The organism is Mesorhizobium sp. M0028 (assembly GCF_040323855.1).
Taxonomy (GTDB): domain Bacteria; phylum Pseudomonadota; class Alphaproteobacteria; order Rhizobiales; family Rhizobiaceae; genus Mesorhizobium.
Genome location: NZ_JAMYVG010000029.1, coordinates 1 through 55286, shown reverse-complemented (window position 1 = coordinate 55286; position 55286 = coordinate 1). Strand labels below are relative to the sequence as shown.

Sequence of the window (55286 nt, the reverse complement as noted above, 5' to 3'; positions counted from 1 at the left end):
GCGGCTTGTATTTTTCTTCGAGCGGAAGGCTCGTCACCATTGCGTTCACGTCGTCAATAGTCTGCTGGAAGGTAAAAACTACCGGCAAAGACTCCCGGAGCCGCAGTACCAAAAAATCGATAACCTCGGGTTCTTTGTCGATTAGATCGAGTGGAGCATTGTCGTTTTGGGCCAAAAACACCGACATGATCAATCTCCCAGATTCTGAGAGGTCGACGAGCGGGTTCTTGACCTGATAAAGAGAGCGAATTCGGGGGTAGGATATGCGACCCTCGATCCCAGTTTCACAAATTTTGGACCCGAACCTTGGACTCTCCAATTCGCTAGAGTCTTGGTGCTGATCGTCAGAATATCAGCAGCGGCTTTGGGAGTGAGAAGAGCGCAAACGTCGCGCCCGCACCTGATTTTCAGTTGTTCTTCTTCAAACGTAGACATCCGTGCTCCTTGCTCTCGGCAAGGTCAGGAAGCTGTTTGAACGGGCTTGAACTAAGACGCCGCGCGCAACTCCACCAACCTCACCGGATTAATCGGTGAAATTTTGCATGGCCGAAAAGGAGTCACTCGAGCTGTGGCTTAGATAGCCACGCCAATGATTTTTTCGGATATGTCGTGTGTTGCGCCCTCTGCCGATTGGCAGCGCGAACTCAACATTGCATCATAAACGGCAAGGGGGTCAAGTATGGAAATGGTGATTGCTAGGTGATTGCTATCGAACCAAAAGGTGTGCTGGGCGAACTACAACTTGTTGATTTCGTTGGCGCACCCGACAGGATTCGAACCTGTGACCTCTGCCTTCGGAGGGCAGCGCTCTATCCAGCTGAGCTACGGGTGCCTTCAGGATCGGTGATCCCAAAAACGAACCAGCCGGTAAACCGGCCAGCCACGGCTTCTTAGCGGAAGCAGGCGCCGGCTTCAACGGGCAATCGCGGGCAAGCTCAAGTTGCCGTAGCAGCCCCGGGGAGGCAGACACTGTCCCGTCCGGCGGTCGCCGCCTGCTCATTGCATCATGGTAAGCACGGCCTTGCCGCTGATGCTGCGCTGCCGCAGCGCGTCGAGGGCCTGGCCGACGTCCCGCCACGGCACGGTCAGGACCACGCGCGTTTCGAGCCGGCCGGCTGCGATCAGCGCGAGCAACGAGGCGATGTCGGCGCCGACCTCCGGACCGGAAGCGTAGTAGGCGAAGGTCTGCAGCCGCGCGCCTTCGTGACCCGGGACGAACTGGCGGAAGCCGATGGGCGTGAGTTCGCCGCTGCTCGAGCCGAACATGACGACGGTCCCGCCGGGCGCCACCCGTTCGATCGCGTGGGCGAGGCTGTCGCCGCCGACCGACTCGGCAATCAGCGAGAACAGTCCTTCGGCGAGCTCGATCGATTCGACGACGCGCTCGGCTCCGAGGCCGCGGAGATCGTCGGCATGCCGGGTGGCGGCGACCGCCACCACCGACGCGCCCTGCTGGCGGGCGATCTGGATCTGGAAACGGCCGACCGCGCCGCTTGCGCCGGTAATCAGGACCCGCTGGCCGGCCAGGTCGCCGCCGTGGCGCAGGGTCCGCAGCGCGGTCGTGCCCGCGACCGGAACGGTGGCGGCGGCGGCGAAGCTGACGCCGTCCGGCAGCACGGCGAGGTGGTCGGTTGGAACGGCGACACGCTCGGCCCACCCGGCCTCGTCGACCAGCGCCGCAACCCGGGCGCCGATGGGCGGCCCGGAGCCATCGGCCGCGGCGCGCTCGACAATTCCGGCGACGTCCTGGCCAGGCACCCAGCCGTTCGGACGGATCTTGAGCAGGCGCAGTTCGCCGCGGTTCAGCGAGACTGCCCGGACCGAGACCAGCGCCTCGTCCGGGGCGGGCTCGGGCTCGCCAAGCTCGGCGAGTTTCAGCCCGGTGGCTCTGTCGGAAGATGTGACCAAGGCGAGCATTGGTATCGTCCTTTCTTGCTGCATGGGGGACGCCAGTCTGTTTTCGTGCGCCGGGCTTGTTGGTCCGACGTTCAGAACGCAAGCAGGGTATGACTATCTGGAAGCCCGCCCTGTCGTCTTCTGAGTTACTCAAGGCCCTAAACTATCGACTTTCCTGTTTGAGTAATTTAGATATCTTGGCAGTTGATCGCTAAAATCAGTCAATATGAGACAGCCTCTCCGCTACCCCTGGCCTTTCGATCCGGATGATGTCCTCGCCTCGGCAATCGCCGTGCGCGTTGACGTTACCGAAACCAGGGCAGAGGTGCCGGACCACCACCACCGCAAAGGGCAACTCGTCTTCGCGCTCGGCGGTGGCGTCACATGTCGCGTCCCCAGCGGGCTGTGGATGGTGCCGCCCCATTGCGCGGTGTGGATTCCGGGCCGCATGGAGCACAGCAATATCGCGACCGCCAATGCCCGGATTTTCTTCGTCTATATCGAGCCGGGAGCTGCCGAACTGCCGGCCCGGTGCTGCACGCTGTCGATCTCGCCGTTGCTGCGCGAGCTGATCATCGAGCTGGCGGATCGCGGTGAGGATGGTGACGCCAGGAGCGAACTCTTGACCAGGGTACTGCTCGCCGAACTGCCGCGCATGCCTGTCCAGCAGCTGCATTTGCCGATCTCGTCCGAGCCGCGCTTGAGGCGCATTGCCGCGGCGCTGGCGGACGATCCTGCCGATCGCAGCACCCTGGCGGAATGGGCCAATCGCGTCGCGCTCAGCGAGAGCAGTCTCGCACGTCTCGTGGTCATGGAAACAGGGCTGACCTTCGGGCGTTGGCGCCAGCAATTGCACCTGATCGTCGCAATGCGGGAGCTGGCCTCCGGCGCCAGCGTGCAGCAGGTTTCGGCCGATCTCGGCTACGAATCGGTCACTGCCTTCATCACCATGTTCAAGAAAGCGCTTGGCAAGCCGCCTGCGAAGTATCTCAGCAGTGTCGCTCAAAACGGCGGTTCTGCGTTTGTCGCCCGATGAGCGCCCTGATCCGCCGCCCGCCGGACGTCAGCCGTCACTGCTCCTCGGCGTACAGCAGCCGCGTCTTTGCCGCCGATGCCGTCGACAGGCTGCGCTGGATCAGCGCCTCGACATGGTCGTTGCGCTGGCGCGCGCTGTCGGCGCCCATCACCACGATGATCAGCCTGTGCCCGTCTGCATTATAGGAGGTAACGATGTTGAAGCCGGAAGCCCGGATGTAGCCGGTCTTGATGCCGTCGACGCCGCGCACCCGGCCGAGCATGTCGTTGTGGCCGCGCACCAGCCTGCCGCGAAACATGAAGTCGCTTTCGGAGAAATAGTGGAAATGCTGCGGGAAGCGGGCGTGCAGCGCCATGCCGAGCACCGCCATGTCGCGCGCGCTCGTGTGCTGGTCGCCGTCCGGCAGGCCCGAGGCGTTGCGGAATACCGTGCTGCTCATGCCGATCTGGCGCGCCTTGGCGGTCATCATGCCGGCGAACGCCTCTTCGCTGCCGCCGAGATATTCGGCAACGGCGACCGCCACGTCATTGGCCGATTTGACGACGATGGCGCGGATCGCCGAATCGACGTCGATGGTCTCGCCGCGCCTGAACCGCAGCTTGGTCGGCGGCTGCCGGGCGGCGTTGTCCGACACCGGAATTTGCGTCTCCTTGCTGATACGGCCCTGGTCCAGCGCCTCGAACAGAAGGTACAGCGTCATCATCTTGGTCAGCGACGCCGGATAACGCGGCGCCGTCGAATTGACCTCGAACAGCGTCTTGCCGGTGCCGGCATCGATGACCATCGCGGCATATTTCTGCGGCGGCGCCGGCACCGCCAGCACGCTGTCGGGCGGCGTCACCGTCGTACAGCCGGCAGCAAGCAGCAGCAGCGCCAGCATGGCGACGTAGTTGTGGATGAGCGAAAAGAACCGGAAGGCGGACAAGTCAGTTCCGAAGGCAGGCTGTTTCTGAGACGAGGCGAAGCTATCTTAACGCAAAGGCACAGTCCATTTGGTTAATATCGTCGGAACCCTGGAATGGTGCCCTGTCCACAGGCCGACGTGGCGGCTGTGCCAAGCCGTCCGATGCGAATTGCCGGCCACCGCGCTTGCGCAACGGGCGGCGAGTGGGCTTTGCTGGCGCCGGCAGAATCGGGCCGCCAGAATCGGGCTGGCAGAATCGGTAGGTGCATATGGATACGGTCACGATTACGGCAAAGGGGATTTCGGTATCGGTTGATCTTGCCGTCGGCCATCTCGCCGACATGGCGATCGAGATCGACGGCCGTCGGCTGAAGCCGCTGCATCGCGCACCCTGGGTCGAAGAGCCGCGCGAGACGCTGCCGAAAGATCTGCCTGAAGGGACGGTCCACCTGTCCGGCGATTTCCTCTGCGCGCCGTTCTCGACCAGCGACGTCGAAGCGGCACCTTTGCATGGCTGGCCGGCCAATAGTCGCTGGGACGTCGTCGACAGCGCAGCAACGGCCGATGGCTGGCGCGCCGTCTTCCGTCTGCAGCGTCCGGTCATGGGCTCGACCGTCGACAAGATCCTGACCTTGCGCGACGATCATCCGTTTCTCTATCAGGAGCACGTCTTTTCCGGCGGCGCCGGCGCCATTCCCGTCGCCCACCACCCGATGACGGTAATGACGGCCGGCGGCAGGCTGGCTTTCTCGGCGAAGCGCTTTGCCGCAACGCCGAACGAGGCGCCGGAACCCGATCCGGCTCGCGGCCGCTCTTTGCTCGCCTACCCGGCACGGACCGCCGACCTGACGCGCTTTCCCGCCGCCGACGGCGGCATGATCGACCTGACCGCCTATCGCATGGACCAGCAGCGTGAGGACTTTGTGACGCTGGTCGAGGCCGATCATGGCGGGCCGGGCTGGACCGCGCTGGCGCGCCAGGCGGAAGCAGATCTCGTGCTGGTGCTGAAGAACCCGGCTGAACTGCCGGTGACCATGCTGTGGGTCAGCAATGGCGGGCGCGATTATGCGCCATGGAGCGGCCGCCATCGCGGCGTGCTCGGCATCGAGGATGGCCGCACCGCTGTCGGCCACGCCGCATCGCTCGGCGACAACTGGCTGAAGCGCGAAGGCGTGGCGACCGCCTTTGCGCTTTCTGAAGGGCGCAGCTTTTCGTTCCGCCATGTCATCGGCGCACTGCCGTGGCCGTCCGGCGAGCCGCCGCGCGACGTCGCGAGCTTACCGGGCCGCATGCGCATCCTGGCCGCCGACGGCGCCGTGCGCGACATTGGCTTCGACAGCGACTTCCTGCGGATCGGCAGGTCGGCCCCAGCTTGAGAGCTCGCCTCCCCACCTTCGTCATCCCAGGGCGGAGCAGGAGCGAAGCGACGTCGCGGAGACCCTGGGATCCATGCCGCGACCGTCGTCGAGGAATGCGGCGGAACAGAATTCTGCGCCGCTGAGGCGCCCTGATGTCACGGCATGGATCCCGGGGTCTGCGCTGCGTCGCTTCGCTCCTTGCTCCGCCCCAGGATGACGAAAGGGACGATCGTTTCGGGCAATCTCAAAGCTTTGCGATTTGCCGACGGACGGTCAAAATCCCTGAGCGAGGAAACTAATCTCGGGTTTGAAATTCCCGCGAATTGTCGCCAAGATCGAAAACACTCAGCCAGAAAGGCTCCAATGTCCGAGATCGCCCATATTGCTGCTGCCATCTTCAAGCGCGCCGGCAAGGCGCCGCGCTTCATCGTTGCCATTGCCGGTCCGCCCGGCGCCGGCAAATCGACATTGTCGGCAGGCTTGCACGACCTGCTGCCGGAAGGCACGGCGGAAGTCGTGCCGATGGATGGCTTCCATTACGATGATGTCGTGCTCGAGCGACGCGGCCTTCGCCAACGAAAAGGTGCCCCGGAAACCTTTGATTTTGCCGGCTTCGAAACGCTGCTCAAGCGCATCCGCGCCCGCGAGCCGGATATCGCGATCCCGGTCTTCGACCGCAGCATGGAGCTGTCGCGCGCCGCCGCTGCGATCATCGCCGCCGACACCAAGTTCATCCTGGTCGAAGGCAATTATCTGCTGCTCGACGAAGAGCCATGGACGCGGCTGGCGCCGCTGTTCGACCTCTCGATCTTTGTCGATGTGCCGCGCGCCGACCTCGAGCGCCGACTGCTGGAGCGATGGCACGAGCACGGCCGGTCCGACGAGGACGCGCGCGCCTGGATTGCTTCCAACGACATGCCGAACATCGATCGCGTGCTTGCCCGTCGGCGGCCCGCCGACCTGGTGGTTGGTGAACACGCCTGATCTGTAAGGACTGTTCGGCCGGAACCTTAACACTTTCAGGCCGTTATCCCGGACACGGCAATCGTGCCGCATGAGGGAACAGTTCGATGGAAACCATGGCAAGAAAGCCTGCGCCCGCCAAGGGCAGGGCAACACGATCAAAAGCAACGCGAGCGAAAACCAGCGCCGGCCCGGCAGTGGCGGCCCGCTCCAAGGACGCGGCAAAGCCCAGCTTTGGCAAGGCGGCGCCGAAGAAGGTGGTGCCTGCCGCGGCCAAAGCCGCTGCACCCAAGCCCAAAAAGCCGGCAAGCAGCAGAGGATCGATCGCAGGCAGCGCAATGCGCACCGTCAAAACGACGGCCAACGTCGCCGCCGGTGCCGTGCTTGCGACCGCCAAAGGTGCGGCCTCGCTTGCCGCTTCCGTAGTCGGCAAGGGCTCGAAACCCCGGACCAAGGCAAAATAGCCGGGCCAGTCTGGCTTTCGATCAGGCTCTGGCCGGAATGGTGAGGCCCCTCTGCACCGCCGGCCGGGCAAGGCCGCGCTCCAGCCATGCGCCGACGCTGGGGAAATCGTCGAAACCGACGAGTTCCCGTGCCTCATAAAAGCCGATCAGATTGCGCACCCATCCAAGCATCGAAATGTCGGCGATGGTGTAATCGTCGCCCATGATCCAGCTGCGGCCCTTGAGCCTCGTTTCGAGGACGCCGATCAGCCGTCGCGACTCGTCGCGATAACGTTCCAGCGGGCGCTTGTCGGCGATTTCGCGCCCGGCGAATTTGTGGAAGAACCCGACTTGGCCGAACATCGGCCCGATCGAAGCCATCTGGAAGAACACCCACTGGATCGTCTCGTAACGCAGCGTTGCGTCTGCCGGGACCAGCTTGCCGGTCTTGTCGCTGAGGTAGAGCAGGATGGCGCCGGATTCGAACAGGCCGATCGGCTTTCCGCCCGGGCCGTCCGGATCGATCATCGCCGGTATCTTGCCGTTCGGGTTCAAAGACAGGAATTCCGGGGTCCAGCTCTCGTTCTTGCCGATGTCGACGGCATGCGGCTCGTACGGCAGGCCAAGTTCCTCCAGCGCGATCGATATCTTCACCCCGTTCGGCGTCGGAAACGAATAAAGCTGGATGCGGTCGGGATGGCTTGCCGGCCAGCGCGTGGCAATCGGAAACGCGGACAGATCGGTCATCGAAACTCCTGGTCGGGGGGCGCCCCGAACGGCGCGGTCACGGCGGGTCGCAGAGAGTTAGGCGCGACGCCTGGCGCGATCAATATGCGCATGGAAAGTTTCACCGGCCCCGACGAAAGCCGGCAAGGGGTGCGGTTCAGACGGCTTTGACCGCCAGCACCGCATTGGTGCCGCCGAAGGCGAAGCTGTTGCTGATCGCGGTGCGCACCGCGCGCTCACGCGCCACGTTCGGCGTGATGTCGAGATCGCAGTCGGCGTCGGCTTCCCGGTAGTTGGCGGTCGGCGGCACGATGCCGTCGCGGATCGCCATCACGCAGGCGATCATTTCCAGCGCGCCGGACGCGCCGAGACAGTGGGCGTGCATCGATTTGGTCGAGGAGATGGAAAGCTTGTAGGCATGGCCGCCGAAGACACGCTTGATCGCCGCCGTCTCGATCTGGTCGTTGGCCTTGGTGCCGGTGCCATGCGCGTTGAGATAGTCGACGTCTTCCGGATTGAGCCCGGCATCGACGAGGCAGAAGCGCATCGCCGCCTCCGGCCCTTCGATGGTCGGCGCAACGATGTCGGAGGCGTCGGCGGAAAGGCCGACGCCGGCGATTTCGGCAAGGATGGCGGCGCCGCGCGCCATGGCATGCTCATAGGTTTCCAGCACCACCATGCCCGCACCCTCGCCGAGCACAAGGCCTTGGCGATCGGCCGAAAACGGCCGGCAGGTGTCCGGCGACAATACCCGCAGGGCCTCCCAGCCCTTGAGGATGCCCCAGACCAGCGGCGCATCGGTGCCGCCGGCGACCATGACGTCGGCACGGCCGAGCCTGATCTGGTCGACCGCCGAGGCAATGGCGTGGTTGGATGACGAGCAGGCAGAGGTGATGCCGAAGACCGGCCCGCGCAGACCAAGATTCATGCTGACGTGGCCGGCGGCAGCGCCCGGCATTACTTTCGGCACGGTGAAGATGCCGGCGCGGTTCTTGCCTTCGAGCAGGATGGCGCGATAGCTCTCTTCGATTGCCTCCCAGCCGCAGACGCCGACGCCGACGATGGTGCCCATCCGATAGGTGTTGGCCGCGTGCAGGTTCAATCCCGCCTGCTGTGCCGCCTCCCGCGCGGCGATCGTCGCCAGAAGGCTGAAGCGGTCCATCGACACGACCTGCTTGCGGTCGATGCCGTGATCGGGAAGCGTTTTGATTTCGCAGCCGACCCTGACCTTGAGGTCATACAGCTCGGAATTGACGATCGCACCGATTGCCGAACGGCCGGTGCGCATCTCGTTCCAGATTGCTGGTGCGTTGGTGCCGAGGCCGCATAATCCGCCGATGCCCGTGATGACGATGCGCTTGTGCATTCAGTCAGGCTTTTTTCGCGATCAGCGCGCGAACCGCCTCGACCATGTCGCCGACATTCTTCAGATTGCTCCAGGCATCGACCGTGTTCATCTCGATTTCGATGCCATACTCTTCCTCGAGATCGAAGATGATTTCCGTCAGTTCCAGCGAATGGATGCCAAGGGCGGTCAGTTCGGTACTGGTGGTGATTTCCTCGCCGCCCGGCTCGGCATGAGCCTTGATCTTGGCGATGATATCGTTTGCCAGCTGGTCAGCCATTCGGTTTCTTCCCCAACTCTGTCGTTTCCCGACGCCAACTGATCAGCGCCCCTTTTGTCCTCGATTACGTCGTCATCGTCGCCTTTTACCCCCGCCAGGCGCCGATGACCGTACCAAGGTGGCTCCCTCTATAGAAACCGAAACGCTGTCAAGCAACAAGCTATATATCGACAAAGCCGCCGCAGTGCTTAACGTTGGTGTCGTGGATACGATCGCATATAGCTTGAGCTCGGTGCCGCCGGCCCAGCGCGTTGCCGGCGTCGCGCGGCTTGGCTGCGACTGGAACGGAGGCCGCACGCGTCTTCGGCGCCTGTACCAGGACGGCTCGGCCAAGATCCGCATGCCGGCAGTCTCGGCCGATCCGCTCGAAGCTGTCCTGATCAACACTGCCGGTGGGCTGACCGGTGGCGACCGTCTCGCCTGGCAGGTCGATGTCGGTGCCGGCGCCTCAGCAACCATAACAACGCAGGCCTGCGAGAAAATCTACCGCGCCGCATCCGATCGCGCCGAAGTGCGGGTGCAACTGACCGTCGGCGAAGGCGGCCACATTGCCTGGCTGCCGCAGGAAACCATCGTCTTCGACCGCTCGGTCTTTGCCCGCACGCTTGACGTGGAGCTTGCCGCCGGAGCCGAGGCGCTGATCCTGGAGGCTACTGTCTTCGGCCGCCTGGCCATGGGCGAACGGGCAGCGCAAGGCTATTTCCACGACCGCTGGCGCGTTCGCCAGGACGGAGCGCTGGTCCATGCCGAGGAGTTCCGCATCGGGCCCGACATTGCGGCCACCTTGAACCGTACGGCTGTGGCCGGTGGCGGCATCGCCGTGGCGACGCTGCTGATGGTGTCGCCGCGGGCAGAGGCTTTGCTCGAGCCGGCCCGGGGCATGGTCGGCGGCCAGGGCGGCGTCAGTTTCTGGAGTGTGCGGAAATCTGGCAAGCTTCTTGCGAGGCTGTTCGCCGAGGACGGCTACCAGCTCCGCAAGCGGCTGGTGCCGCTTGTCGAATTGCTCAACGGGCGGGCGGGCCTGCCCAAATTATGGTCACTCTGATTTCGATTATGCCACTGCAGGAAAAAGCATGAATCTGACGCCGAGGGAGAAAGACAAGCTGCTGATCGCCATGGCGGCGATCGTGGCCCGCAAGCGGCTCGAACGCGGCGTCAAGCTCAACCACCCGGAAGCGATCGCGCTGATCACCGATTTCGTCGTCGAGGGTGCCCGCGACGGGCGCGCGGTCGCCGAGCTGATGGAGGCCGGCGCCCATGTCGTGACCCGGGCGCAGGTGATGGAAGGCATTGCCGAAATGATCCACGATGTGCAGGTCGAGGCGACGTTTCCCGACGGCACCAAGCTGGTGACCGTGCACGAACCGATCAGATAATCACCAAAGGCGAGGAGAGGAAAATGCTTGAGCTGCGTCCCAACTGCGAATGCTGCGACAAGGATCTGCCGCCCGATGCGACAGATGCGGTGATCTGCACCTTCGAATGCACCTTCTGCGCGGACTGCGCCCAAAACGTGCTCGGCGGCGCCTGTCCGAATTGTGGCGGCAACTTCTCGGCCCGCCCGATCCGTCCGGCAGCGATGCTGAAGAAATATCCGGCCTCGACCCAGCGCATTCTCAAGGCAGAGGGCTGCGGCCCGGCCCGCAAGGCCGCGTGAGAGGCATGATGATCTCGAAGATGGAAGGTACGCCGATGATCCCCGCTACGATGAAACGCACAACGCTGTCGGCGGTCCTGCTGCTGGCGGCAGCTGGGCCAGCCTATGCCCATGTCGGCGACGGCACGGTTTCGTCCTTCACCGCCGGCTTCACCCACCCGCTCTCCGGCCTCGATCACATGACGGTGATGATTGCCGTCGGCCTGTGGGCAGCACTCAAGGGCGACAAAGCGATCTGGGCATGGCCGCTGGCTTTCGTGGGCATCATGCTGGCCGGCGGCGCGCTCGGCATCCTGCATGTGCCGATGGCTTTCGTCGAGCCGGCCATATTGGCGTCCGTCGTGGTGCTCGGGCTGCTGGTTGCGCTCGCCGTCGACCTTCCGGTCTCGGCCGGCGTCGCCGTCATCGGCCTGTTCGCGTTGTTCCACGGCTATGCCCACGGCACCGAGGTGCCCGAAAATGCGGGTGGGCTCGGCTACATGGCGGGCTTTGCCGCCGCCACCGCGCTGCTCCACGCCGTCGGCATCACTGCCGGTTTCAACCTCGGCTGGCGCTTCCGCGGACTTGCCCGCGTCGCCGGGGCCGCCTGTGCCACGATTGGCGCCGGCCTTGCTTTCGGCGTCCTGTGAGGGCCGCAATGATCCCAGGTGAAATCATCACGGCAAGCGGCGAGATAGAGCTGAACAAGGGTCTGGCGACCGTCACCTTGAAGGTAGCCAACAGCGGCGATCGGCCGATCCAGGTCGGCAGCCATTATCATTTCTTCGAGACCAATGAAGGGCTGAGATTCGATCGCGACCAGGCCCGCGGCATGCGCCTCGACATCGCTGCCGGCACCGCCATGCGCTTCGAGCCGGGGCAGGAGCGTGACGTTACCCTGGTGCCGTTCGGCGGCAAGCGCGAGGTCTACGGATTTCAGCAGAAGATCATGGGCAAGCTGTGAGATCGAAGGCGTCGAGCAGTTTCGGCTCAGCCGGGCGGCTTGGCCGCCGCATAGATGACGACCTTTCCCGGATCGTCGAATTCCACCGCCAGAACGTCCTCGGTTTGCACTCTCCGCGAGTCGATGGCGTTGAACAGCAATGCGTTCGCCTCGATCTCCTTGCGCAGCTCGGCAATGTCGTCCCGATGTTGCCTGACCTTGTTTTCGATCGCCGGCGGCGGGCCGCCTTCGGTGCGCGCGGCGTCGGTAAGAAACACGATATCGACCTTGTCGAGCTTGGACGTCTTGCGCACGACAGCGATGTTTTCACGCGTGCGGTCGATCGCCGAGCTGACCTTGCCGGCTTCCGCATTTGTCTTGGTCTCTTCCTGGCCGACCTCCGAGCCGACGATCCGGTTGACGGTCTCGGCGCTATCGAGGCTCTGCGCGTTCAGCGCGGCGTGCGGAATGCTGGCTGCCAGAAACGCGGTCGCAGCAATCCCATGCAGCCATCTGGTGTCGGAGAAGGTGGTGATCGCCATCGCTCGTTCTCAGGCTCCTTTTCGAGGCTTGTGTCAGGGCGACAGGACCGAAACGTAACTTCCCCTGTGAAGGTTCCCTTTGCGATGCGGCGGGCTGACCGGGCGCCGGCCCGCCGCCTCGCCTCGTCAGCTGGCTTTCTTGGTGATCAGCGTCAGCGCGCCATTGGTGCTCATGCTGGCGGCGATCACCTGCGCCGAGGTGAGTCCTTTCGCTTCGAGCGCGGACTTGACCTCCGGTGTCGCGTCGATCGAGCCGCGCAGCTTCTGCAAATCGGCATCGCTGCGCTTAGCGATCACCTCGTTGACCTTGGCTTGAGTGTCCGCCGGCAGATCCTTGATATCGACGACATTGATCGCCTGAATGGTGGGCGCCTGCGGCTGCGCCCCGGGCGCGGCAGGAGCAGGAGCGGCCGGCGCCGGACTGGGCTGCTGCGCAGGCTGTTGCTGGGCGCTGGCGGCGGTTGCGAGCACCAGCGTGGCGGCGGCTGCCAGAAGGGTCGTTTTGCGCATGGATGTTCCTTTCCATCGATTGGCAAATGGTCGTTTTGGGGTGGCCCGCCCACCTCAACCGCCAAATGGGATCGGAAAGTGTCGCTCAGCGGGTCATTGCGTGACCATAGGATGGCGGCAATGTGGGTCCCGGCTTCGACAAGCGGTATTTTCGGGCTGTATTTCGGGAGCAATTGCTGATGGCTAAAATCACCCGCGCCGCCTATGCGCAGATGTACGGCCCGACCGTTGGCGACAAGGTCCGGCTCGCCGACACCGAACTGTTCATCGAGGTCGAAAAGGATCTCACCCTTTACGGTGAGGAGGTGAAATTCGGCGGCGGCAAGGTCATCCGCGATGGCATGGGCCAGAGCCAGGTTTCGCGCGCGCAAGGCGCGGTCGACACCGTCATCACCAATGCGCTGGTCGTCGATGCCACCGCCGGTATCGTCAAGGCAGATATCGGCCTCAGGGACGGCCGTATCGCCGCGATCGGCAAGGCCGGCAATCCGGATATTCAAGGCGGCGTTACCATCATCATCGGTCCCGGCACCGAGATCATCGCCGGGGAGGGCAAGATCCTGACCGCCGGCGGCTTTGACGCGCATATCCACTTCATCTGCCCGCAGCAGATAGAGGAAGCGCTGATGTCGGGCATCACCACCATGCTCGGCGGCGGCACCGGCCCGGCGCACGGTACGCTGGCCACCACCTGCACGCCTGGGCCGTGGCATCTGGCACGCATGATCCAGTCTTTCGATGCCTTCCCGATGAATATCGGCCTGTCGGGCAAGGGCAACGCGTCGCTGCCTGCCGCGCTCGAGGAGATGGTGCTCGCCGGCGCCTGCTCGCTGAAGCTGCATGAGGACTGGGGCACGACACCGGCTGCAATCGACTGCTGCCTGTCGGTCGCCGACGATTACGACGTGCAGGTGATGATCCACACCGACACGCTGAACGAGTCCGGCTTCGTCGAAAACACGGTGGCGGCGATCAAGGGCCGCACCATCCATGCCTTCCACACCGAAGGCGCCGGCGGCGGCCACGCACCTGATATCATCAAGGTCTGCGGCCTGCCCAACGTCATTCCGTCCTCGACCAATCCGACCCGCCCCTACACGGTCAACACGCTGGCCGAACACCTCGACATGCTGATGGTCTGTCACCATCTGTCGCCGTCGATCCCCGAAGATATCGCCTTTGCCGAAAGCCGCATCCGCAAGGAAACCATCGCCGCCGAAGACATTCTGCACGACATCGGCGCCTTCTCGATCATCTCGTCGGACAGCCAGGCCATGGGCCGCGTCGGCGAAGTCGCGATCCGCACCTGGCAGACCGCCGACAAGATGAAGCGCCAGCGCGGTTCGCTGCCGCAGGAGACCGGCGACAACGACAATTTCCGCGTCCGCCGCTACATCGCCAAATACACCATCAATCCGGCCATCGCGCATGGCCTGTCGAAGGACATTGGCTCGGTGGCGGTGGGAAAACGCGCCGATCTCGTGCTGTGGAATCCGGCGTTCTTCGGCGTCAAGCCGGACATGGTGCTGATCGGCGGCATGATCGCCGCCGCCCCGATGGGCGATCCCAACGCCTCGATCCCGACGCCGCAGCCGATGCACTATCGGCCGATGTTCGGCGCCTATGGCAAGGCGATGACCAATTCGTCGGTGACATTCGTTTCGAAAGCCGCGCTCGACGCCGGCCTGCGCGGCAGGCTCGGCGTCGACAAGCAGATGGTGGCGGTCGAGAATACCCGCGGCGGCATCGGCAAGCATTCGATGGTGCTCAACGACGCCACGCCGCATGTCGAGGTCGACCCCGAAACCTACGAGGTCCGCGCCGACGGCGAGTTGCTCACCTGCGAGCCGGCCACCGTGCTGCCGATGGCGCAACGCTACTTCCTGTTCTGAACCATAGGCGTTAGAACGACCGATGTAGAACATGCCGCGCCAGGCCTATGGACCAGCAACTCCCTTACGCCCACGACATTTTCCCGCATATCCGCATTGTCCTGGGCATGGTGATCGGCCTTGGCGTCACACGGCTGCTGTCGGGGCTCGCCCGCATCGTCCAGCATCCCGGCCAGTACCGGCTCTATCCCGTGCACCTCGCCTGGGTTGCGTCGGTGCTTCTGATGCTGGTGCATTTCTGGTGGTGGGAGTTCGGCCTGTTCCAGATCGAGAATTGGACCTTCGGCAAATACCTGTTCATCATCTTCTACGCCGTCACGCTGTTCCTGCTCTGCGCGCTGCTGTTCCCGGATTCGATGCTGGACTACACCAGCTATGAGGATTTCTTTTATTCGCGCCGGGCCTGGTTCTTCGGCCTGCTGGCGGCGACCTATCTGCTCGACGTGATCGACACGCTGCTGAAAGGGCCGGAGCATTTCGCCCATTTCGGCATCGAATATCTGATCCGCACGCCGGTTTTCGTCGCGCTTTGCGTCATTGCGATCCTGCTGCGCGACCGCCGCTTTCACATCGCCTTTGTCGCCGGCGCGCTCGTCTATCAGATATCGTTCATCCTGCGGCTCTTCGACACGATCGTCTGAGCCCCATTGGGGCGGCGGACCGGATAGTCTAGGCTTTTTGCGAAAGGCAGTCTTACATGAAGCTCGATATTCGCACCGACTTCACCAAATTCCCGCGCGCCGTCTCCGTCCTGGCCGCAGGCGAAGCCGGAACCACTACGCCATATGACAGCGCAGTGCTTGCTCATGACGAGCGGCATCTGCGCCGTCGCGCCATCGAAACGGCCCGTAGCGACAAGGTGCTGGTCGACCTGCCCGAACCGGTGACGTTGAACCATGGTGACCGGCTGGTGCTGGAGGATGGCCGCCAAATCGAGATCATCGCGGCCGCGGAGCCGCTCTACGACATCAGGGCCAGCGATCCTGTCCATCTGGCCGAGCTTGCCTGGCACATCGGCAACCGCCATCTCGCCGCCGCAATCGAAGCTGGGCGCATCCTCATCCTGCGCGACCATGTCATCAAGGCGATGCTGGAGGGATTGGGCGCCATTGTGAGCGACGTCTCCGAGCCGTTCAAGCCGGTGCGCGGCGCTTATTCCGGCCATGGCGGGCACGGCCATGCTCATGCCGAGGCGCATACGCACAGCCACGCCGAAGCGCATTCTCATAGCCATAGCGAATCGCATTCCCACAGCCATTCGCACGACCATGACCATGACTGACCAGCCTTCCAACATTGCATTGTTGCGGCTGATGGCGTGGCTGTCGCCTTCCTTCCCGGTCGGCGGCTTTTCCTACAGCCATGGCTTGGAACAAGCCGTGCATGCCGGGCTGGTTGCCGACAGCAAAGACCTTGCAGCGTGGCTGGAAACGCTGGTCGAGATGGGTTCCGGCTGGAACGATGCGGTGCTGTTTGCCGAAAGCTGGCGCCGGGCGCGCGAAGCCGGCGATCTGGTCGAGGTCGCTGCGCTCGCCGAGGCCCTAGCCGGCTCGCGCGAGCGTCATGCCGAAACCATGCTGCAGGGCGCCGCCTTCCTGAAGGCGGCCTCGGCCTGGCCGTGCCAGGTGCTGGACCGCCTGCCGGCCGAATGTGCCTATTGCGTCGCCGTCGGTGCCGTCGCCGGCGGCCACGGATTTATGCTGCGGGATGCGCTGGCCGGCTTCCTGCAGGCCTTCTTTTCCAACCTCGTCCAGGCCGCGATCCGGCTTGGTGTCGTTGGCCAGACCGGAGCGACCGCGCTGCTCGCCGGCTTCGAGCCGCTGGCCTTGGCGACTGCAGCCCGCGCTGCCGACTCGACCCTCGACGATCTCGGCGGCTGCGCTTTTATCTCAGACATCACGGCGATGAAGCACGAGACCCAGTATTCGCGGCTGTTCCGCTCATGATCGTCCTCGCTTTCGCCCTCTCGCTGGTCCTGCTGCTGATCACCGCGCTGCATGTCTATTGGGCTATTGGCGGCATCTGGCCGGGCATGGATGCTGCCTCCTGCGCCCGCGCCGTCATCGGCTTTCATGGCGTCGATGAAATGCCGGCACCCTTCGCCAGCTTCGCCGTTGCCGCCTGCCTCGGCCTGGCGACACTGTGGCCGATGGCGCTCGAGGGCATCTTTGCCACGCCCTTTCCCAAGGCCGGGCTTGCCGCCACGTCGCTGCTCATCGCGCTGGTTTTCCTGGCGCGCGGCATTGCCGGCTTCACGCCGTGGTGGCGCCGGCTGACGCCCGAGCAACCTTTCGCGCGGCTCGATCTGCGTTATTATTCGCCGCTGTGCCTGCTGATCGGCCTCGGCTTCGCCATCCTTGCCTTCACGGAGTTCCCCGCATGATATCCCCGAACGGCCCTCTTCGCATCGGCATCGGCGGTCCGGTCGGCTCCGGCAAGACGACGCTCACCGAAAAGCTCTGCAAGGCGCTGCGCGACGAGTTCTCGATCGCCGTCGTCACCAATGACATCTACACCAAGGAGGACGCCATGATGCTGGCGCGCCTCCAGGCGCTGCCCGAAGATCGCATCATCGGCGTCGAGACCGGCGGCTGCCCGCACACCGCCATCCGCGAGGACGCCTCGATCAATCTGCAGGCGATTGCCGAAATGACCAAAAAATTCCCGGATCTCGACATCATCTTCATCGAATCGGGCGGCGACAACCTCGCCGCCACCTTCTCGCCGGACCTTGCCGACCTGACGCTCTATGTCATCTCGGTTTGCCAGGGCGAGGAGATTCCGCGCAAGGGCGGACCGGCGATCACCCGGTCCGATTTCCTGGTCATCAACAAGAGCGACCTTGCGCCCTATGTGAACGTCAATCTCGATGTCATGGAACGCGACGCTGCCCGCATGCGCGGCAAACGGCCGTTCGGCTTCACCGACCTGTCGCGCGGCAAGGGGCTGCAGGAGGTCATCGATTTTATCGTCGAGCATGGCGGCCTAAGGGTCGGCGCCGCCGCCAGTACGGCAGCATAGCAATCGCGTTCGCCTGCACCAAACGAAACCGGTTGCGCGTCTTCCCGCCGCGCGGCATCCTCGCCTCTTTCACGGAGGTCTACGATGAGCATCACGCGCCTGCAGAAGGAAGTGCTGACCAACCTGCCGTTCTATGAAGAACGTGTCGATCTCGCTTGCGCCTTCCGCTGGACGGCGCGGCTCAACATGCACGAGGCGGTGGCCAATCATTTCTCGCTGGCGGTCAACGACGATGGCTCGCAATTCCTGATGAATCCCAATCAGGTGCATTTCTCGCGCATCAAAGCGAGCGACCTGCTGCTGATCGACGCCAACGATCCCGACACGCTCTCCGGCCCGAATGCACCTGACCCGACGGCATGGGGCCTGCATGGCGCCATCCATCGCAATGTGCGTCATGCACGCTGCGTCATGCATGTCCACTCGATCCACGCCACGGTGCTTGCCTCGCTCGCCGACTCGACGTTGCCGCCGGTCGACCAGAACTCAGCGATCTTCTTCAACCGCCATGTCGTCGACGAGCATTACGGCGGGCTGGCCTTCGAGGAAGAAGGCGAGCGCTGCTCGCAGCTTCTTGTCGACCCGAAGGTCAAGGTCATGGTGATGGGCAACCATGGCGTGCTGGTCATCGGCGACAGCGTTGCCGACACCTTCAACCGCATGTTCTATTTCGAGCGCGCCGCCGAAACCTACATCAAGGCGCTGTGGACCGGCCGGCCGCTGCGGGTATTGTCGGACGAGATCGCCGAGAAAGCGGCAAGGGAACAGGAAGATTATCCGGGCCAGGCCGAACGCCACCTCTCCGAACTGAAGGCGATCCTCGACGAGCAGGAGCCTGCCTACCGGAACTGAGCGCCCGTTAAAGCTTTAAAGTCCCAGATGGGCTCGCAATTCGTCGGCGCTGTTGATGACAATCGCGCCCGGCGGCCCTTCCATCGGCGCCTCCGGCCAGAAGACCGTCTTCATTCCCGCCGCCAGCCCCGCCGTGGCGCCGGTCATGCTGTCGTCGACCGCTACGGCCTCGGCGGGATCGACGCCGGCCAGCCAGGCGGCGCGCAGGAATGGCTCGGGATGCGGCTTGCCTTCGCGCACGTCGTTGCGGCTGATGGTCTTCATTCCGGGGTAGAAAAGGCCGACCGCGCGCAGATTGGCGTCGACGATCAGCCGGTCGGAATTGGACACCACCGCCTGCTCCACGCCAAGCGCGCGCAGCTCGTTGAAAATCTCGATCGCGCCGCTGCGTGGCGTCAGCGTTTGCGCCATCGGCAGATAGTGATCGTATTTGCGTACGATCCAGTCGTCGAAAGGCAGGTCGAGGCCGAACTCGTCGCGCAGCATCTCGTAGACCGGCCATGCGGCGATGCCGAGCACGCGCTCATGCAGGTCGGTTGGCGGGGCGATGCCAACGCTGTGCAGCGCCGCAACCAGCGCCGCCTCGTGCAGCGGCTCGCTGTCGACCAGCGTGCCGTCCATATCCCAGAAAACCGCTTTCGGCGTCATGCGAGGCTCCATTCTCCAGAATCCCTTAAAGCGTTTAGCTCGGGAGATAAACCGCCGCGTCCCCGCTAATGCATGTCGCGCAAAAGTGTGCAGCGGTTTTGTGATAACGACATGCATAAAAAAGAATCTAAAGCGCGTCGCATGAGGCCGATCGAACACGTCGCGCTTTGGAACCGAGATTGGTGCGACCTCGACAGCCTTGCTGTTGCGACGAGACTAGGTCGACCCCGTCACTTCGTTCGAGCCACCAAGTCCGGACCTTAAGCAATTGCTCGTACAATAGGCAATTGCGCACGACCTCATTCCCTGCGAAACTATGGTGCTCCGCCTCTTATGCTCGGCGGGCTGGGAGGCAGGACCTTGAATTCGCGGCAGGATAGCGGCGGCAACAGGCTGGACGACGCGGCGCGCGCCGGCTGGCTCTATTACGTTGCCGGCAACACCCAGGACCAGATCGCCGCCACGCTTGGCATCTCCCGGCAGACGGCGCAGCGGCTGGTGTCGCTTGCAGTCTCCGAAGGGTTGATCAAGGTGCGCGTCGACCATCCGATCGCCAATTGCCTCGACCTTGCGGCACGGCTGAAATCGCGCTTTGCGCTTGATCTGGTCGAGGTGGTGCCGAGCGACCCTTCTTCGTCCTCCACCGTCATCGGGGTCGCGGAGGCGGCGGCGGCGGAGATCGAACGGCGGCTGCGGTCGCCCACACCGATCGTCATGGCGATCGGCACCGGCCGCACGCTGAAGGCCGCGATCGAGCAGCTGCCGCCGATGGAATGCCCGCAGCACAAGGTGGTGTCGCTGACCGGCAATATCTCGCCAGACGGTTCGGCGGCCTTCTACAACGTCATCTTCACCATGGCCGACAGGGTCAAGGCGCGCTCGTTTCCGATGCCTTTGCCGGTCATCGCTTCCTCGCCCGAAGAGCGCGAGATGCTGCTCAGCCAGCCGATGATCCAGCCGACCCTGGCGCTTGCGGCCGAGGCCGACGTCACCTTTGTCGGCATCGGCGATCTCGGCCCGAAGGCGCCGCTTTACGAGGACGGCTTCATTTCGGAGGGTGAATTGAAGGCGCTGCAGAAGGCCGGCGGCGTTGCCGAGATCGTCGGCTGGGTGTTCGATCGCGACGGCCGCATGATCGAAGGCATCACCAACGACCGGGTCTCGTCAGCGCCGCTGCCGTCGCGCGAAAAGTCGCTGGTGATCGCGCTTGCCATGGGCGACCGCAAGCTGCCGGGCATCTTCGCCGCCGTCAACCGGCGGCTGGTCAACGGCCTCATCACCGATGAGCGGACCGCCGCCGCCTTGCTGGCCGGCGCATGATCTCAGAGCCGCTGGCGGTCGGAAACGATCAGGTGAAATCGAAACGCATCTGAACTCCCGATAAAACGAGCGACATTATTGGTGCCGGCCACAAGGATCGTTGCCATCGAGGAAGCCCATGTCGCGCTGCAGATGCGGCGGCAGTTCCCGGACGTCGAGATAGGCGCGTCTCCGCGCCGCGTGCCTTGCCAATCCCCGCGCCAGCCGTGAAAACCAGCCGTGGGCTGGAGCAAGAAGCGGCTTTTCCTGTATTGTGGTCATGATCGTCAGCCTTCGCTATCTCTAGGCGTAATTGATCTTCAACACGGAATATCGGTAGGACCGGCCGGTGCCGCCAATCAAACGTCGATCACTGCCCATAAGGAGGGCTTATGCCGGAGCTCAATTCACGACAGCTGGTTTCGCAGCTTCCTCCGCTTCAGGCGATCCGGGTATTCGAGGCGGTGGCGCGGCATCTCTCCTTCACCAAGGCCGCCCAGGAGCTTGGCATGACGCAGGCGGCGGCAAGCTATCAGATCAAGCTTCTGGAGGAGCGCATCGGCGCGCCCTTGTTCCTGCGCCAACCAAAACAGATCGTGCTGACCGAACCCGGCCAGCGCCTGGCACCTGCGGTCAGCGAAGCGTTCGCGCTGTTGAGCGGCGCCTATGCCGCCGCGCGCACCGGCGCCGATGGCGTGCTTTGCGTTTCGACGCTGCTGACCTTTGCCTCCAATTGGCTGGCGCAGCATCTCGGTTCGTTCCAGGTCGCGCATCCGTCGCTGGCGGTGCGCGTCGATACTTCGAACAGGGTTGTCGACTTTGCCAGAGAGGATATCGACATCGCCATCCGCTCCGGCGGCGGCAACTGGCCGGGCGTCGAGACCCATATGCTTTTCAGGGCCGATTTCACGCCGGTTCTCAGCCCAAAACTCGCGGCCAGCATCGGCGGCGTCAACGAACCGGCCGACCTGCTGCGGCTGCCGATCCTCGACCCGGGCGACATCTGGTGGCGGGATTGGTTTGCCGCCGCCGGCCTGCCGGTCGCGGAATTGGCCAAACGCACCGGCACCAGCATGGGCGCGCAGGCCTACGAGGCCAATGCCGCGATTGCCGGCCATGGCGTGGCGATCGTCACCAAGGCGCTGTTCAAGACCGAACTTGCCGACGGCCGCCTGATTCAGCCCTTCGATCTTGTTGGTGACGACGGCCATGCCTATTGGCTGGTCTATCCGACGGCGCGGCGCAACGTGCCGAAGATCCGCGCCTTTCGCGATTGGATCCTGAACGAGATCGCTTGCCAATAGGCCGAAACCAGGCCACCCGGACAGCAAAGCTCCGGCTTTTGGCGGCGCGATGAGCCCGACCCAACCCTTCTCCACATATACCGCGAGTGTCCCAGGCTTGCCGCTGCACGAGACCAGCGTGCTGCGCTGCAGCAACGAATCCGGCTTGACATAATTCACGGTAAGTGAGTAATTGCTCACAGCCAAGGCAAATGCTCATCTTGGTTCATGGGAGGAATTTTGATGAAACTTCGCACGTTCACCCTAGGCCTGTTGTCGGCCAGCGCGCTTGCTTTCGCCGCGCATGCCGAATCCATCACCATCGCCACGGTCAACAATGGCGACATGGTCCGCATGCAGAAGCTGACCGACGACTTCACCGCCAAGAATCCCGACGTCCAGCTGCAGTGGGTCACGCTCGAGGAAAACGTCCTGCGCGAGCGCGTCACCACCGACATCGCCACCAAGGGCGGCCAGTACGACGTGATGACCATCGGCACCTATGAGGTGCCGATCTGGGCCAAGCAGAGTTGGCTCCTGCCGCTCGACAAGCTCGGCGACGACTATGACGTCAAGGACATCATCCCGGCTATTGCCGGCGGCCTGTCGGTCGACGGCAAGCTCTACGCCGCGCCTTTCTACGGCGAAAGCTCCTTCGTCATGTACCGCAAGGACCTGATGGAGAAGGCCGGGCTCAAGATGCCCGACGCGCCGACCTGGGACTTCATCAAGCAGGCTGCCGACAAAATGACCGACCGCGCCAACGGCGTGAACGGCGTCTGCCTGCGCGGCAAGGCCGGCTGGGGCGAGAACATGGCCTTCCTGACCGCCATGTCGAACTCGTTCGGCGCGCGCTGGTTCGACGAGAACTGGAAGCCGCAATTCGACCAGCCCGAGTGGAAGAACACACTGCAGTTCTATGTCGACCTGATGAAGGCCGATGGCCCCGAGGGCGCATCATCCAATGGCTTCAACGAAAACCTGGCGCTATTCCAGCAGGGCAAATGCGGCATGTGGATCGACGCCACCGTCGCCGCTTCCTTCGTCTCTGATCCGAAGAACTCCACCGTCGCCGACAAGGTTGGCTATGCGCTGGCCCCGGACAATGGCCTCGGCAAGCGCGGCAATTGGCTCTGGGCCTGGTCGCTGGCCATCCCCGCCGGCACCCAGAAGGCCGACGCCGCTCAAAAGTTCGTATCCTGGGCAACCAGCAAGCACTATGCCGAGCTCGTCGCCTCGAAGGAAGGCTGGGCCAACGTTCCGCCGGGAACGCGCTCCTCACTCTATGCCAATCCCGAGTACCAGAAGGCGGCACCTTTCGCCAAGATGACGCTGGACTCGATCAACTCCGCCGATCCGACGCACCCAACCGTCAAGCCGGTGCCTTATGTCGGCGTACAGTTCGTCGCCATTCCTGAGTTCCAGGGCCTCGGCACCACTGTCGGCCAGCTCTTCTCGGCGGCACTTGCCGGCCAGTCGAGCGTCGACGATGCCCTGAAGCAGGCGCAGGACGCCGCCACCGCGACGATGACCGAGGGCGGTTACATCAAGTAGGCTCCTCCCGGTGCCGGTTGCCAATGGCGACCGGCAACGGCCGCCCGAATCCCAGTTCGGGCGGCCGGCTATCACACCGCTGAAAACTTGGCTGACCTCGAAGGGTGACCGTCATGGCTACTCAGCAGACCCGTTCGCTTGCCCGCTTCATGATGGCGCCATCCGTGGTGCTGCTGCTGGTTTGGATGATTGTACCGCTGGCATTCACGCTGTGGTTCTCCTTCCAACAGTACAATCCGCTCAATCCGATGCGCGACGGCTTCGTCGGGTTTTCGAACTACGCGCTGTTCTATTCCAACCCGGCATTCCTGCAGTCGATCCTCAACACGCTCACCATCGTCGTCAGCGTGCTTTTGATCACGGTGATCGGCGGTATCCTGCTGGCCCTTCTGCTCGATCAGCCGATGTGGGGACAGGGCATCGTCCGCATCCTCGTCATCTCGCCGTTCTTCGTCATGCCGCCGGTGGCGGCACTGGTCTGGAAGAACATGATCATGCATCCGCAATACGGCGTCTTCGCCGATATTGCGCGCTTCTTCGGCGGGCAGCCGATCGACTGGTTCGGGCAGCACCCGCTTTTGGCCATCATCATCATCGTCGCCTGGCAGTGGCTGCCGTTTGCAACGCTGATCCTGTTGACCGCGCTTCAGTCGCTCGACGGCGAGCAGAAGGAAGCCGCCGAAATGGACGGCGCCGGCTTCATCAGCCGCTTCATCTATTTGACGCTGCCGCATATGTCGCGCGCCATAACCGTGGTCATCCTGATCCAGACGATCTTCCTTCTGTCGGTCTATGCCGAGATCCTCGTCACCACCAATGGCGGCCCGGGTTATGCCTCCACCAACCTGCCCTTCCTCGTCTACCAGAAGGCATTGCTGGAGTTCAAAATCGGCCAGGCGTCCGCCGGCGGTATCATCGCAGTCATTCTCGCCAACATCGTCGCCTTCTTCGCCATGCGCGCCGTCGGCAAGAATTTGGATAAATAAGGGAGGAAACGATGGCACGTGCAGTCACCACCCAGCACAAGACGATTGCGACCGCGGCCGCCTGGATCGTCGCGCTGCTGATCTTCTTCCCGATCCTCTATACGATCATCACTTCGTTCAAATCGGAGCAGGAGGCCATCCAGGGCTTCAACCTGTTCCCGTCGGGAACCACGGAGAGCTATTCCGAGGTCCAGGCGCAGAACGGTTATTTCAAATTCTTCCTGAACTCGGTGTTCCTGTCGGTCGGCTCGACCGTCCTGGCTCTGCTTGTCGCCGTACCGGCGGCATGGTCGATGGCGTTTTCGCCAAGCAAACGCACCAAGGACATCCTGATGTGGATGCTTTCCACCAAGATGATGCCGGCCGTCGCCGTGCTGTTCCCGATCTATCTGATCTTCCGCGATACAGGACTGCTCGACAGCCGCATCGGCCTGATGGTCATGCTGATGTTGATCAACCTGCCGATCGTGGTCTGGATGCTCTACACCTATTTCCGCGAGATCCCGGGCGAGATCCTGGAAGCGGCGCGCATGGACGGCGCATCACTCTGGAACGAGATCATCTACGTGCTGACGCCGATGGCGGTGCCGGGCATCGCCTCGACCATGCTGCTCAACATCATCCTCGCCTGGAACGAGGCGTTCTGGACGATCCGGCTGACCACCACCGAGGCAGCGCCGCTCACCGCTTTCATCAGCTCCTTCTCCAGTCCGCAGGGGCTGTTCTGGGCCAAGCTTTCGGCCGCCTCGACACTGGCGATCGCGCCGATCCTGATCATGGGCTGGTTCAGCCAGAAGCAGCTGGTCCGCGGCCTGACGTTTGGGGCGGTAAAGTAACGGGCATCGCCTGACGCAAAACGAAAACAGCCCTTCGGGGGAGGAAATCATGGGAAACATCACGCTCAAGAACGTCTCCAAATCCTTCGGGGCGACGTCCATCATCCCCGGCCTCGACCTGGTCATCGAGAACGGCGAGTTCGTCGTCTTCGTCGGCCCGTCGGGCTGCGGCAAGTCCACGCTGTTGCGTCTGATTGCCGGCCTGGAGGACACCAGCGGCGGCACCATCATCATCGATGGCCGCGACGTCACCGGCGAGGCGCCGGCCAAGCGCAAGCTGGCCATGGTGTTCCAGTCCTATGCGCTTTACCCGCATATGACGGTGGCCAAGAACATCGCTTTCCCCCTGAAGATGGCGGGCGAGGACCAGGCGACCATCGACAAGAAGGTGAAGGACGCCGCCCGCATCTTGAACCTCACCAACTACCTAGATCGCCGCCCCGGCCAGCTCTCCGGCGGCCAGCGGCAGCGCGTCGCCATCGGCCGCGCCATCGTGCGCCAGCCTTCCGCCTTCCTGTTCGACGAGCCTTTGTCCAATCTCGACGCGGCGCTGCGCGGCACCATGCGGCTGGAGATCAGCGAACTGCATCACCAGCTCAAGACCACCATGGTCTACGTCACCCACGACCAGATCGAGGCCATGACCATGGCCGACAAAATCGTCGTGCTCAACGCCGGCAATATCGAGCAGGTCGGCTCGCCGATGGAGCTCTACAAGACACCGAAGAACCTGTTCGTCGCCGGTTTCATCGGCTCGCCGAAGATGAACCTGATCGAAGGCGAGCCGGCCGCCAAATATGGCGCCAGGACAGTCGGCATCCGCCCGGAGCATATGAACATTTCGAAGACGTCAGGCGACTGGAAGGCGACGGTCGGCGTTGCCGAACATCTCGGCTCCGACACGTTTTTGCACGTCCAGGCGGATGGTGTCGGGCAACTGACGGTGCGCGCCGACGGCGAGCTTGCCGCCCATCACGGCGACACGATCTATCTGACACCGGACAAGACCAAGCTGCATCGTTTTGGCGCCGATGGGAAGGCGATGCTGCAATGAGGCTCGGAGGTAAATCGGCGCTGATCACCGGATCGGCGCGCGGCATCGGCAGGGCGTTTGCCGAAGCCTACATGCGGGAGGGCGCGACCGTCGCCATCGGCGACATCAATCTCGAGGCTGCCGAGAAGACGGCTTCGGAAATCGGCGGCAACGCCTACGCGGTGAAGTTGGACGTCACCGATCTCGCGTCGATAGATGCGGCTGTCAAGGCGGTCGAAACCAGAACCGGCGGCCTCGATATTTTGATCAACAACGCTGCGCTGTTCGACCTGGCGCCGATCGTCGAGATCAGCAAGGCAAGCTACGACAAATTGTTCTCGGTCAACGTCGCCGGCACACTGTTTACGCTTCAGGCTGCGGCCCGTTCGATGATCGCGCGCGGCAAGGGCGGCAAGATCATCAATATGGCAAGCCAGGCCGGGCGCCGCGGCGAGGCACTGGTCGCCGTCTACTGCGCCACCAAGGCGGCGGTCATCTCGCTCACCCAGTCGGCAGGGCTGGACCTGATCAAGCACGGCATCAATGTCAACGCGATAGCACCGGGGGTCGTCGACGGCGAGCATTGGGATCACGTCGATGCCCTGTTCGCCAAGTTCGAGAACCGGCCGAAAGGCGAAAAGAAGAGGCTGGTCGGCGAAGCCGTGCCTTATGGCCGCATGGGCACGGCGCAAGACCTCACCGGCATGGCGGTGTTCCTGGCCAGCGATGAGGCCGAATACATCGTTGCCCAGACCTACAATGTCGATGGCGGCCAGTGGATGAGTTGAGGGGGCGAAGGCGCTCTTCTCCCCGCCTCCTCCAACGGGGGGAAGAGCCGTCCCGCTAAAGGGTAAAAGCAGATGTCCGTGAAACTCTCTTCTTCCATACTCGCCAAGCTTCCGCCCAAGATCGCCGGCCCGAAATACGATCGCGCCGCGCTCAAGGCCGGCATCGTGCATTTCGGCGTCGGCAATTTCCATCGCTCGCATCAGGCCGTCTATCTCGACGACCTCTTCAATTCGGGCGTCGGCCACGACTGGGCCATCGTTGGCGCCGGCGTCTTCGAGGGCGAGAAGGTCGGCCGCGGCAAGTTGCAGGAGCAGGACTGGCTGACCACCGTGGTCGAGCAGGACAGCGGCCATCTGAGCGCGCGCGTCACCGGCGTCATGATCGACTTCCTGGTGCCTGGCGACGCGATCGCAATCGTCGAGCAGCTCGCCGATCCGGCGATCAAGATCGTTTCCCTGACCATTACCGAGGGTGGCTATTTCATCGATCCGGCTTCCGGCGTCTTCAATCCGACGCATCCCGACATCGTTGCCGACGCACAACCCGGGGCGACACCGAAGACGGTTTTTGGGCTCATCCTCGCCGGGCTGCTGCGTCGCCGCGCCGACGGCATCGTGCCCTTCACAATCATGTCCTGCGACAACATCCCCCATAACGGCCACGTCACCTCGGATGGCGTCATCGGCCTGGCGCGGCTGATCGACGAGGATCTGGCAAACTGGGCGAGCGAAAACGTTGCCTTTCCCAACGGCATGGTCGACCGCATCACGCCGGCCACCACCGACCGCGAGCGCGGCATTCTCTCCAGCGAGTTCGGCCTCGACGACAATTGGCCGGTGTTTTGCGAACCGTTCAAGCAATGGGTGCTGGAGGACCGTTTCACCGACGGAAGGCCGCCGCTGGAACAGGTCGGCGTGCAGTTCGTCAGCGACGTCGCGCCCTATGAGCTGATGAAGATCCGCATCCTCAATGGCGGCCATGCGACCATCGCCTATCCGGCCGGGCTGATGGACATCCATTTCGTCCAGGAGGCGATGCAGGAGCCGCTGGTACGCGGCTTCCTCGACAAGCTCGAGCATGACGAAATCATCCCGACCGTGCCGCCGGTTCCAGACACCGACCTCGAAGATTACTACCAGCTCATCGAGCACCGCTTCTCCAATCCGAAGATCGGCGACACCATACGCCGGCTTTGCCTCGACGGCTCTAACCGCCAGCCGAAATTCATCATTCCGACCATCGCCGACCGGCTGAAGGCTGGCAAAAGTGTCACCGGCCTGGCGCTGGAATCTGCGCTCTGGTGTCGCTACTGCTTCGGCACCACGGATTCCGGTGCCGTCACCGAGCCCAACGACCCGAACTGGGGCCGGTTGCAGGGGACGGCCAAGGCGGCCAGGGACATGCCTGCCGCCTGGCTTGCCATGGAAGACATCTATGGCGATGTCGGCCGCTCGCCGCCGTTCGCCGAAGCCTTCGGCCAAGCGCTGAGACTGCTGTGGACGGACGGCGCGCGCGCGACACTGACGCGCTATCTCGCCGGCGACCTCCGAAGCTGATCCAGCGCGATGACGCCTGAACTGGTCATTTTCGACTGTGATGGCGTGCTGGTGGACAGTGAGATGCTGTCCGTCTCAGCATTGCTGGAGATGATCGCGCTCGCCGGCGGTAACGTCAGCGAGGACATTGCCTACGAGCATTTCCTCGGCAAGAGCATGAAGAGCGTCCGTGAGATCCTCGCAAGCGACTTCGGGCTCGATATCACGGACCAGCATTTGACCGAGATGCGCTCCGAACTGATGCGCAAGTTCCGCCAGGAGCTGAAACCGATGCCAGGCATCGCACAGGTCCTGCCGAGGCTCGGCGTACAATGCTGCGTCGCCTCCTCCGGCACGCTTGAACGCATCCGCTATGCGCTCGATGTCACGGGGCTGCTTGGGCTGCTGGAGCCGCATCTGTTCAGCGCCGCCATGGTGGCGCGGGGCAAACCGGCGCCCGATCTTTTTCTCCATGCAGCAGATAAGATGGGAGCGGCCCCGCAAAACTGCCTCGTCGTCGAAGACAGCCCAGCCGGCATCGCCGCGGCGCGGACGGCAGGCATGCGCGTCCTTGCCTTCACCGGGGGCTCGCACACCGGCAACCCGGCACTGAAAGCGCGGCTTGCGTCGAGTGAGCCGGACTTTATATTCGCTGACATGCTGCAATTGCCCGATCTGATTGCAGGCCTGGGAGCGAGAGCAAGAACACCTTGACCAACAGTTTCGTTTGCGCGGTCGATGTCGGCACCGGAAGCGCCCGTGCCGGCATTCTCGACACCGGTGGCGCCTTGCTCGGCCGCGCCGAGCACCCGATCGCCATGCAACAGCCGAAAGCCGACCACGCCGAGCACGATTCGCAGGATATATGGTCGGCGGTGTGCATGGCCGTCCGCGCTGCCCGCGAAAAGGCGCGCGTGAAGGCTGAGGATATCGTCGGCATCTCCTTTGACGCCACCTGCTCGCTGGTGGTGCGAGACCGGCATGGCGGCCAGCTCAGCGTGTCGGTATCAGGCGAAAGACGCTGGGACACCATCGTATGGCTCGATCATCGCGCCATTGCCGAGGCCGACGAATGCACCGAAAGCGGCCATGCCGTGCTCGACTATATCGGCGGCGTCATGTCGCCGGAAATGGAGACGCCGAAGCTGATGTGGCTGAAGCGCAACCTGCCCGGAACATGGAACGAAGCCGGCTACCTATTCGACCTCACCGACTTCCTGACCTGGAAGGCAACCGGCTCGCTCGCCCGTTCACAATGCACGCTGACCGCCAAATGGACCTATCTTGCCCATGAAGCGACCGGCTGGCGGCGCGACTTCTTCGAAGCCGTCGGGCTCGGCGACCTTTTCGAGCACGGCAATCTGCCGGAAAAGGCAAGCCCGGTCGGTGCCGATATCGGTGCGCTTAACGCGCAAGCCGCGGCGGAGCTTGGCCTCACCGAAAAATGCCGGGTCGGTGCAGGCGTCATCGATGCGTATGCCGGCGCGCTTGGCGTGCTCGGAGGCTTCGCCGGCAACGCGAAGGATATCGGCCGCCATCTGGCCCTGATCGCCGGGACGTCGAGTTGCGTCATGGCGATGTCGCCCGATCCGCAGCCTTTCGCCGGTGTCTGGGGTCCTTACTACGGCGCCGCCCTTCCCGGCCTATGGCTGTCGGAAGGCGGCCAGTCGGCCACCGGCGCGCTGCTCGATCACATCATCCGCTGGCATGGCGCCGGCGGCGAGCCGGATGCCGCCATGCATGCCAGGATCGCCCACCGCGTCGCCGAGCTGCGCACCGCCGAGGGCGACAATCTCGCCGCAAAGCTGCACGTGCTGCCCGATTTCCACGGCAACCGCTCGCCGCTCGCCGACCCGCATGCCGTCGGCGTCATCAGCGGGCTGACGCTGGATTCCTCCTTCGACAGCCTGTGCAAGCTCTATTGGCGCACCGCCGTCAGCATCGCGCTTGGCGTCCGCCATGTGCTGGAAGCGCTGAACGAAAACGGCTATCTGATCGATACGCTGCACGTCACCGGCGGCCACACCAAGAACCCGCTGTTGATGGAGCTCTATGCCGACGCCACCGGATGCACGGTGGTCGAGCCGCTGGCGGACGAGGCGGTGCTGCTCGGCACCGGCATGATTGCCGCCACCGCTGCCAGGCTTTTTCCCGATTTGAACGCCGCTTGCGTCGCCATGCAGCAAGGCGGCAGGACGCGCGAGCCCAATCCGGCTGCCGCCGGCCGGTTCGATCGCGACTACCGCGTGTTTCTCGAGATGCATCGGCAAAGGCAGGCGCTGGACGCGATCCGATAGATCGGGATCGGCGGCTATCTCTGGTTCCAGCGCCGGACGACCGGTTCGTCAAGGCCGTGCTCATAACCGATCACGCTTACGCTGGCGGTATCCAGCACGAAAAGCGCGCCGTCTTGCGGTGGCAGGCCGAGCCAGCGTGCGGCTAGCACCCTCAGGAAATGCGAACTTGAGAAGACCAGGACATTGCCGCTGGCCTCGAGCAACTGGCTGACGATCCGGTCCGCCCTCGAGCCTACATCCGTGGCGGACTCGCCGCGCGGGCAGCCGTCGCGAAAGAGCCGCCAACCGGGACGCTCGGCGAGGATTTGCTTGGTGGTCAATCCCTCATAGGCACCATAATCCCACTCCGCCAGATCGTCCTTCTTCACGCCTGACGAGCCGAAGCCGGCCAGCGCACAGGTGTTGAAGGCGCGCTGCGACGGGCTCGACCACACCGCCGAGAAGGATAGACCCTTTAGCCGCTCAGTGACCCGCCTTGCCCCATCCTCGCCGGCCGGCGTCAGCGGTATGTCGGTCCGGCCGGTATGTTTTCCGGACGCACTCCATTCCGTCTCGCCATGCCGAACCAGATAGATTTCGGGAAACGTGCTCATCAGGCTGCCTTTCAAAGGAATCCACCGTGACCATAGCGGCTTCCATGGCCTCTCCAATAGCCTGCATTGAGCCGACTGGCTTAACCCTTCCGCAAGTCAGCCTCTTGCCACCGGTGCCCATTTCATAGACAAACCCGTCGTAATGCGGAATCCGGCCGATCTTGGCCATTTTCCGCGCTGAGACGCGGCTTCCGGCTCTTGCCGACGTGCCGCAATCGGATAGGCGGAAAAAATGTCTGCGATCGAAGCCGACGCTCGCGCGCCGGAAAACCTTTGGCGTCGGGAAATCAGGGCGATGCTGGCGCTCGCCTGGCCGATGGTGCTGACCAATCTCGGTCAGACCGCGATGACCGCTACCGACGTCATGATGATGGGGCGGCTGGGGCCGGACACGCTGGCCAGCGGTGCGCTTGGTGCCAACCTTTACTTCATGCCGCTGATCTTTGGACTTGGCCTGATGCTGGCGACCTCGCCGATGATGGCGACTGAGCTCGGCCGTCGCCGCCACTCGGTGCGCGACCTGCGCCGCACCGTGCGCCAGGGTCTGTGGCTGGCGATCCTCATTTGCATTCCGATCTGGGTCTTTCTCTGGCACGGCGAGGCCGTGTTGCTGGCCATGGGTCAGGAACCGGCACTGGCGCATCAGGCCGGCATCTATCTGCGCTGGCTCGAATGGGCGGTGCTGCCCTTTTTCGGCTACATCGTCCTGCGCTCGTTTATTTCGGCGCTGGAGCGGCCGGGCTGGGCACTGATCATCGTTTTCGTTGCCGTCGCCTGCAACGCCTTTTTCAACTGGCTGTTCATGTTCGGCAATCTCGGCATCCAATCGATGGGCATCGCCGGCTCCGGCCTCGCCACCACGCTGTCCAGCACGTTAATGTTCGCCGGCATGGCGGCGGTGGTGATGCTTGAGAAGAAATTCCGGCGCTATCGTCTGTTCGGACGCTTCTGGCGGGCCGATTGGCCGCGCTTCAAGGGCCTGCTGCGGCTCGGCCTGCCGATCGCCGGCCTGCTGGCGTTTGAGGTGACGATTTTCAACGCGGCGGCCTTTCTCATGGGCCTGATCGATGCGGCTTCGCTTGCCGCCCATGCGATCGCCATCCAGATCGCCTCGATCACCTTCATGGTGCCGCTCGGCCTCAACCAGGCGGTGACGGTGCGCGTCGGACTTGCCCACGGCGCCGGCAATCCGGAAGGTGTCAGCCGGGCCGGCTGGACCGCGTATGTCGTCGGTGTCTCCTTCATGGCGCTAATGGGGCTAGTGATGATCCTGTGGCCGCATCTCTTGATCGGCGCCTTCATCGATCTGGGCAATCCGGCTAATGCCGAGGTGGTGGCGCTTGCCGTGTCGTTCCTCGCCTTTGCCGCGCTGTTCCAGGTTTTTGACGGCGCGCAGGCGGTGGCCAGCGGCATGCTGCGCGGCCTGCATGACACCAAGGTGCCGATGATCTACGCCGCAATCGGCTATTGGGGCATCGGCCTGCCGCTCGGCGTGCTGCTGGCCTTCCGATTCGGCTTCAACGGCGTCGGCATCTGGATCGGCCTGTCGTCCGGGCTGGCGGTGGTCGCCGCGCTCCTGCTGGGACGCTGGCTGCGGCGGGACAGGATCGCGCCGCCGCTGGTGTTCGGGCGTTGAATTGCTGGTCGCCCGCTCAGCGGGCCGCCGCCCGCTGTTCCAGCGAGCGCGCATATTGCGTCAGCGGAAAGCACATGACGAAGAAGATCAGCGCTACCAGCCCATAGACTTTGAACGGTTCGAAGGTCGCATTGTTGATCGCGTTGGATGTCCTTACCAGCTCCTCGAAACCGATGATCGAGGTCAGCGCGGTCGACTTGATCAGCTGCACCAGGAAGCCGACGGTCGGGGCGCGGGTGATCGAAAACGCCTGAGGCAAGATGATCAGCCGGAGTTCCTGCAGATAGTGCAGGCCGAGGCTGGCGCCGGCGTCCCACTGGCCGCGCGGCAGCGCATCGACGCCGCCGCGCCAGATCTCGGCGAGATAGGCGCTGGCAAAGAAGGTCAGGCCAAGCACCGCCGCGGTCCACGGCTCGATGCGCAGGCCCAGCATCGGCAAGCCGAAGAACATCAGGAACAGCTGCATCAGCAGCGGCGTGCCCTGGAAAAGCGCGATGTAGCCGGAGGCAAACCGCCGCGCCCATTTATTCTTGGCGATCCGGAAGAACAGCACGATCATGCCGACCACGGCGCCGCCGACAAAGGCGGCCAACGACAAGAGCACTGTCCAGCGCGCCGCCAGCAGCAGGTTGCGCAGAATGTCCCAGAAGGTGAATTCGATCATGACACGCCGGCTCCAAGAAGCCGGCGCCCGCCGCCGACCAGCAGCCGGCGCAGCCCAATCGACAGGATGAGATAGACCATCGTCACCACGAAATAGGTCTCGAAAGCCCGGAACGTGCGCGCCTGCAGCATGTCGGCTTCATAGGTCAGCTCGCGCACCGCGATCTGCGACACCACGGCGGATTCCAGCATCATGATGACGATCTGGCTGGTCAGCGCCGGATAGATCACCTTGAGCGCCTGCGGCAGCACGATCTTGATGAAGACCTGGCGCGGCCTGAGCCCAAGCGCCATTGCCGCTTCCGTCTGCCCGGGCGGCACCGCGTCGAGTCCGGCGCCAACGATCTCGATCGTGTAGGCCGCCATGTTGAGCGTCATCGCCAGCATGGCTGCCAGCACGGGATCGAGCCTCACGCCGATGCTTGGCAGCCCGAAGAAGATGAAGAACAGCTGCACCAGGAACGGCGTGTTGCGGATCACCTCGACATAGACGCCGATCGCCCGCTTGAGCAGCAGCGGGCCGTTCCGCCGCCCTGCGGCGCCGAGGATGCTGAGCAACGTTCCCGCCAGCGTGGTCACGGCGATCAACAGGATCGTCGTGGCCGCGCCGCGCGCGATCGCCCCTGTCGCCCCGGCAAGCCAGCCGAAGTCGAGGCTATAGGTCACCGGCCGTCAATCCTTGAGATTGGCGGGATCGAGCGGTGTCTTCAGCCAGGCCTTCGAGCTTTCGTCCAGTTTGCCGTCGGCCAGCATCTTGGCAACCGCATCGTTGACCGCTTGCTTGAGGCGGTCTTCCTTCTTGTTGAGGCCGATATGCGATGGCGAGGTGAGAAGCTGGAATTTCTGTTCCGGCTTCAGCGCCTCCTGGCGGGCGAGCACCTGGGCGCCGACATCGTTGCCGACCACCATCAGCTGGGTCTGGCCCGAAATGAAGGCCTGGATGACGGAATTGTAGTTGTCGAAGCGGCGGATGTCGGCCGAGGCGGGTGCTGCCTCGGTCAGCGAGGTGTCCTCCAGCGTGCCGCGATTGACGGCGATCGACTTGTCGGCAAGGTCTTCCTTGCCTTTGACCGCAAGTGCTGCCGGGCCGATGACGGCGATGTAGTAAGGCGCGTAGGCGGCGGCGAAATCGATCACCTGCTCACGCTCCTTGGAATAGCCGACGCTCATCAGCAGGTCGACGCGCTTGTCGGTCAGGTACGGAATGCGGTTCTGCCCGGTCACGCTGACCAGATTGAGCTTGACCTGGAGCTGGTCGGCGATGGATTGCGCCACGTCGATGTCGTAGCCCTTGATGCTCATATCGGCGCTGGCCGAGGAGAAGGGCGGGAAATCGGAAAAGATGCCGACATTGATGGCGCCGGCCTTGACGATGTCGTCGATCGCGTCGGCATTGACGGCCTGGGTGGTGAAACCAAGACCGGCCGCACCGAGCATCAGCACGGCGGCGATGGATGATTTGAGTTTCATGTGAAGTGTCATTTTTATTCCCCTGCTGGAAGCTTGTTTGTTTGAGTGCAACCGCCGGCTCCAGCGCGGCGGTAGCCTTTGGATTCCCTAGTGGACCATGATCGTCTCCGAAAAACGGTTCCTACTTTTTCGGGGTCATGGTCGAACGCGTCAGCCCGCCTTGCCGGTGATTGCCGGGCTGAAGACCATCAGGCTGAGGATCTCGAACAGCACCTGCGCGCCGGCATGCGCCGTGTTGGTGGTTGCGTCGTACTGCGGTGCCACCTCGACGACGTCGCCGCCGACGATGTTGAGGCCCTTCAGGCCGCGCAGCAGCTCGAGCACTTCGCGCGTCGTCAGCCCGCCGACCTCCGGCGTGCCGGTGCCCGGCGCGAAGGCAGGATCGACGCTGTCGATATCGAAGGAGACATAGGTCGGGCCGTCGCCGACTATCCTGCGCGCCTTCTCGATAATGGCGGGAATGCCGAGGCCGGTCACCTCTTCGGCATGCACCACGGTCATGCCGGACTCATAGGTGAACTCCCAAAGGTACTCGGCCGAGCCGCGAATGCCGATCTGGATGGTGCGGCTCGGGTCGAGCACGCCGTCCAGCACCGCGTTGCGGAACGGACCGCCATGGTGGAACTTGGTCATGTCGAACAGGCCGCTGGTGTCGCAATGGGCATCGATATGGATCATGCCCACCGGCGCCTTCTTGCCGACAGCCTTCAGGATCGGGTGGCTGATCGAATGGTCGCCGCCGACAGACAAGGGCAGGACGCCGGCGTCGACGATCTGGTTGGTGCGGCGTTCGATGTCGTCATGGCTGGTCTCCAGCCGGTAGCGGCTCTGGAATGGCACGTCGCCAATGTCGGCGACTTTCAGCTCATGCGTCGGTGCGCATTCCAGCACATGATTGTAGGGGCCGATGCGCTCGATGGCGCGCAGCGCCCTTGGCCCGAAACGGGCGCCCGGCCGGTTGGTGACGCCCAGATCCATCGGCACACCGATCATCGCCACCTGAAGATCGCCGAAATCCGGATTGTCGGCGGCGATTTCACGATAGGGCGCCGCGAGGAAGGTCGGGATGCCGGAATAGGGCGCCAGCCGCGTGCCGGTCTTGGAGAAGATCTTGTCGGCGACACGCTGGAATTTCGGGTCGAACATTTCGCCGCCATGGCTCTCGCCGTATTTGCGGCGCAGCGCTTCGAGCTTGCCGCGGTCATAACCCATGTCGGTCCTCCATGGCTGGTGCAGCGCGGACGGCGGCCTCGATAGCCGCAGCCGTTGGCTGCCTGCAGATTTCACGTCTTGATGCAATGCTTGGGCAAAGTGTCCTGTAGCTGCATTGAAAAATCAATTGATATTGTTAGGGTGTTCGCTGTGAGAAAATCTCACAGAGCTTAGGTTCCAAATGGCCAAGCGTTTGCCACCGCTCAACCCGCTGCGCGCCTTCGAGGCGACGGCGCGCCATGCCTCGCTGACCAAGGCGGCGGCCGAGCTGAACGTCACCCACGGTGCCATCAGCCATCAGATCAAGGCGCTCGAGCAATCGTTGGGCGTCAAGCTGTTCGAGCGTGCCGGCCAGCGGGTGAAGCTGACGCCGCACGGCGCCGAATTGCTGCCGGCGGTGTCGACAGCCTTCGACGGCATTGCCGCCGCCACGCAGCGCATGACACGGCCGGCCAGCACCGGCGCGCTATCGGTATCCTGCGTGCCGGCGCTGCTATTGCTGTGGATGATCCCGCGGCTGGGCAGCTTCACTTCGCAATATCCGGATATCCGGCTGACGCTGATCCCATCCAATGATGCCAAGGACGTCCGCGCACCGCATATCGATGTCTGCGTGCACTATGGTGACGGCAGCTGGACCGATTGCTGGATGCGCAAATGGTCGGGTCTCGAACTGTTCCCGGTGGTCAGCCCGACGCTGATCAACAACCGCCCGATCCGCACCGTCCGCGACCTCGCCGATCACGTCTTCCTGCATGGCGACGACGGCCGCGAATGGCACACCTGGCTGGCCGCCGCCGATGCGCTGGACCTGGAGCGCGGCCGCCGCCACCATCTCGGCGACGCGCGCATGGCGACCGAGGCCGCAGTCCACGGCCATGGCGTGGCGCTCGGCGACACGGTGACGGCAAGCGGACTGCTCGCCAGGGGTCTGCTTGTCGCGCCATTCAGCCTTTCCGTGCCGGCCGTCGACGATTTCTACGTCGTCTGCCGCAACGAGATGCGGTCGGCGCCGATCGTGCAATTGTTCATCGACTGGCTGTTTGCCGAGAAAGAGCAGGCCGATCGCCGCGCCGACGCGCCGGTGGCAGGCCGCATCGGCTTTCGCCGCAAGCGTCCAGCGCTCAAGGTGGTCGGCGCCAAGACCGCATCCTGAGGCCGAAACTGCCGTGGGCGCCGCTTGCCGCAGGGGCTTCTTTTTGTCGGGCCAGCCCGCAAAGCGGGAGGCGCGTTCAAAAATTCGATGCTAAGAGGCATTTGGAGCAATTCCAGGAAAAGTGCGCAGCGGTTTTCCGTCCGGAATTGCGCTAGACAAAAGCTAGAACGAGCAGCGAAGGCGCATTGAGCGATGGCAAAGACCGATATAGCGCGGCGCGTCTACAACCACACCTGGAAGCTCGACCCGATCGTGCGTAGCTTGCTCGACACCGATTTCTACAAGCTTCTGATGCTGCAGATGATCTGGGGCATGTATCCCAAGGTCGACGCCACCTTCTCGCTGATCAACCGTACCACCTCGGTCCGCCTTGCCGAGGAGATCGACGAGACGGAGCTGCGCGAGCAGCTCGACCATGCCCGCACCTTGCGCTTCTCGAAGAAAGAGATGATCTGGCTCGGCGGCAACACCTTCTATGGCCGCAAGCAGATCTTCGAACCGGAATTCCTCGCCTGGCTGGAAAATTTCCGGCTGCCCGAATACGAGCTCTCCAGGCGCGACGGCCAATACGAACTCGCCTTCAGCGGCCCGTGGATGTACACGACGCTGTGGGAGATCCCGGCGCTGGCAATTATCAATGAACTTCGATCTCGCGCGGCCATGCGGGCGTTCGGGCCGTTCGCGCTCGACGTGCTCTATGCCCGCGCCAAGGCCAAGATGTGGGCCAAGACCGAGCGGCTGAAGGCGCTGCCCGGCATCCGCATCTCGGATTTCGGCACCCGCCGCCGTCATTCGTTCCTGTGGCAGCGCTGGTGCGTCGAAGCGTTGAAGGAGGGCATCGGCGAGGCCTTTACCGGCACCTCCAACGTCCTGCTCGCCATGGACAACGACCTCGAAGCGCTCGGCACCAACGCGCATGAGCTGCCGATGGTGTTCGCCGCGCTCACCAATTCGGAAAAGGAATTGAAGCAGTCGCCCTATAAGGTGTTGCAGGACTGGCAGCGCTACTACGGCGGCAATTTGCTGATCGTGCTGCCGGACACCTTCGGCACCGCGGCGTTCCTGCGCGATGCGCCGGACTGGGTCGCCGACTGGACCGGCTTCCGCCCCGACAGCGCGCCGCCGATCGAGGGCGGCGAGAAGATCATTTCCTGGTGGCGCGAAAAGGGCAAGGACCCCAAGCAGAAGCTGCTCATCTTCTCCGACGGGCTTGAGGTCGAGACCATCGAGGAGACCTACCGCCACTTCCGCGGCAAGGTGCGCATGTCCTTCGGCTGGGGCACCAACCTGACCAATGATTTCGAAGGCTGCGCACCGACCGAGACCAACCGGCTCGACGCCATCTCGCTGGTCTGCAAGGTCACCGAGGCCAATGGCAGGCCGGCGGTCAAGCTTTCCGACAATCCGGCCAAGTCGACAGGCGACGAGAAAGAGATCGAGCGCTATCTGCGCATTTTCGGCCAGAAGGACCGCGTGGAGCAGTTGGTGAAGGTGTGAGGGCCGACAAGAAGTATTTCTTGGAAAGCATGAGTTCCCGCCCACCCCCCTCTGTCCTGCCGGACATCTCCCCCTCAGAGGGGGAGATTGGCTCTCATCTCCGCTCTGGCCAACCCTCAACGAGGCAAGAAAAGCGCCGGCCGATTCAACTGCCAATCTCCCCCCTCGAGGGGGAGATGTCCGGCAGGACAGAGGGGGGTGCCGTAGAGCGCTGCCATAACCTAGTAGCCCTGCCGCGGTTCTCCTTCTTCCTGGCCCTTGCACCTGTATTCCTGCCCACGCCCGCCTTCGCCCACGCCTCCGACCGCGGCCACGTCCTGCTCCTCCCCACCGGCTACTACCTCGCCGGTGGCGCGCTCGCCGTCGCCGCCAGTTTCCTTGTCCTGGCGCTGCTGCGGCCGGACTCCCTCGACCGCTTCTGGCACAAACGCCTGCCGCTTTTCACCTTCGGCGACGGCGCGCGGACTGCCGTCAGCCTGATATCCTTTGCCGGCTTTGCAATTCTCATTGCCGCCGGCCTGTTCGGTAGCCGCGATCCGCTCTCCAATCCGCTGCCGCTGACCGTATGGACATTGCTCTGGGTTGGGCTGGCTTTGCTGCAAGGGCTCGGCGGCGATCTCTGGTCGTGGCTCAATCCGTGGTACGGGCCTTGCCGCGTCGTCTCGCGCCTGTCCGACAGAACCGAGCCACGGCGGCCGCCCCAGTGGCTCGGCTATTGGCCGGCTTTCGTGCTGTTCTTCGCCTTCGCCTGGTTCGAGCTGATCGACCCGGCGCCCGATGACCCGGCGCGGCTGGCCTGGGCCGCCGGCGTCTACTGGCTGCTAAGCTTCGCGGCCATGCAGGTCTTCGGCTACCGCGGCTGGACCCGCAGCGGTGAGTTCCTGACAGTGTTCTTTTCGATGGTGGCGCGCTTCGCCATTGTCGAACGCAACGAGGACGGCCGGCTCAAACTCTGCTGGCCGGGCGCTAAGCTGCTCGAGGTTGCGCCGCTGTCGCTCAGCGGCGTCGCTTTCCTGCTGCTTGCGCTGTCGTCGGTATCCTTCGACGGCCTGTCGAAAACCTTCTTCTGGCTAGGCCGGTTCGGCATCAATCCGCTGGAGTTTCCGGGACGCACCGCCTTGATCGGCATCGGCAGTTTCGGCCTTGTGCTGACCTTTGTTGTGCTTGCGGCCGTGTTCGCGCTTGCCGTCTTTCTTGGCCAGCACCTTGCCGGCAGCAAGCATTCCCTCGCTCACGCCGCAGGGCTGCTGGTCCGGTCGATCGTGCCGATCGCGCTCGCCTACCACTTCGCGCACTATCTGACGGCGCTGCTGGTCGACGGCCAATATGCGATTGCCGCGCTCTCCGACCCGTTTGCGCTGGGCTGGAACCTGTTCGGTACCGCCGACATGCCAATTGGAGCCGGCGTCGTCGCCGGCGCCGGCTCGGCCTGGTGGCTGTGGAACCTCCAGGCCGGCGTCATCATAGCCGGTCACATGTTTGCAGTGCTTGTCGCCCACGGTTTGGCCGGGCGGCTGCATCCCGTTCCCGCTCGCGCCGCGCTCAGCCAGTTCCCGCTCACCGCGCTGATGATCGCCTACACCGTCTTCGGCTTGTGGCTGCTTGCGACGCCAACCGCCGGGTGAACGAGATGCGCGATGCCCGTCAATCGAACCTTGGGGAAAGCTCGCTTGCCACGTCAGAGCTTTGGTGATTTAGTTTGTACACATGCAATTTTCGGCCCTCTTAGCAAGAGTGGCCCGCCTCGCTACAGCCATTGGTCAAAGCTCAAAAACAAGGGGAACTGCCGTGACTGACAAGAATGGGTTTTTCGATCTCTCCAGATCCGCTCTCACCCGCCGCACGGCGCTGAAGGTCCTTGCCGCCGGCGCCGGTCTTGCCGTCGCGCCGGGCTTCGTGCGCTACAGCCAGGCGCAGAGCTCGGCGCCGATCAAGATCGGCTTCCAGTCGCACCGCACCGGCATCGGCGCCGCCTATGGCCGCTGGTACGAGAAGACCACGGCCGCGGCGGTCAAGGCGATCAACGATGCCGGCGGCATCAACGGCCGGCCGGTCGAGGTGATCATCGAGGATGACGGCACCGATCCCGGCCGGGGCGCCGAAGTGGTCGGCAAATTCGCCTCCCAGCACAAGACCGACATCGTCTACGGCACGCTGTTTTCGCATGTCGTCATCGGCTCGGCGCCGGCCGCCGGCGAGGCCAAGATGCCCTATTTCGTCGTCAGTGAAGGTCACCACGTCGCGTCGACCAAATTGAACCGCTACGTCTTCCAGCCCGGCATCACCGACGTGAAGAGCCAGATCCAGTCGATGGCGCCGTGGATTGCCGCCAATGCCGGCAAGAAGGTGACGCAGATATTCCCCGATTTCGCTTTCGGCTACGATCATCGCGACTACCTGCCGCCGGCGCTGAAGGCGCAAGGCGCCGAGGTCATCGCGCAGATCGCCATCCCGCCGACGGAATCCTCCTTCACCAAATATTTTCCGCAGATCCCGGCCGAGACCGAGGTGATTTACCACGTCATGGTCGGCCCGGCGGTGCTCACCTTCGTCAAGGAACTCGGCGAGTTCTACGGCTCCAACCGGCCGCAATTGTTCGGCTTCATCGATTCGCTCGAAGCCACCGACATCAACAGCCCCGGCCTCGAATTCCTCGACGGCAGCCATTTCTGGGAAGGCTCGCCACGTTATGCGCAGCCCGATGACTCCCCTGCACAGAAGGCCTATCGTGCCGCCGTCGGCATCGACGACAATGGTGCATCTGTCGGCGATCCCAAGGACGTCTCCACCGCCGCGCACATGTTCGGCTGCTGGGAAACGCTCTACGTCGTCAAGAAGGCGATGGAGGATGCCGGCTATAAGGGCCCGGAAGACCGCGCCAAGCTGGTCGAGGCGACCGAGGCGTTGACCGAGTTCGCCGAGGGGCCCGAGCATCCGCAGGGACCGAAAACCTTCAACGGCAAGATCCACCAGTGTTTTGGTATCCAGAACATCTCCAAGGTCGAAGGCGGCCGGCTGAATGTCGTCCACAAGACCAAGATCGAGGACGGCCTCTACGAGCCGGAAGGGGATTACACGACGCAGGCGCTGTGAGCTTGGCTGCTGCAGCAAGCGTGAGCGCCAAGACACCCCCCTCTGGCCAGAGGGGGGTGCTTCGCGCATCCGCCGGTGCTTAGCCGATGCACTTCGGACCCCACCTGCTCCTCGCCGCCCTCGAAGGCCTCGTCACCTCCGCCGTCCTGGCGCTGACGGCGCTTGGCCTGTCGCTGGTGTTCGGCGTCATGCGCGTCGTCAATGTCGCGCATGGCGAGTTCTTCATGCTGGGCGCGGTGCTTGCCTGGGCGATTTCTACGGCGATATCCGGCCATCCGGCGCTCGGCTTCCTGGCCGCCCTGGTGCTGGCGCCGCTGATCGTCGGCTTGATCGCACTGCTCGCCGAACGGCTGGTCCTGCGCCGGCTCAACTACAATCCGGAAGCCACCATCGTCGCCACCATCGGCATGCTCTACATCATCCAGCAATTGGCGCTGACCTTCTACGGCCCGGAGGCGCGGCCTGTGGAGCCGCCGTTCAGCTACCGCATCCTCCTGCCGTGGTTCGGCTATTCCGGCTACAAGCTGTCGATCATCGCCGCATCCGCGCTGCTTCTGGTCGCGACCTGGCTGGTGCTGACGCGCACGAAAATCGGCCTCATCATGCGCGCCACGCAATATGACAGCGAGACGGCGCAGGCCTTTGGCATTCCGGTGACCAGAGTCTATGCCGGCGTCTTCGCGCTCGGCGCCATGTTGGCGGCTGTGGCCGCGGTGCTGATCGTGCCGATCAGCCAGGCCCACTATCTGATGGGACAAGACCCGCTGTTGCTGTCGTTCATCGTCGTCATCATCGGCGGCCTCGGCTCGCTGCGCGGCACGGTCGTCGCCGCGGTGCTGATCGGCCTTTCCGACGGCATCATCTCGGTGTTCTTCTCACCGACGCTGGCCAAGATCATCGCCACCTTGCTCGTCGCCATGGTGCTGGTGTTCCGGCCGCAGGGCCTGTTCGGGACGGCATCGCGATGAAGGATGCTTCGCCGGCAAAGCCATATGCGCTGCACCTCGGCGTCATCGCCCTGCTTTTCGCCCTGAGCTTCGTCTTGCGGGAATACCATCACGGCCTGCTCGCTCGCATCATGGTGCTGGCGGTCTTCGCCATGGGCTACAATCTGCTGTTCGGCTATGTCGGGCTGCTCAGCCTCGGCCATGCCATGTTTTTTTCAGCCGGGCTCTATGGCGCCGGCCTCGCCGTCATTCATCTCGGCTGGAGCGTATCGGCCGCCTTTGCAGCCGGGCTTGCCTGCGGCGCACTTCTCGCGCTGGTGATCGCGCTGCTGGCGCTGCGCACCTCCGGCGTCGCCTTCATGATCGTAACAATGATGTTCGCTCAGGTATTCTATCTCGTCATCCTCTATCTCGCCGCCTGGACCGGCGGCGACCAGGGCATGGTCGTACCGCAGTCGATGCGTGTCCTTGTCCTGGGCAGCACGTCGCTCGACCTCACCAACCCGACCGTGCGCTATATGAGCGCGCTGGCGCTGTTCTCGATCGTGCTGCTTATAAGCCTGGCCATAGTCCGCTCCGGCTATGGCCGCGTGCTGGTCGCCATCCGCGAGAACGAGGAGCGGACAAAAATGCTCGGCTACGATACGTTTTCCAACAAGCTCGCCGCCGTCATCGTCTCCGGCACCATCTGCGCGGGTTCCGGCGCCGCCTATGCGCTGCTGTTCGGCTATGTCGGCTCGAGCTTCGCTTCGGTGCAGTATTCCATCCTGCCGCTGCTCTGGGTGCTGCTGGGCGGTGCTGCCACCACGCTCGGGCCGCTGATCGGCACGCTGTTCATGTACTATGTCATCGACGTCGCTAGCGGCTACACCTCCGCCTATCTGCTGATCGTCGGCATCGCGCTGATCCTGCTGGTTTTGTTTTTCCCAAAAGGCATTCTCGGCAGCATTCGCCAGCGCTGGCTCGGATGGCTGCCATGATGCCGCTTTTGACCACCAAAGACCTGTCGCGCAGTTTCGGCGGCTTGCGCGCCGTCGACGGCGTCGACTTCGCGCTGATGCCGGGCGAGATCCGCGCTGTCATCGGCCCCAACGGTGCCGGCAAGACCACCTTCGTCAGCCTGGTCAGCGGCCGCATCCAGCCCTCGTCGGGCACGATCATCTTCGACGGCGCCGATATCACCAGCCTGCCTGCCTACGCCAGGGTTCGCCTTGGCATCGCCTATACATTCCAGATCACCAGCGTCTTTGCCAATCTCAGCGCCTACGACAATGTTGCCCTGCCGGTGCAGCGCACGCTGACCGACAGCCGCTCGAAGGGCGCGGTTCACACCGGCGTCATGGCGGCGCTCGAGCGCACCGGACTTGCCGACTGGGCGCAAATGCCGGCCGGGCAGTTGTCCTACGGTCACCAGCGCCTGTTGGAAGTGGCGATGGGGCTGGCACTGAAGCCGCGGCTGCTGATCCTCGACGAACCGACGCAAGGGCTGGCCGACAGCGAGATCGACAATTTCATCGAGCTGGTGCGCGAGATCGCCGATAGCGCCACCGTGCTTTTGATCGAGCACAACATGCCGGTGGTCATGCAGCTCGCCGACCGCATCACCGTCTTCAACGCCGGCAGGATTTTAGCTGAAGGCACGCCCGAGCAGATCCGCGCCAATGCCGCGGTGCAGGACGCCTATCTGGGGACGACCCATGGCTGAGGCCCAGTCCAGGGCACTGACGATCTCCGGGCTTGATTGCTTCTATGGCGAGGTCCAGGTGCTCTATGGCCTCGATCTCGTCTTGAGCGAGGGCGAGGTGCTCTGCCTGTTCGGCCGCAACGGCGCCGGCAAGACGACGACGCTGAAGGCGATCATGGGCCTGGTGCCGGCAAGCGCCGGCTCGATCCGGCTCGAAGGGCGGGAATTGACCGGCCTGCCGGCGCACGAGGTGCCCAAGGCCGGCGTCGCCTATGTGCCGCAGGGCCGGCGGCTGTTCGCCGAGATGACGGTGGCTGAAAACATCGAGATCGGCCTGATGGCCCGCAACAAGGGCAAGGCGACGCGCGAAAACGTGCTCGATCTCTTCCCGCTGCTGCGCCAGCGCCTTAGGCAGCGTTCTGGCACGCTATCGGGCGGCGAGCAGCAGATGCTGGCCATGGCCCGCGCCCTGTGTCTGGAACCACAGGTGCTCCTACTCGACGAGCCGACCGAAGGGCTGATGCCGTCGATGATCGCCAAGATCCGCGAAACCGTTTCGAAGCTGCGTGCGCTTGGCGTGTCGACAATCCTTGTCGAGCAGCGCGTCGATGCCGTGCTCTCGGTCGCAGACCGCGTTTGCTTCATCGAAAACGGCCGCAACCGCGAGACGGTCGACGTTGAGGAACTGCGTGCTGATCCCTCGGCGGTCCGCCGCTATGTCGGCGTCGGCTGATCAGGCAAAAAACAGCAAGCCGGCGAGCAGGAAAGTCGGGATCAGCACGGCGCCCGACCACGCCATGTAGCCAAAGAAGCTCGGCATCTTGATGCCGCGATGCCTGGCAATGGCATAGACCATGAAATTCGGCGCATTGCCGACATAGGTGTTGGCACCCATGAACACCGCGCCGGCCGAGATCGCCGCCAGCGTCGAGGCGAGCTCGGTCATCAGATGCTGCGCATCGCCGCCGGCCAGCTCGAAGAACACCAGATAGGTCGGCGCATTGTCGAGGAAGGACGACAGCGCCCCGGTCAGCCAGAAATAAGCGAGATTGTCGGGCGCGCCGGTCGGCGAGCTGACCAGCAGCACCAACGGCGCCAGCGCGCCGTCGAGGCCGGCCCGCAATATGGCGACGACCGGCACGATGCAGATGAAGATGCTGGCGAACAGCTTCGCCACCTCGGCAATCGGCCCCCAGCTGAAGGCGTTTGCGCCGCGAAACTCCTTTGGCGAGACGACAAGCGACGTGAAGGCCAGTATCAGGATGGCGGCGTCGCGCACCAGATTCTGCAGCTCGAGGCTGACGCCCTGAAAAGAGAAACTCACTCCCGGCTTCCAGGCAGCGGAAATCAGGATCGCGGCGATCACCCCTGCCAGCAGCGGGATGTTGGCCAGGCCGCGAATGCGCACCTTGCTGTCGGGCGTCGGATCCTTGATCTTCGGCGCGCCTTCCTCCCGGTGATGCATGATGATGTCGATCGCCAGGAAAACCGCCAGCACCACGCCGGCGACGAACAGTGTCTCGGGCAACAGGTGAACTGTCGTCCAGAAGAAATCGACGCCGCGCAGGAAGCCGACGAACAGCGGCGGATCGCCGAGCGGCGTCAGCGACCCGCCGATGTTGGACACCAGGAAGATGAAGAAGATGACGACATGGGCGTTGAAGCGCCGGTTGTCGTTGGCGCGGATGAGCGGCCGGATCAGGATCATCGAGGCGCCGGTTGTGCCGATGATCGAAGCAAGCACAGCGCCGCCCAGCAACAGCCCGGCATTGACCAGCGGCGTGCCGTGGATGTTGCCGGCAACGAAGATGCCGCCCGAAATGGTGAACAGTGCGAACAACAGGATGATGAACGACATGTATTCGGTGAGCAGCGCGTGCAGCACCGCCTGCGTTGCCGACGGGATGCCGAAGGCGAGCGCCAGCGGCCCGATCACCAACGCTGCCCAGAAAGCGGCAATCTTGCCGTAATGGTGCTCCCAGGCATGACGGAAGAGCAACGGCCCGGTCGCGATGCAAAGCAATAGCCCGGCAAACGGCAGCACCCACCACAGCGACATGGCGGCGCCCGGCAATTCGTGCGCTTCGGCCGCGAGAACCGCTCCCGGAGAAAAGATTGCGGCAATCAGTGCAGCACTTGCCGTCAACGCCGCAAACCGCATGGAGCCCCTCAAAAGTCTGTCAGGTTCGGCTGGATGACGTTCAAATCAGTGCCACGCCGGCATCGCGCATCCGGCCCAGCATCCTCTCCACGGAGCCGTTGAGATCGATGCCGCGGCAGGCGTCGAGCCGCACGGACGTCTCAAAACCGAGCTTGACCGCGTCGAGCGCCGAAAAGGCGACGCAGAAATCCGTCGCTAGGCCGACCAGGGTCAGCGTCTCGATGTTCCGATCCCGAAGATAGCCGGCAAGGCCGGTCGGCGTCGTCCGGTCGTTCTCGAAGAATGCCGAATAGCTGTCGATCGCAGGACGGAACCCTTTGCGGATCACCAGCTCGGCCTTGCTCCAGGCGAGGCCCGAATGGAAATCCGATCCCAGGCTGCCCTGGATGCAGTGATCCGGCCACAGCGTCTGGTGGCCATAAGGCACATCGATCGTTTCGAACGGTTGCTTGCCGGGGTGGCTGGAGGCAAAGCTGGAATGGCCGGCAGGGTGCCAGTCCTGCGTCAGCAGGACGTGCTCGGTCCGCCGGATCAGGTCGTTGACCAACGGCACGATTTCGTCGCCGCCAGCCACTTCCAGGGCGCCACCCGGGCAGAAATCGTTCTGCAGGTCGATGACGACAAGCGCTTCGTCGGCCATGGAGCCTCCTTATTTTCTTGGTCTTGAGCTTAGGCTCCAATGAAAACGCGACCGGACGCAGAAACTTGACCAGATGGCCGGCTGCGTCAACCTCTCACGGCATAACAAATGCGTTCCGGGCGCACCGGTGCCCATAGCCGTGCAAACTCTGGCTTTGACAATTCCTGCCGGCTTGATATCATTTGCATACGAATGAATTTCCTGCCTTGCATGCTCGGGAAAATCTTTCGGCAGGATCCCCTCTCGGGAAGTCCATTCTGGGAAGGCAAAGCGTGATCCGTTACGCAAAACCCACCACGGTCGACGACGCCCTCGCTTTGCTGGGCGAAGGACAATGGCGCATCCTCGCCGGCGGCACCGACTTCTATCCGGCACAGGGCAGCAAGCCTTTCCGCGACAATGTCCTCGACATCAATGGCTTGGCGGCATTGCGCGGCATTGCCGAAGCCGAGAACCATTGGCTCGTTGGCGCGCGCACCACCTGGACCGATCTCGTCCGCCATCCGCTGCCGGCGGCTTTCGACGCGCTGAAGCAGGCGGCGCGGGAAGTCGGCTCGGTGCAGATCCAGAACGTTGCCTCGATTGCCGGCAATCTTTGCAATGCCTCGCCGGCCGCCGACGGCGTGCCGGCGCTGCTGGTGCTCGACGCCGAGGTCGAACTGCGTTCCTCGGTGGCGACCCGGCATCTGCCCCTTGCAGAATTCATCCTCGGCAACCGTCGCACCGCTCTGCAGCCCGGCGAAATGGTCACGGCAATCCGCATTCCCAAACCCGCGACCGCCGGCAGCTCCGCCTTCGTGAAGCTTGGCGCACGGCGTTATCTCGTCATCTCCATCGCCATGGCCGCCGCACGCCTGGCCATCGAAGATGGCATCGTCAGGAACGCGGTCGTCGCCGTCGGGTCCTGCTCGGTCGTCGCCAGGCGCTTGGCGGGCGTCGAGGCGGCGCTGCGCGGCCGTCCGGTCGGCCCCGCGCTGGCCACTGCCATCCAATCCGCGCCAATGGACGAGCTGTCGCCGATCGGCGACGTGCGCGGCAGCGCCGAATACCGGCTGGATGCGGCGCGCGAGATCGTCGTCCGCGCCGTGCTTGGTGCGATGGGCGCTATTCCCGGCGAAAGGGCGGCGGCCTGATGGGCATGGAGCGCGCCGACATCGCCTTCGAGGTCAACGGCGCCGCCGTCAGCGTTTGCGTACCGCCGGTGCGACGGCTGTCCGCGGTGCTGCGCGACGAGCTGCGGCTGACCGGCACCAAGATCGGCTGCGATGCCGGCGATTGCGGCGCCTGCACGGTGCTGGTCGACGGCGAGCCGGTCTGCGCCTGCCTGATGCCGGCGGCTTCCGCCTCCGGCACCGTGGTGACGACCGTCGAAGGTCTCGGCGATGGCAGGCTGTCGGCGCTGCAGGCCTCGTTTCTCAGCCATGGCGCAGCACAATGCGGCGCCTGCACGCCCGGCCTGCTGGTCGCCGCAACGGCACTCCTGGACAGGACGCCTTACCCGAGCGAGGCCGAAACGCAGGATGCGCTGGGCGGCGTGCTCTGCCGCTGTACCGGCTACCGCAAGATCGTCGCCGCGGTGATGGATGCTTGGCGCCACGCCGATGGTCTCGATCCGCGCATGCCATTGTCCGGCCATGCCGTCGGCTCCTCTCCGATCCGCCTCGATGGCGTGCCGAAAGTCACCGGCGTCGAAAAATTCGGCGGCGATTCCTTTCCCATGGATGCACTGTCGGTGCTGGTGATCCGCTCGCCGCATTATCATGCGGCCTTCAGCTTCGGCGATCTCGATGGCTGGGTGAAATCCCGTCCCGGCATTGCCGGCGTCTTTACCGCCGCCGACATTCCGGGAAAGAATTGTTTCGGCGTCATCGCGCCCTTCGCCGACCAGCCGGCGCTGGCCGAAGCATTTTCGCGCTTTCGCGGCGAGGCGGTGGCGCTGGTTGCCGGCGAACGCGAGGCCATCGTCGATCTCGACCTTGCCGATTTTCCTGTCAGTTGGACCGAATTGCCGCATTTTCTGGAGCCTTGCGAAGCACAGGCCGGCGGTGCGTCACTGGTCCATGAAAACCGGCCCTCGAACTTGCTCACCTCCGGCTTCGTCGAGCGTGGCGACCCCGAGGCCGCCCTTGCCGGTGCGGCTTTCGTCGTTTCCGGCGCCATCGACACCTCCTATGTCGAGCATGCCTATATCGAACCGGAAGCCGGCTATGCCTTCATGGACGGCGATACGCTGGTCGTCGTCGCCTGCACGCAGGCCCCCTATATGGACCGCGACGACACGGCAAAAGTGCTCGGCCTTGCCCCGGAAAAGGTGCGCATCGTGCCGACCGCCACCGGCGGCGGCTTCGGCTCCAAGCTCGATGTCTCGCTGCAACCGCTCATCGGCCTCGTCGCCATGAAAACCGGCCGGTCGGCGGCACTCGCCTATACCCGCACCGAATCGATGATCTCGACCACCAAGCGCCATCCCGCTCGGATGAGAGCGAGCATCGGCGCCGATGCCGACGGCCGCGTCACCGGCATGGTCTTCGCCGGCGATTTCAACACCGGCGCCTATGCCAGCTGGGGGCCGACGGTCGCCAACCGCGTGCCGGTGCACGCCTCCGGCCCCTATGCGACGCCGAACTATCGCGCCGAAGGCCGCGCCATCCACACCAATGGCCCGATTGCCGGCGCCTTTCGCGGTTTCGGCGTGCCGCAGGCGACGATCATGCAGGAGACCCTCTATGACGAGTTGGCCGACAAGCTAGGCATGGACCGGCTCGACTTTCGCCTGAAGAACTGCCTTCGGAACGGATCCGAAACAGTTACCGGGCAGCGGCTCGAGTCAGGCGTCGGCATCGCCGACTGCCTGGAGGCCCTCCGCTCACATTGGCGGCGTGCCCTTCGTGATGCCGAAGCGTTCAATGCCGGTAGCAGCATCAAAAAACGCGGCGTCGGCGTGGCCTCTTGCTGGTACGGCTGCGGCAACACCTCGCTGCCCAATCCGTCGACCGTCAAGGTCGGCATCTCGGTATCGGGTGAAGTCGTCCTGCATCAGGGGGCGGTCGATATCGGGCAAGGTTCGAACACTGTCATCGCGCAGATCTGCGCCGACGCGTTGGGGCTTCCGCTTGAAAAGCTCCGGCTGAAAGGCGCCGACACGGCGATCACCCCCGACGCCGGCAAGACATCGGCCTCGCGCCAGACCTTCGTCACCGGCAAGGCCGCCGAAAAGGCCGGCCGCGCCTTGCGCGATGAGATCTTGCGTTTCGCCAATGTCTCGGAAAAGGCGGCGATTGCGCTGGACGGCACAAGTCTGAGCATCGGGGAAGGCGAAGCGACGCGCCGCATCGATCTTTCCTCGCTGAAGGCAGACGCCGAAGGATTCGTCTTCCGGGCCGAGGAAAGCTACGACCCGCCGACGCAGCCGCTCGATGCAAAAGGTCAGGGCAAGCCTTACGCCGTCTATGGCTATGGCGCCCAGATCGCCGAACTGGAGGTCGACCTCAGGCTCGGCACCGTGAAGCTGATAAAAATCACCGCCGCGCACGATGTCGGCAAGGCCATCAATCCCTTGCTTGCCGAAGGCCAAATCGAGGGTGGCATCGCCCAGGGCATCGGCATGGCGCTGATGGAAGAATACATCCCCGGCCGCACCGAAAACCTGCACGACTATCTGATCCCGACGATCGGCGACGTGCCGCCGATCGAGACCATCTTGATAGAAGTTCCGGATCCGGAAGGACCCTTCGGCGCCAAGGGTTTGGGCGAGCATGTGCTGATCCCGACGGCGCCGGCGATCCTCAACGCCATACGCCATGCCGCCGGTGTGGTGGTCACCAAGATTCCGGCGACTCCGACCCGCATCCGCGCCGCCATCCTCGACAAGGAGGCGCGCCGATGAGCGAGCTTGCCGAACGCTTCGAGACACACGATCCCGGCGAGAAGCTGGTGGCGGAGAAGATCCGGTGCGATGCCTGTCCGGTCATGTGCTACATCGCCGATGGCCGCACCGGCGCCTGCGATCGCTACGGCAATGTTGGCGGCAGGATCGTGCGGATGGATCCGCTGACCATCCTCGACCACGCGGCCGAGACAGGCGGCGCGGTCGTGCCCTTTGCCGAGGAAGGCAAGGGCTGGGACGGCGAACTGGTCAACACCGGCCGCCGCTTCGTCACCGCGATCGGCGCCGGCACCACCTATCCCGACTACAAGCCGGCGCCCTTCATCGTCAGCCAGGAGGTCGAGGGCGTCGATCTGGTCACCGTCGTCACCGAGGGCATCTTCTCCTATTGCGGCGTCAAGGTGAAGATCGACACCGACCGTCATATCGGCCCCGAAACGGCAACGGTCCGTGCCGAAGGCGAGGCGATCGGCCATGTCACCACCGGCGAATACGGCTCGCAGATGCTGTCGCTGGGCGGCGTGCATCATTTGACCGGCGGCTCAAAGGCTGAAGGGCGCGCCACCTGTGATGCCATGCTCAGGCTGTGCAACCGCAAGCCGGTCGAGCTCGTCATCGACGGCGGCGCCACCGTCATCGTCGAAGCCGGCAAACCGCCTGTCATCGACGGCAAACTTGAGCAGCGCATGCGCGTCGGCTGCGGTTCGGCCACCATAGGCATGTTCGCCACCCAGTGGCGCGGCCTTGTCGACGAGGTGGTGGTGGTCGACGACCACATCACCGGCGTCGTCTCCGAGCATCAGGCGGGCAAGGTGCTTGGCTGGCAGGATACCGGCATCAAGATCATCGGCCGCCGTTCGACGCCGGGCCGCTATTTCAAGGTGTCGGAGCCCGGCCTCGGCTGGGGCGGCACCAATATCTCCGACCCGCTGTCGATCCTTGGTGAATGGAGCGCCAAAAAGGGTGCGCGCCCCGGCATGTCGCTGCTGATGGTCTCGACCACCGGTGAGCAATTCGCCTATTACGAGCTCGACGACGAATTGAAGCCGGTGCAGAAACCGTTCCCGGAGCGGCTGCGGAAGTCGGTTGAACTGATCGAGGACAATTGCGAGCCGGCGCTCTGCACCGTGCTTTTCGTCGGCGGCGCCGGCGGCTCGCTGCGCGCCGGCGTCACCGAGAACCCGGTCAATCTGACCCGCTCGGTGCAGGGCCTCAAGACCTATGTGACGGTCGGCGGCGCGCCGGTCTATGTCTGGCCGGGCGGCGGCATCACGCTGATGGTCGACGTCATCCGCGTGCCGGAAGGCGCCTTCGGCTATGTCCCGACGCCGGCGCTGGTGGCGCCCATCGAATTCACCATGCGCCGCGACGATTATGTCAGGCTCGGCGGCTATGAAGCCGAAATCCGCAGCGTCGACGATATCCTGGCCAAGGGCGGCGAGTATCTCAACCCGCGCCGCGGCAAGGCCGCACCTCGCGACAATCCCTGGCCGCCGCTGGTGCAGCTGCGGCGCGCGACGACAAATGGGGCAGGGTGATGAACGGCCCGCAGGCGCATTGGCTCGAGGACGGCCGAAGGCTTCACCTCAATCATGGTCCGATCGATCTGATCGTCGAGGCCTTCGGCGAGGCGAGCGAATGCCGCGCCGCCTATCATCAGGCGGCAACGCGCTTCCAGACAATCCTGCCCGAACTGGTCGAAGAGTTGCCCGAACTGCGTCGCCAGGCGCCGCTGCGTCCTCGCATGTTTGTCGGCCCGACGGCACGTCGCATGGAAGCGGCGGTCGTTCCGCTAGCGAAACAATTCATCACGCCGATGGCGGCCGTCGCCGGCTCGGTAGCCGACGAAGTGCTTGGCGCTCTGCTTGCCGGCCGCCGGCTCGAGCGCGCCTATGTCAACAATGGCGGCGACAGCGCGATCCATCTCGGCCACGGCCAGTCGATGACGCTTGCCATTGCCGGGACAGGTCACGGGCTGGCAGACCGTCTCACGATCCGCGCCGAAGACGGGATCCGCGGTGTCGCGACAAGCGGCTGGCGCGGCCGTTCGTTTTCGCTCGGCATCGCCGACGCGGTCACGGTGCTGGCGCGGACGGGTGCTGAAGCCGATGCCGCCGCGACCTTGATCGCCAACGCCGTCGACGTGCCCGGTCATCCGGCCGTTAGGCGCATACGGGCGCACGATCTCGCACCGGACAGCGATCTCGGCGACCGTTTGGTGACGCAGGGCGTGGGGCCGCTTTCCGCCGCTGAAATCGCTATTGCGCTGGAAAGCGGATTTGCCGTTGCCGAGGAGTTTCGGCGGCGCGGCCTGATTGCCGCCGCGGCGCTTTTCCTCGGCGGTCAGGTGCGCATCGCAGGTCCGATGGCGCTCGCCAACAAAGTTTTAGAGAGGGAAATTGCTCATGCCTGAGTTTCCGATCCGCAAGATCGCCGTGCTGACCGAAGAGATTTTTCACGAAGGCGGGCCGGTGGCGAAGGTGCCGCGGCGCCGCGCCGCGGCCATGGCTGTGGTGAAGAACCCGTTCGCCGGCCGTTACGTCGAGGAACTGCAGAGCGCGATGGAGGATTTGAAGCCGCTCGGGCTGCTGCTCTCCGACAGGCTCATTGCCGCATTGGGCGGCGACGTGAAACAGATCGACGGTTACGGCAAGGGTGCCATCGTCGGCGCGGCGGGCGAGCTGGAGCATGGCGCGCTGTGGCATGTGCCGGGCGGCTATGCCATGCGCGAACGGCTTGGCGACGCCAAGTCGATCGTGCCGTCGTCGAAGAAGGTCGGCGGCTTCGGCGCGCGGCTCGATGTGCCGCTCGGCCACATCAACGCGGCCTATGTGCGCAGCCATTTCGATGCCATGGAAATCGGCATCAGCGATGGCCCGCGTCCCGACGAGATCCTGTTTTGCCTCGCAATGACCTGCGGCCCGCGCGTGCATGACCGCATGGGCGGGCTGGCTGCCAAGGACATCAAGGCATGGGATGGGCTGAGGTGAGCGCCGAAGACAATCTGCTCAAGCTGGTCGAGGCCGAGGAGCCTGACGAAAACGACTATCGCTTGCAGGAGCAGGTCGGCTTTATCCTGCGCAAGGCGCACCAGCGCCATGTCTCGATCTTCGCCGCACACATCGCCGATCTGACGCCGCCGCAATTTGCCGCCCTGGCCAAATTGCGCGACGTCGGCGAGACCTCGCAGAACCAGCTTGGCAGCCTGATCGCCATGGATGCGGCGACGGTGAAAGGTGTCATCGACCGGCTGAAAGCGCGAGGCTTTGTCGAACTTAGCAAACACGAAGTCGACAAACGGCGCCTGCTGGTCAATCTGACGGCCGAGGGGCGCGACGCGATCGAGAGGCTGATTCCGCTTGCCCGCGAGATTACGCAGGAAACGCTGGCGCCGCTTTCCGCCAAGGAGGCGGCCATTTTCATGAAGCTGCTGGCCAAGCTGGCTTAGGGCGGCGCTGCCACGAGAGAATGGCCTGACTTGGCAAGGCTTAGCTTGCTCGTCCACATGAAATGGGAAGGGTGGCGGCGTATCAGTCGGGGGGTGCCTTAGGAGGATGTGGTTAGCTCCTCGCTTGTCGATTGACACTAAAGGTGGTTGGATCGATCAAAACGGGGGCGTTGGTGGGGGAGCTTATTGAAGGCGACGATGGATCGCCTGTAGAGGTGGTCGGCGCTTGGGCCAAAACCAAGCATGAGTATCTATGTCGCTATGTCGACATCAGTCGCGGTGTTCGATCGAAATGGCTCGACCAGGGAAAAGCTGGCGCAACTCTGATTGATCCGTTCTGTGGACCAGGCAGGTGCAGGATTCGCGGTACCAGCGAATTTATTGATGGCGGTGTGGTTGCCGCCTGGAAAAAGAGCGCCGACAGCAAAACGCCATTCTCCGCGGTATATATCGGAGACATCGAAACCGAGCGGGTTGAGGCTTGCGAGAAACGGCTACGCGCGCTGAAGGAACTGTCAGGAATTCTGTGCGCGAGGCCGGTTTCGTCATTGGCTGACGAACCTTTCGCCGAAGACGACGGCGAACTGGGTCTT

General features: G+C 63.8%; 60 protein-coding genes and 1 tRNA gene (1 of these 61 running past the window's edge). 42 read left to right on the top strand and 19 right to left on the bottom strand.

Features of this window, described 5'->3' with window-relative positions; all coding sequences use genetic code 11:
- From NKJ93_RS30930 to NKJ93_RS30920, 3 genes are all read right to left on the bottom strand, one after another.
- Positions 1-187: the 5' end (the start) of a hypothetical protein gene (locus NKJ93_RS30930; protein ID WP_352593010.1), read on the bottom strand. It extends 362 nt beyond the left edge of the window; only the first 187 of its 549 coding nucleotides appear in the window; its start codon is at positions 185-187; the stop codon falls past the left edge of the window.
- A gap of 568 nt (positions 188-755) precedes the next feature.
- Positions 756-832, bottom strand: a tRNA-Arg gene (locus NKJ93_RS30925).
- Between the two features lie 164 nt (positions 833-996).
- A complete protein-coding gene (locus tag NKJ93_RS30920) occupies positions 997-1917 on the bottom strand; it encodes a zinc-binding dehydrogenase (RefSeq protein WP_352593007.1) in 921 nt (306 codons plus the stop codon).
- A gap of 205 nt (positions 1918-2122) precedes the next feature.
- Here NKJ93_RS30920 and NKJ93_RS30915 point away from each other — a divergent pair, with 205 nt between their 5' ends.
- Positions 2123-2932: an AraC family transcriptional regulator gene (locus NKJ93_RS30915; protein ID WP_352593004.1), complete on the top strand. Its 810-nt coding sequence runs from the start codon at positions 2123-2125 to the stop codon at positions 2930-2932.
- 34 nt (positions 2933-2966) lie between these two features.
- Here the strand turns inward: NKJ93_RS30915 and NKJ93_RS30910 are convergent, their stop codons facing one another.
- Positions 2967-3857: a D-alanyl-D-alanine carboxypeptidase family protein gene (locus tag NKJ93_RS30910; RefSeq protein ID WP_502904412.1), complete on the bottom strand. Its 891-nt coding sequence runs from the start codon at positions 3855-3857 to the stop codon at positions 2967-2969.
- A 248-nt stretch (positions 3858-4105) separates the two neighbouring features.
- Here NKJ93_RS30910 and NKJ93_RS30905 point away from each other — a divergent pair, with 248 nt between their 5' ends.
- Positions 4106-5212, top strand: coding sequence for a hypothetical protein (locus tag NKJ93_RS30905; RefSeq protein WP_352593001.1), 1107 nt, complete (start codon positions 4106-4108; stop codon positions 5210-5212).
- A 345-nt stretch (positions 5213-5557) separates the two neighbouring features.
- Positions 5558-6178 (top strand): nucleoside triphosphate hydrolase, encoded by a 621-nt coding sequence (locus NKJ93_RS30900; RefSeq protein ID WP_352592998.1) that lies wholly within the window; start codon positions 5558-5560, stop codon positions 6176-6178.
- 43 nt (positions 6179-6221) lie between these two features.
- Here NKJ93_RS30900 and NKJ93_RS30895 read toward each other — a convergent pair whose 3' ends face one another.
- Entirely contained in the window at positions 6222-6503 is a 282-nt protein-coding gene (locus NKJ93_RS30895) for a hypothetical protein (RefSeq protein ID WP_352481497.1), read from the bottom strand.
- Between NKJ93_RS30895 and NKJ93_RS30890 the strand changes: the two genes are divergently transcribed.
- Positions 6496-6621 carry a hypothetical protein gene (locus NKJ93_RS30890; protein ID WP_352481498.1) on the top strand — a complete coding sequence of 42 codons (126 nt, stop codon included), beginning with the start codon at positions 6496-6498 and terminating at the stop codon, positions 6619-6621. The genes NKJ93_RS30895 and NKJ93_RS30890 overlap by 8 nt on opposite strands.
- Positions 6622-6642: 21 nt before the next feature.
- Here NKJ93_RS30890 and NKJ93_RS30885 read toward each other — a convergent pair whose 3' ends face one another.
- The 3 genes from NKJ93_RS30885 to NKJ93_RS30875 all read right to left on the bottom strand — a co-directional run bounded on the left by NKJ93_RS30885 (position 6643) and on the right by NKJ93_RS30875 (position 8951).
- Complete coding sequence (locus NKJ93_RS30885) at positions 6643-7347, bottom strand: glutathione S-transferase family protein (protein WP_352481499.1); 705 nt, start codon at positions 7345-7347, stop codon at positions 6643-6645.
- Between the two features lie 136 nt (positions 7348-7483).
- On the bottom strand, positions 7484-8692 hold the full coding sequence (locus NKJ93_RS30880; protein ID WP_352481500.1) for a beta-ketoacyl-[acyl-carrier-protein] synthase family protein: 1209 nt from the start codon (positions 8690-8692) through the stop codon (positions 7484-7486).
- 4 nt (positions 8693-8696) lie between these two features.
- A complete protein-coding gene (locus NKJ93_RS30875; protein ID WP_023677013.1) occupies positions 8697-8951 on the bottom strand; it encodes an acyl carrier protein in 255 nt (84 codons plus the stop codon).
- Between the two features lie 202 nt (positions 8952-9153).
- On the opposite strand from NKJ93_RS30875, the gene NKJ93_RS30870 reads away from it, so the two are divergent.
- From NKJ93_RS30870 to NKJ93_RS30850, 5 genes are read left to right on the top strand one after another with little or no spacing between them, the layout of a single operon-like run.
- The gene (locus NKJ93_RS30870) at positions 9154-9996 is read left to right on the top strand and encodes an urease accessory protein UreD (RefSeq protein WP_502897820.1); all 843 of its coding nucleotides are present in this window, start codon (positions 9154-9156) and stop codon (positions 9994-9996) included.
- Positions 9997-10024: 28 nt separating this feature from the next.
- Complete coding sequence (locus tag NKJ93_RS30865) at positions 10025-10327, top strand: urease subunit gamma (protein ID WP_023677011.1); 303 nt, start codon at positions 10025-10027, stop codon at positions 10325-10327.
- Positions 10328-10350: 23 nt separating this feature from the next.
- Complete coding sequence (locus NKJ93_RS30860) at positions 10351-10608, top strand: DUF1272 domain-containing protein (protein ID WP_023722547.1); 258 nt, start codon at positions 10351-10353, stop codon at positions 10606-10608.
- A gap of 35 nt (positions 10609-10643) precedes the next feature.
- Positions 10644-11237 (top strand): HupE/UreJ family protein, encoded by a 594-nt coding sequence (locus tag NKJ93_RS30855; RefSeq protein WP_031195187.1) that lies wholly within the window; start codon positions 10644-10646, stop codon positions 11235-11237.
- A gap of 8 nt (positions 11238-11245) precedes the next feature.
- A complete protein-coding gene (locus NKJ93_RS30850) occupies positions 11246-11551 on the top strand; it encodes an urease subunit beta (RefSeq protein WP_023722545.1) in 306 nt (101 codons plus the stop codon).
- Between the two features lie 26 nt (positions 11552-11577).
- Here NKJ93_RS30850 and NKJ93_RS30845 read toward each other — a convergent pair whose 3' ends face one another.
- On the bottom strand, positions 11578-12072 hold the full coding sequence (locus NKJ93_RS30845) for a hypothetical protein (protein WP_023722544.1): 495 nt from the start codon (positions 12070-12072) through the stop codon (positions 11578-11580).
- A gap of 126 nt (positions 12073-12198) precedes the next feature.
- Positions 12199-12582 (bottom strand): hypothetical protein, encoded by a 384-nt coding sequence (locus tag NKJ93_RS30840; protein WP_023722543.1) that lies wholly within the window; start codon positions 12580-12582, stop codon positions 12199-12201.
- A 179-nt stretch (positions 12583-12761) separates the two neighbouring features.
- Here NKJ93_RS30840 and ureC point away from each other — a divergent pair, with 179 nt between their 5' ends.
- The 7 genes from ureC (at position 12762) to NKJ93_RS30805 (ending at position 18347) form a co-directional block, all read left to right on the top strand.
- The gene (ureC, locus tag NKJ93_RS30835; protein WP_502897821.1) at positions 12762-14474 is read left to right on the top strand and encodes an urease subunit alpha; all 1713 of its coding nucleotides are present in this window, start codon (positions 12762-12764) and stop codon (positions 14472-14474) included.
- Positions 14475-14521: 47 nt separating this feature from the next.
- Positions 14522-15115 carry a hypothetical protein gene (locus NKJ93_RS30830; protein WP_352481502.1) on the top strand — a complete coding sequence of 198 codons (594 nt, stop codon included), beginning with the start codon at positions 14522-14524 and terminating at the stop codon, positions 15113-15115.
- A 56-nt stretch (positions 15116-15171) separates the two neighbouring features.
- Positions 15172-15756: an urease accessory protein UreE gene (gene ureE / locus NKJ93_RS30825; protein ID WP_352481503.1), complete on the top strand. Its 585-nt coding sequence runs from the start codon at positions 15172-15174 to the stop codon at positions 15754-15756.
- On the top strand, positions 15749-16420 hold the full coding sequence (locus NKJ93_RS30820) for an urease accessory protein UreF (RefSeq protein ID WP_352481504.1): 672 nt from the start codon (positions 15749-15751) through the stop codon (positions 16418-16420). Before ureE ends, NKJ93_RS30820 begins: the two co-directional genes overlap by 8 nt.
- Entirely contained in the window at positions 16417-16857 is a 441-nt protein-coding gene (locus NKJ93_RS30815) for a DUF3995 domain-containing protein (RefSeq protein ID WP_352481505.1), read from the top strand. The genes NKJ93_RS30820 and NKJ93_RS30815 overlap by 4 nt, the downstream gene beginning before the upstream one ends.
- Positions 16854-17495, top strand: a complete 642-nt coding sequence (gene ureG, locus NKJ93_RS30810; protein WP_352481506.1) for an urease accessory protein UreG — start codon at positions 16854-16856, stop codon at positions 17493-17495. Before NKJ93_RS30815 ends, ureG begins: the two co-directional genes overlap by 4 nt.
- Positions 17496-17579: 84 nt before the next feature.
- The gene (locus tag NKJ93_RS30805; RefSeq protein ID WP_352592995.1) at positions 17580-18347 is read left to right on the top strand and encodes a class II aldolase and adducin N-terminal domain-containing protein; all 768 of its coding nucleotides are present in this window, start codon (positions 17580-17582) and stop codon (positions 18345-18347) included.
- Between the two features lie 15 nt (positions 18348-18362).
- Here NKJ93_RS30805 and NKJ93_RS30800 read toward each other — a convergent pair whose 3' ends face one another.
- Positions 18363-18995: an HAD family hydrolase gene (locus NKJ93_RS30800; RefSeq protein ID WP_352481508.1), complete on the bottom strand. Its 633-nt coding sequence runs from the start codon at positions 18993-18995 to the stop codon at positions 18363-18365.
- Positions 18996-19355: 360 nt separating this feature from the next.
- Here NKJ93_RS30800 and NKJ93_RS30795 point away from each other — a divergent pair, with 360 nt between their 5' ends.
- Complete coding sequence (locus NKJ93_RS30795) at positions 19356-20315, top strand: sugar-binding transcriptional regulator (protein ID WP_023722533.1); 960 nt, start codon at positions 19356-19358, stop codon at positions 20313-20315.
- A gap of 75 nt (positions 20316-20390) precedes the next feature.
- Here NKJ93_RS30795 and NKJ93_RS30790 read toward each other — a convergent pair whose 3' ends face one another.
- A complete protein-coding gene (locus NKJ93_RS30790; protein WP_023722532.1) occupies positions 20391-20576 on the bottom strand; it encodes a hypothetical protein in 186 nt (61 codons plus the stop codon).
- A 110-nt stretch (positions 20577-20686) separates the two neighbouring features.
- Between NKJ93_RS30790 and gcvA (NKJ93_RS30785) the strand changes: the two genes are divergently transcribed.
- From gcvA (NKJ93_RS30785) to NKJ93_RS30745, 9 genes are all read left to right on the top strand, one after another.
- Positions 20687-21598, top strand: a complete 912-nt coding sequence (gcvA, locus tag NKJ93_RS30785; protein ID WP_023722531.1) for a transcriptional regulator GcvA — start codon at positions 20687-20689, stop codon at positions 21596-21598.
- Between the two features lie 222 nt (positions 21599-21820).
- A complete protein-coding gene (locus tag NKJ93_RS30780; protein ID WP_023722530.1) occupies positions 21821-23131 on the top strand; it encodes an ABC transporter substrate-binding protein in 1311 nt (436 codons plus the stop codon).
- Positions 23132-23244: 113 nt separating this feature from the next.
- Complete coding sequence (locus tag NKJ93_RS30775; protein ID WP_031195183.1) at positions 23245-24117, top strand: carbohydrate ABC transporter permease; 873 nt, start codon at positions 23245-23247, stop codon at positions 24115-24117.
- 11 nt (positions 24118-24128) lie between these two features.
- Positions 24129-24953 carry a carbohydrate ABC transporter permease gene (locus NKJ93_RS30770; RefSeq protein WP_352484354.1) on the top strand — a complete coding sequence of 275 codons (825 nt, stop codon included), beginning with the start codon at positions 24129-24131 and terminating at the stop codon, positions 24951-24953.
- A 49-nt stretch (positions 24954-25002) separates the two neighbouring features.
- Positions 25003-26007 (top strand): ABC transporter ATP-binding protein, encoded by a 1005-nt coding sequence (locus NKJ93_RS30765; RefSeq protein WP_023722527.1) that lies wholly within the window; start codon positions 25003-25005, stop codon positions 26005-26007.
- Entirely contained in the window at positions 26004-26774 is a 771-nt protein-coding gene (locus NKJ93_RS30760; protein ID WP_352592991.1) for an L-iditol 2-dehydrogenase, read from the top strand. Before NKJ93_RS30765 ends, NKJ93_RS30760 begins: the two co-directional genes overlap by 4 nt.
- A gap of 72 nt (positions 26775-26846) precedes the next feature.
- Positions 26847-28331, top strand: a complete 1485-nt coding sequence (locus NKJ93_RS30755; protein ID WP_352592988.1) for a mannitol dehydrogenase family protein — start codon at positions 26847-26849, stop codon at positions 28329-28331.
- Between the two features lie 9 nt (positions 28332-28340).
- Entirely contained in the window at positions 28341-29024 is a 684-nt protein-coding gene (locus NKJ93_RS30750) for an HAD family hydrolase (protein WP_352592986.1), read from the top strand.
- The gene (locus NKJ93_RS30745) at positions 29021-30607 is read left to right on the top strand and encodes an FGGY-family carbohydrate kinase (protein ID WP_352548063.1); all 1587 of its coding nucleotides are present in this window, start codon (positions 29021-29023) and stop codon (positions 30605-30607) included. Before NKJ93_RS30750 ends, NKJ93_RS30745 begins: the two co-directional genes overlap by 4 nt.
- 14 nt (positions 30608-30621) lie before the next feature.
- Here the strand turns inward: NKJ93_RS30745 and NKJ93_RS30740 are convergent, their stop codons facing one another.
- On the bottom strand, positions 30622-31203 hold the full coding sequence (locus tag NKJ93_RS30740; protein WP_352593053.1) for a histidine phosphatase family protein: 582 nt from the start codon (positions 31201-31203) through the stop codon (positions 30622-30624).
- A gap of 229 nt (positions 31204-31432) precedes the next feature.
- Here NKJ93_RS30740 and NKJ93_RS30735 point away from each other — a divergent pair, with 229 nt between their 5' ends.
- A complete protein-coding gene (locus NKJ93_RS30735; protein WP_352592983.1) occupies positions 31433-32836 on the top strand; it encodes an MATE family efflux transporter in 1404 nt (467 codons plus the stop codon).
- Positions 32837-32852: 16 nt separating this feature from the next.
- Here NKJ93_RS30735 and NKJ93_RS30730 read toward each other — a convergent pair whose 3' ends face one another.
- The 4 genes from NKJ93_RS30730 to speB form a co-directional block, all read right to left on the bottom strand.
- Complete coding sequence (locus NKJ93_RS30730; RefSeq protein ID WP_023722520.1) at positions 32853-33500, bottom strand: amino acid ABC transporter permease; 648 nt, start codon at positions 33498-33500, stop codon at positions 32853-32855.
- Entirely contained in the window at positions 33497-34165 is a 669-nt protein-coding gene (locus NKJ93_RS30725; RefSeq protein ID WP_352548064.1) for an amino acid ABC transporter permease, read from the bottom strand. The genes NKJ93_RS30730 and NKJ93_RS30725 overlap by 4 nt, the downstream gene beginning before the upstream one ends.
- Before the next feature lie 6 nt (positions 34166-34171).
- Positions 34172-34981, bottom strand: coding sequence for a transporter substrate-binding domain-containing protein (locus tag NKJ93_RS30720; RefSeq protein WP_352592981.1), 810 nt, complete (start codon positions 34979-34981; stop codon positions 34172-34174).
- A gap of 138 nt (positions 34982-35119) precedes the next feature.
- Positions 35120-36181: an agmatinase gene (speB, locus tag NKJ93_RS30715; protein WP_023722517.1), complete on the bottom strand. Its 1062-nt coding sequence runs from the start codon at positions 36179-36181 to the stop codon at positions 35120-35122.
- A gap of 181 nt (positions 36182-36362) precedes the next feature.
- On the opposite strand from speB, the gene gcvA (NKJ93_RS30710) reads away from it, so the two are divergent.
- From gcvA (NKJ93_RS30710) to NKJ93_RS30675, 8 genes are all read left to right on the top strand, one after another.
- Positions 36363-37337: a transcriptional regulator GcvA gene (gcvA, locus tag NKJ93_RS30710; RefSeq protein ID WP_023722516.1), complete on the top strand. Its 975-nt coding sequence runs from the start codon at positions 36363-36365 to the stop codon at positions 37335-37337.
- Positions 37338-37529: 192 nt separating this feature from the next.
- The gene (gene pncB / locus NKJ93_RS30705; RefSeq protein ID WP_352484344.1) at positions 37530-38834 is read left to right on the top strand and encodes a nicotinate phosphoribosyltransferase; all 1305 of its coding nucleotides are present in this window, start codon (positions 37530-37532) and stop codon (positions 38832-38834) included.
- 176 nt (positions 38835-39010) lie between these two features.
- The gene (locus NKJ93_RS30700; RefSeq protein ID WP_352592977.1) at positions 39011-40459 is read left to right on the top strand and encodes a hypothetical protein; all 1449 of its coding nucleotides are present in this window, start codon (positions 39011-39013) and stop codon (positions 40457-40459) included.
- A gap of 163 nt (positions 40460-40622) precedes the next feature.
- Positions 40623-41927 carry an ABC transporter substrate-binding protein gene (locus tag NKJ93_RS30695; protein WP_023718162.1) on the top strand — a complete coding sequence of 435 codons (1305 nt, stop codon included), beginning with the start codon at positions 40623-40625 and terminating at the stop codon, positions 41925-41927.
- A gap of 86 nt (positions 41928-42013) precedes the next feature.
- Entirely contained in the window at positions 42014-42895 is an 882-nt protein-coding gene (locus NKJ93_RS30690; RefSeq protein ID WP_023718163.1) for a branched-chain amino acid ABC transporter permease, read from the top strand.
- Positions 42892-43854, top strand: coding sequence for a branched-chain amino acid ABC transporter permease (locus NKJ93_RS30685; RefSeq protein ID WP_352592974.1), 963 nt, complete (start codon positions 42892-42894; stop codon positions 43852-43854). Before NKJ93_RS30690 ends, NKJ93_RS30685 begins: the two co-directional genes overlap by 4 nt.
- Complete coding sequence (locus tag NKJ93_RS30680; RefSeq protein ID WP_023718165.1) at positions 43851-44579, top strand: ABC transporter ATP-binding protein; 729 nt, start codon at positions 43851-43853, stop codon at positions 44577-44579. The genes NKJ93_RS30685 and NKJ93_RS30680 overlap by 4 nt, the downstream gene beginning before the upstream one ends.
- Complete coding sequence (locus NKJ93_RS30675) at positions 44572-45291, top strand: ABC transporter ATP-binding protein (RefSeq protein ID WP_352484342.1); 720 nt, start codon at positions 44572-44574, stop codon at positions 45289-45291. Before NKJ93_RS30680 ends, NKJ93_RS30675 begins: the two co-directional genes overlap by 8 nt.
- On the opposite strand, the gene NKJ93_RS30670 is transcribed toward NKJ93_RS30675, so the two are convergent.
- Both NKJ93_RS30670 and pncA read right to left on the bottom strand, forming a co-directional pair.
- Entirely contained in the window at positions 45292-46719 is a 1428-nt protein-coding gene (locus NKJ93_RS30670) for a sodium:proton antiporter (RefSeq protein WP_023718167.1), read from the bottom strand.
- Between the two features lie 40 nt (positions 46720-46759).
- Positions 46760-47359 (bottom strand): bifunctional nicotinamidase/pyrazinamidase, encoded by a 600-nt coding sequence (pncA, locus tag NKJ93_RS30665; protein WP_023718168.1) that lies wholly within the window; start codon positions 47357-47359, stop codon positions 46760-46762.
- Positions 47360-47631: 272 nt separating this feature from the next.
- On the opposite strand from pncA, the gene NKJ93_RS30660 reads away from it, so the two are divergent.
- From NKJ93_RS30660 to tcmP, 7 genes are all read left to right on the top strand, one after another.
- Positions 47632-48492, top strand: coding sequence for an FAD binding domain-containing protein (locus NKJ93_RS30660; RefSeq protein WP_352548072.1), 861 nt, complete (start codon positions 47632-47634; stop codon positions 48490-48492).
- Complete coding sequence (locus NKJ93_RS30655; protein ID WP_352548074.1) at positions 48492-51245, top strand: molybdopterin-dependent oxidoreductase; 2754 nt, start codon at positions 48492-48494, stop codon at positions 51243-51245. Before NKJ93_RS30660 ends, NKJ93_RS30655 begins: the two co-directional genes overlap by 1 nt.
- Positions 51242-52783, top strand: coding sequence for a 6-hydroxynicotinate reductase (locus NKJ93_RS30650; protein WP_352484339.1), 1542 nt, complete (start codon positions 51242-51244; stop codon positions 52781-52783). Before NKJ93_RS30655 ends, NKJ93_RS30650 begins: the two co-directional genes overlap by 4 nt.
- On the top strand, positions 52783-53658 hold the full coding sequence (locus NKJ93_RS30645) for a UPF0280 family protein (protein WP_352548076.1): 876 nt from the start codon (positions 52783-52785) through the stop codon (positions 53656-53658). Before NKJ93_RS30650 ends, NKJ93_RS30645 begins: the two co-directional genes overlap by 1 nt.
- Positions 53651-54235, top strand: a complete 585-nt coding sequence (locus tag NKJ93_RS30640) for an amino acid synthesis family protein (protein WP_023718173.1) — start codon at positions 53651-53653, stop codon at positions 54233-54235. Before NKJ93_RS30645 ends, NKJ93_RS30640 begins: the two co-directional genes overlap by 8 nt.
- On the top strand, positions 54232-54693 hold the full coding sequence (locus NKJ93_RS30635; protein WP_023718174.1) for a MarR family winged helix-turn-helix transcriptional regulator: 462 nt from the start codon (positions 54232-54234) through the stop codon (positions 54691-54693). Before NKJ93_RS30640 ends, NKJ93_RS30635 begins: the two co-directional genes overlap by 4 nt.
- A 143-nt stretch (positions 54694-54836) precedes the next feature.
- Positions 54837-55286, top strand: a 450-nt coding sequence (gene tcmP, locus NKJ93_RS30630) for a three-Cys-motif partner protein TcmP (RefSeq protein ID WP_352592971.1), incomplete at its 3' end; no start/stop codon positions are given.

Bases quoted from the DNA above. Each gene is read 5' to 3' on its own strand.
- NKJ93_RS30920 (WP_352593007.1), bottom strand. From the start codon at position 1,917: ATGCTCGCCTTGGTCACATCTTCCGACAGAGCCACCGGGCTGAAACTC.
- NKJ93_RS30915 (WP_352593004.1), top strand. From the start codon at position 2,123: ATGAGACAGCCTCTCCGCTACCCCTGGCCTTTCGATCCGGATGATGTC.
- NKJ93_RS30905 (WP_352593001.1), top strand. From the start codon at position 4,106: ATGGATACGGTCACGATTACGGCAAAGGGGATTTCGGTATCGGTTGAT.
- NKJ93_RS30900 (WP_352592998.1), top strand. From the start codon at position 5,558: ATGTCCGAGATCGCCCATATTGCTGCTGCCATCTTCAAGCGCGCCGGC.
- NKJ93_RS30890 (WP_352481498.1), top strand. From the start codon at position 6,496: ATGCGCACCGTCAAAACGACGGCCAACGTCGCCGCCGGTGCCGTGCTT.
- NKJ93_RS30885 (WP_352481499.1), bottom strand. From the start codon at position 7,347: ATGACCGATCTGTCCGCGTTTCCGATTGCCACGCGCTGGCCGGCAAGC.
- NKJ93_RS30880 (WP_352481500.1), bottom strand. From the start codon at position 8,692: ATGCACAAGCGCATCGTCATCACGGGCATCGGCGGATTATGCGGCCTC.
- NKJ93_RS30875 (WP_023677013.1), bottom strand. From the start codon at position 8,951: ATGGCTGACCAGCTGGCAAACGATATCATCGCCAAGATCAAGGCTCAT.
- NKJ93_RS30865 (WP_023677011.1), top strand. From the start codon at position 10,025: ATGAATCTGACGCCGAGGGAGAAAGACAAGCTGCTGATCGCCATGGCG.
- NKJ93_RS30860 (WP_023722547.1), top strand. From the start codon at position 10,351: ATGCTTGAGCTGCGTCCCAACTGCGAATGCTGCGACAAGGATCTGCCG.
- NKJ93_RS30855 (WP_031195187.1), top strand. From the start codon at position 10,644: ATGATCCCCGCTACGATGAAACGCACAACGCTGTCGGCGGTCCTGCTG.
- NKJ93_RS30850 (WP_023722545.1), top strand. From the start codon at position 11,246: ATGATCCCAGGTGAAATCATCACGGCAAGCGGCGAGATAGAGCTGAAC.
- NKJ93_RS30845 (WP_023722544.1), bottom strand. From the start codon at position 12,072: ATGGCGATCACCACCTTCTCCGACACCAGATGGCTGCATGGGATTGCT.
- NKJ93_RS30840 (WP_023722543.1), bottom strand. From the start codon at position 12,582: ATGCGCAAAACGACCCTTCTGGCAGCCGCCGCCACGCTGGTGCTCGCA.
- ureC (WP_502897821.1), top strand. From the start codon at position 12,762: ATGGCTAAAATCACCCGCGCCGCCTATGCGCAGATGTACGGCCCGACC.
- NKJ93_RS30830 (WP_352481502.1), top strand. From the start codon at position 14,522: ATGGACCAGCAACTCCCTTACGCCCACGACATTTTCCCGCATATCCGC.
- ureE (WP_352481503.1), top strand. From the start codon at position 15,172: ATGAAGCTCGATATTCGCACCGACTTCACCAAATTCCCGCGCGCCGTC.
- NKJ93_RS30820 (WP_352481504.1), top strand. From the start codon at position 15,749: ATGACTGACCAGCCTTCCAACATTGCATTGTTGCGGCTGATGGCGTGG.
- NKJ93_RS30815 (WP_352481505.1), top strand. From the start codon at position 16,417: ATGATCGTCCTCGCTTTCGCCCTCTCGCTGGTCCTGCTGCTGATCACC.
- ureG (WP_352481506.1), top strand. From the start codon at position 16,854: ATGATATCCCCGAACGGCCCTCTTCGCATCGGCATCGGCGGTCCGGTC.
- NKJ93_RS30805 (WP_352592995.1), top strand. From the start codon at position 17,580: ATGAGCATCACGCGCCTGCAGAAGGAAGTGCTGACCAACCTGCCGTTC.
- NKJ93_RS30800 (WP_352481508.1), bottom strand. From the start codon at position 18,995: ATGACGCCGAAAGCGGTTTTCTGGGATATGGACGGCACGCTGGTCGAC.
- NKJ93_RS30790 (WP_023722532.1), bottom strand. From the start codon at position 20,576: ATGACCACAATACAGGAAAAGCCGCTTCTTGCTCCAGCCCACGGCTGG.
- gcvA (WP_023722531.1), top strand. From the start codon at position 20,687: ATGCCGGAGCTCAATTCACGACAGCTGGTTTCGCAGCTTCCTCCGCTT.
- NKJ93_RS30780 (WP_023722530.1), top strand. From the start codon at position 21,821: ATGAAACTTCGCACGTTCACCCTAGGCCTGTTGTCGGCCAGCGCGCTT.
- NKJ93_RS30775 (WP_031195183.1), top strand. From the start codon at position 23,245: ATGGCTACTCAGCAGACCCGTTCGCTTGCCCGCTTCATGATGGCGCCA.
- NKJ93_RS30770 (WP_352484354.1), top strand. From the start codon at position 24,129: ATGGCACGTGCAGTCACCACCCAGCACAAGACGATTGCGACCGCGGCC.
- NKJ93_RS30765 (WP_023722527.1), top strand. From the start codon at position 25,003: ATGGGAAACATCACGCTCAAGAACGTCTCCAAATCCTTCGGGGCGACG.
- NKJ93_RS30760 (WP_352592991.1), top strand. From the start codon at position 26,004: ATGAGGCTCGGAGGTAAATCGGCGCTGATCACCGGATCGGCGCGCGGC.
- NKJ93_RS30755 (WP_352592988.1), top strand. From the start codon at position 26,847: ATGTCCGTGAAACTCTCTTCTTCCATACTCGCCAAGCTTCCGCCCAAG.
- NKJ93_RS30750 (WP_352592986.1), top strand. From the start codon at position 28,341: ATGACGCCTGAACTGGTCATTTTCGACTGTGATGGCGTGCTGGTGGAC.
- NKJ93_RS30735 (WP_352592983.1), top strand. From the start codon at position 31,433: ATGTCTGCGATCGAAGCCGACGCTCGCGCGCCGGAAAACCTTTGGCGT.
- NKJ93_RS30730 (WP_023722520.1), bottom strand. From the start codon at position 33,500: ATGATCGAATTCACCTTCTGGGACATTCTGCGCAACCTGCTGCTGGCG.
- NKJ93_RS30720 (WP_352592981.1), bottom strand. From the start codon at position 34,981: ATGACACTTCACATGAAACTCAAATCATCCATCGCCGCCGTGCTGATG.
- speB (WP_023722517.1), bottom strand. From the start codon at position 36,181: ATGGGTTATGACCGCGGCAAGCTCGAAGCGCTGCGCCGCAAATACGGC.
- gcvA (WP_023722516.1), top strand. From the start codon at position 36,363: ATGGCCAAGCGTTTGCCACCGCTCAACCCGCTGCGCGCCTTCGAGGCG.
- pncB (WP_352484344.1), top strand. From the start codon at position 37,530: ATGGCAAAGACCGATATAGCGCGGCGCGTCTACAACCACACCTGGAAG.
- NKJ93_RS30700 (WP_352592977.1), top strand. From the start codon at position 39,011: ATGTCCGGCAGGACAGAGGGGGGTGCCGTAGAGCGCTGCCATAACCTA.
- NKJ93_RS30690 (WP_023718163.1), top strand. From the start codon at position 42,014: ATGCACTTCGGACCCCACCTGCTCCTCGCCGCCCTCGAAGGCCTCGTC.
- NKJ93_RS30685 (WP_352592974.1), top strand. From the start codon at position 42,892: ATGAAGGATGCTTCGCCGGCAAAGCCATATGCGCTGCACCTCGGCGTC.
- NKJ93_RS30680 (WP_023718165.1), top strand. From the start codon at position 43,851: ATGATGCCGCTTTTGACCACCAAAGACCTGTCGCGCAGTTTCGGCGGC.
- NKJ93_RS30675 (WP_352484342.1), top strand. From the start codon at position 44,572: ATGGCTGAGGCCCAGTCCAGGGCACTGACGATCTCCGGGCTTGATTGC.
- NKJ93_RS30670 (WP_023718167.1), bottom strand. From the start codon at position 46,719: ATGCGGTTTGCGGCGTTGACGGCAAGTGCTGCACTGATTGCCGCAATC.
- pncA (WP_023718168.1), bottom strand. From the start codon at position 47,359: ATGGCCGACGAAGCGCTTGTCGTCATCGACCTGCAGAACGATTTCTGC.
- NKJ93_RS30655 (WP_352548074.1), top strand. From the start codon at position 48,492: ATGGGCATGGAGCGCGCCGACATCGCCTTCGAGGTCAACGGCGCCGCC.
- NKJ93_RS30650 (WP_352484339.1), top strand. From the start codon at position 51,242: ATGAGCGAGCTTGCCGAACGCTTCGAGACACACGATCCCGGCGAGAAG.
- NKJ93_RS30645 (WP_352548076.1), top strand. From the start codon at position 52,783: ATGAACGGCCCGCAGGCGCATTGGCTCGAGGACGGCCGAAGGCTTCAC.
- NKJ93_RS30640 (WP_023718173.1), top strand. From the start codon at position 53,651: ATGCCTGAGTTTCCGATCCGCAAGATCGCCGTGCTGACCGAAGAGATT.